The 54,496-nt window shown below is 68.1% G+C and carries 59 protein-coding genes, 1 tRNA gene and 1 pseudogene (2 of these 61 cut by a window edge); 37 read left to right on the top strand and 24 right to left on the bottom strand.

Annotation, left to right across the window (positions count from 1 at the left end; genetic code table 11):
• A protein-coding gene (locus ACLJQ7_RS15955) for a DUF2752 domain-containing protein (protein ID WP_410648984.1) crosses the window boundary here: on the top strand, positions 1-135 show its end. 318 nt of this gene lie to the left of the window's left edge; 135 of the gene's 453 nt are visible here — the last part of the coding sequence; its start codon lies beyond the left edge, outside the window; the stop codon is at positions 133-135.
• Between the two features lie 216 nt (positions 136-351).
• Here ACLJQ7_RS15955 and ACLJQ7_RS15950 read toward each other — a convergent pair whose 3' ends face one another.
• Positions 352-861: a hypothetical protein gene (locus ACLJQ7_RS15950; protein WP_410648983.1), complete on the bottom strand. Its 510-nt coding sequence runs from the start codon at positions 859-861 to the stop codon at positions 352-354.
• 24 nt (positions 862-885) lie between these two features.
• Between ACLJQ7_RS15950 and ACLJQ7_RS15945 the strand changes: the two genes are divergently transcribed.
• From ACLJQ7_RS15945 to ACLJQ7_RS15910, 8 genes are read left to right on the top strand one after another with little or no spacing between them, the layout of a single operon-like run.
• Positions 886-1,626 (top strand): RDD family protein, encoded by a 741-nt coding sequence (locus tag ACLJQ7_RS15945; RefSeq protein ID WP_410648982.1) that lies wholly within the window; start codon positions 886-888, stop codon positions 1,624-1,626.
• Positions 1,627-1,680: 54 nt separating this feature from the next.
• A complete protein-coding gene (locus ACLJQ7_RS15940) occupies positions 1,681-2,160 on the top strand; it encodes a CD225/dispanin family protein (protein ID WP_410648981.1) in 480 nt (159 codons plus the stop codon).
• Between the two features lie 38 nt (positions 2,161-2,198).
• Positions 2,199-2,636, top strand: a complete 438-nt coding sequence (locus ACLJQ7_RS15935; protein ID WP_410648980.1) for a CD225/dispanin family protein — start codon at positions 2,199-2,201, stop codon at positions 2,634-2,636.
• A 55-nt stretch (positions 2,637-2,691) separates the two neighbouring features.
• The gene (recO, locus tag ACLJQ7_RS15930) at positions 2,692-3,453 is read left to right on the top strand and encodes a DNA repair protein RecO (RefSeq protein WP_410648979.1); all 762 of its coding nucleotides are present in this window, start codon (positions 2,692-2,694) and stop codon (positions 3,451-3,453) included.
• Between the two features lie 39 nt (positions 3,454-3,492).
• On the top strand, positions 3,493-4,314 hold the full coding sequence (locus ACLJQ7_RS15925; RefSeq protein WP_410648978.1) for an isoprenyl transferase: 822 nt from the start codon (positions 3,493-3,495) through the stop codon (positions 4,312-4,314).
• Between the two features lie 34 nt (positions 4,315-4,348).
• Complete coding sequence (locus ACLJQ7_RS15920) at positions 4,349-4,771, top strand: hypothetical protein (RefSeq protein ID WP_410648977.1); 423 nt, start codon at positions 4,349-4,351, stop codon at positions 4,769-4,771.
• Positions 4,772-4,808: 37 nt separating this feature from the next.
• On the top strand, positions 4,809-5,825 hold the full coding sequence (locus ACLJQ7_RS15915; RefSeq protein ID WP_410648976.1) for a permease: 1,017 nt from the start codon (positions 4,809-4,811) through the stop codon (positions 5,823-5,825).
• Positions 5,822-6,547, top strand: a complete 726-nt coding sequence (locus tag ACLJQ7_RS15910; RefSeq protein WP_410648975.1) for a TIGR03943 family putative permease subunit — start codon at positions 5,822-5,824, stop codon at positions 6,545-6,547. Before ACLJQ7_RS15915 ends, ACLJQ7_RS15910 begins: the two co-directional genes overlap by 4 nt.
• Positions 6,548-6,630: 83 nt before the next feature.
• Here the strand turns inward: ACLJQ7_RS15910 and ACLJQ7_RS15905 are convergent, their stop codons facing one another.
• Positions 6,631-7,044 carry a Fur family transcriptional regulator gene (locus ACLJQ7_RS15905; protein ID WP_034316411.1) on the bottom strand — a complete coding sequence of 138 codons (414 nt, stop codon included), beginning with the start codon at positions 7,042-7,044 and terminating at the stop codon, positions 6,631-6,633.
• Between the two features lie 2 nt (positions 7,045-7,046).
• Complete coding sequence (locus tag ACLJQ7_RS15900) at positions 7,047-7,430, bottom strand: ArsR/SmtB family transcription factor (RefSeq protein ID WP_410649209.1); 384 nt, start codon at positions 7,428-7,430, stop codon at positions 7,047-7,049.
• A gap of 266 nt (positions 7,431-7,696) precedes the next feature.
• Between ACLJQ7_RS15900 and ACLJQ7_RS15895 the strand changes: the two genes are divergently transcribed.
• The 12 genes from ACLJQ7_RS15895 to ACLJQ7_RS15840 all read left to right on the top strand — a co-directional run bounded on the left by ACLJQ7_RS15895 (position 7,697) and on the right by ACLJQ7_RS15840 (position 20,668).
• Positions 7,697-8,767: a hypothetical protein gene (locus ACLJQ7_RS15895; protein ID WP_410648974.1), complete on the top strand. Its 1,071-nt coding sequence runs from the start codon at positions 7,697-7,699 to the stop codon at positions 8,765-8,767.
• 7 nt (positions 8,768-8,774) lie between these two features.
• Positions 8,775-9,404 (top strand): class F sortase, encoded by a 630-nt coding sequence (locus tag ACLJQ7_RS15890; protein ID WP_410648973.1) that lies wholly within the window; start codon positions 8,775-8,777, stop codon positions 9,402-9,404.
• Positions 9,405-9,562: 158 nt separating this feature from the next.
• On the top strand, positions 9,563-10,234 hold the full coding sequence (locus ACLJQ7_RS15885; RefSeq protein WP_410648972.1) for a class F sortase: 672 nt from the start codon (positions 9,563-9,565) through the stop codon (positions 10,232-10,234).
• 92 nt (positions 10,235-10,326) lie between these two features.
• Positions 10,327-11,715 carry a glycine--tRNA ligase gene (locus ACLJQ7_RS15880; RefSeq protein ID WP_034316415.1) on the top strand — a complete coding sequence of 463 codons (1,389 nt, stop codon included), beginning with the start codon at positions 10,327-10,329 and terminating at the stop codon, positions 11,713-11,715.
• 436 nt (positions 11,716-12,151) lie between these two features.
• Positions 12,152-13,069: an ABC transporter ATP-binding protein gene (locus ACLJQ7_RS15875; protein WP_410648971.1), complete on the top strand. Its 918-nt coding sequence runs from the start codon at positions 12,152-12,154 to the stop codon at positions 13,067-13,069.
• Positions 13,066-13,794, top strand: coding sequence for an ABC transporter permease (locus ACLJQ7_RS15870; protein WP_410648970.1), 729 nt, complete (start codon positions 13,066-13,068; stop codon positions 13,792-13,794). Before ACLJQ7_RS15875 ends, ACLJQ7_RS15870 begins: the two co-directional genes overlap by 4 nt.
• A 16-nt stretch (positions 13,795-13,810) precedes the next feature.
• The gene (locus tag ACLJQ7_RS15865; RefSeq protein WP_410648969.1) at positions 13,811-15,016 is read left to right on the top strand and encodes a sensor histidine kinase; all 1,206 of its coding nucleotides are present in this window, start codon (positions 13,811-13,813) and stop codon (positions 15,014-15,016) included.
• The gene (locus ACLJQ7_RS15860; protein WP_410648968.1) at positions 15,013-15,618 is read left to right on the top strand and encodes a response regulator transcription factor; all 606 of its coding nucleotides are present in this window, start codon (positions 15,013-15,015) and stop codon (positions 15,616-15,618) included. Before ACLJQ7_RS15865 ends, ACLJQ7_RS15860 begins: the two co-directional genes overlap by 4 nt.
• 32 nt (positions 15,619-15,650) lie before the next feature.
• Positions 15,651-16,304, top strand: a complete 654-nt coding sequence (locus ACLJQ7_RS15855; RefSeq protein WP_410648967.1) for a YdcF family protein — start codon at positions 15,651-15,653, stop codon at positions 16,302-16,304.
• A gap of 39 nt (positions 16,305-16,343) precedes the next feature.
• The gene (locus tag ACLJQ7_RS15850) at positions 16,344-17,612 is read left to right on the top strand and encodes a deoxyguanosinetriphosphate triphosphohydrolase (protein WP_410648966.1); all 1,269 of its coding nucleotides are present in this window, start codon (positions 16,344-16,346) and stop codon (positions 17,610-17,612) included.
• Between the two features lie 111 nt (positions 17,613-17,723).
• Complete coding sequence (locus tag ACLJQ7_RS15845; RefSeq protein ID WP_410648965.1) at positions 17,724-18,800, top strand: serpin family protein; 1,077 nt, start codon at positions 17,724-17,726, stop codon at positions 18,798-18,800.
• 71 nt (positions 18,801-18,871) lie between these two features.
• Positions 18,872-20,668: a glycosyl transferase gene (locus ACLJQ7_RS15840; protein WP_410648964.1), complete on the top strand. Its 1,797-nt coding sequence runs from the start codon at positions 18,872-18,874 to the stop codon at positions 20,666-20,668.
• Here ACLJQ7_RS15840 and ACLJQ7_RS15835 read toward each other — a convergent pair.
• Positions 20,658-21,902 carry an aldehyde dehydrogenase family protein gene (locus tag ACLJQ7_RS15835; protein ID WP_410648963.1) on the bottom strand — a complete coding sequence of 415 codons (1,245 nt, stop codon included), beginning with the start codon at positions 21,900-21,902 and terminating at the stop codon, positions 20,658-20,660. The genes ACLJQ7_RS15840 and ACLJQ7_RS15835 overlap by 11 nt on opposite strands.
• 193 nt (positions 21,903-22,095) lie before the next feature.
• Here ACLJQ7_RS15835 and ACLJQ7_RS15830 point away from each other — a divergent pair, with 193 nt between their 5' ends.
• Positions 22,096-22,662 carry a carboxymuconolactone decarboxylase family protein gene (locus ACLJQ7_RS15830; protein WP_410648962.1) on the top strand — a complete coding sequence of 189 codons (567 nt, stop codon included), beginning with the start codon at positions 22,096-22,098 and terminating at the stop codon, positions 22,660-22,662.
• A 56-nt stretch (positions 22,663-22,718) separates the two neighbouring features.
• On the opposite strand, the gene ACLJQ7_RS15825 is transcribed toward ACLJQ7_RS15830, so the two are convergent.
• Positions 22,719-23,657 carry a sigma-70 family RNA polymerase sigma factor gene (locus ACLJQ7_RS15825; RefSeq protein WP_410648961.1) on the bottom strand — a complete coding sequence of 313 codons (939 nt, stop codon included), beginning with the start codon at positions 23,655-23,657 and terminating at the stop codon, positions 22,719-22,721.
• A gap of 45 nt (positions 23,658-23,702) precedes the next feature.
• Between ACLJQ7_RS15825 and dnaG the strand changes: the two genes are divergently transcribed.
• The 3 genes from dnaG to ACLJQ7_RS15810 are packed head-to-tail and all read left to right on the top strand — an operon-like array spanning position 23,703 to position 26,923.
• Complete coding sequence (gene dnaG, locus ACLJQ7_RS15820) at positions 23,703-25,610, top strand: DNA primase (RefSeq protein WP_410648960.1); 1,908 nt, start codon at positions 23,703-23,705, stop codon at positions 25,608-25,610.
• A 2-nt stretch (positions 25,611-25,612) separates the two neighbouring features.
• Entirely contained in the window at positions 25,613-26,125 is a 513-nt protein-coding gene (locus ACLJQ7_RS15815; protein WP_410648959.1) for a hypothetical protein, read from the top strand.
• A 33-nt stretch (positions 26,126-26,158) separates the two neighbouring features.
• Entirely contained in the window at positions 26,159-26,923 is a 765-nt protein-coding gene (locus ACLJQ7_RS15810; protein WP_410648958.1) for a trans-aconitate 2-methyltransferase, read from the top strand.
• A gap of 53 nt (positions 26,924-26,976) precedes the next feature.
• On the opposite strand, the gene ACLJQ7_RS15805 is transcribed toward ACLJQ7_RS15810, so the two are convergent.
• Positions 26,977-27,156: a hypothetical protein gene (locus tag ACLJQ7_RS15805; RefSeq protein ID WP_007031230.1), complete on the bottom strand. Its 180-nt coding sequence runs from the start codon at positions 27,154-27,156 to the stop codon at positions 26,977-26,979.
• A 163-nt stretch (positions 27,157-27,319) separates the two neighbouring features.
• Here ACLJQ7_RS15805 and ACLJQ7_RS15800 point away from each other — a divergent pair.
• A tRNA-Asn gene (locus ACLJQ7_RS15800) sits at positions 27,320-27,392 on the top strand.
• A 232-nt stretch (positions 27,393-27,624) separates the two neighbouring features.
• Here ACLJQ7_RS15800 and ACLJQ7_RS15795 read toward each other — a convergent pair.
• The 13 genes from ACLJQ7_RS15795 to ACLJQ7_RS15735 form a co-directional block, all read right to left on the bottom strand.
• Entirely contained in the window at positions 27,625-27,846 is a 222-nt protein-coding gene (locus ACLJQ7_RS15795; RefSeq protein ID WP_410648957.1) for a DUF6480 family protein, read from the bottom strand.
• On the bottom strand, positions 27,843-28,202 hold the full coding sequence (locus ACLJQ7_RS15790) for a hypothetical protein (RefSeq protein WP_410648956.1): 360 nt from the start codon (positions 28,200-28,202) through the stop codon (positions 27,843-27,845). Before ACLJQ7_RS15790 ends, ACLJQ7_RS15795 begins: the two co-directional genes overlap by 4 nt.
• Positions 28,203-28,288: 86 nt before the next feature.
• Complete coding sequence (locus tag ACLJQ7_RS15785; RefSeq protein WP_410648955.1) at positions 28,289-29,782, bottom strand: FAD-dependent oxidoreductase; 1,494 nt, start codon at positions 29,780-29,782, stop codon at positions 28,289-28,291.
• Between the two features lie 165 nt (positions 29,783-29,947).
• Positions 29,948-31,003, bottom strand: coding sequence for an NAD-dependent epimerase/dehydratase family protein (locus ACLJQ7_RS15780; protein ID WP_410648954.1), 1,056 nt, complete (start codon positions 31,001-31,003; stop codon positions 29,948-29,950).
• A gap of 49 nt (positions 31,004-31,052) precedes the next feature.
• Positions 31,053-31,730: a DUF1990 family protein gene (locus tag ACLJQ7_RS15775; RefSeq protein WP_410648953.1), complete on the bottom strand. Its 678-nt coding sequence runs from the start codon at positions 31,728-31,730 to the stop codon at positions 31,053-31,055.
• 223 nt (positions 31,731-31,953) lie between these two features.
• Complete coding sequence (locus tag ACLJQ7_RS15770) at positions 31,954-32,388, bottom strand: DUF4383 domain-containing protein (RefSeq protein ID WP_410648952.1); 435 nt, start codon at positions 32,386-32,388, stop codon at positions 31,954-31,956.
• Between the two features lie 190 nt (positions 32,389-32,578).
• Positions 32,579-34,114, bottom strand: coding sequence for an FAD-dependent oxidoreductase (locus ACLJQ7_RS15765; RefSeq protein WP_410648951.1), 1,536 nt, complete (start codon positions 34,112-34,114; stop codon positions 32,579-32,581).
• Positions 34,111-34,842, bottom strand: coding sequence for a class I SAM-dependent methyltransferase (locus ACLJQ7_RS15760; protein WP_410648950.1), 732 nt, complete (start codon positions 34,840-34,842; stop codon positions 34,111-34,113). Before ACLJQ7_RS15760 ends, ACLJQ7_RS15765 begins: the two co-directional genes overlap by 4 nt.
• Positions 34,839-35,159, bottom strand: a complete 321-nt coding sequence (locus tag ACLJQ7_RS15755) for a lycopene cyclase domain-containing protein (RefSeq protein ID WP_410648949.1) — start codon at positions 35,157-35,159, stop codon at positions 34,839-34,841. Before ACLJQ7_RS15755 ends, ACLJQ7_RS15760 begins: the two co-directional genes overlap by 4 nt.
• Entirely contained in the window at positions 35,156-35,497 is a 342-nt protein-coding gene (locus ACLJQ7_RS15750; protein WP_410648948.1) for a lycopene cyclase domain-containing protein, read from the bottom strand. The genes ACLJQ7_RS15755 and ACLJQ7_RS15750 overlap by 4 nt, the downstream gene beginning before the upstream one ends.
• Before the next feature lies 1 nt (position 35,498).
• On the bottom strand, positions 35,499-36,461 hold the full coding sequence (locus tag ACLJQ7_RS15745) for a phytoene/squalene synthase family protein (protein WP_410648947.1): 963 nt from the start codon (positions 36,459-36,461) through the stop codon (positions 35,499-35,501).
• Positions 36,458-37,978, bottom strand: a complete 1,521-nt coding sequence (gene crtI, locus ACLJQ7_RS15740; RefSeq protein ID WP_410648946.1) for a phytoene desaturase family protein — start codon at positions 37,976-37,978, stop codon at positions 36,458-36,460. Before crtI ends, ACLJQ7_RS15745 begins: the two co-directional genes overlap by 4 nt.
• The gene (locus tag ACLJQ7_RS15735) at positions 37,975-39,075 is read right to left on the bottom strand and encodes a polyprenyl synthetase family protein (protein WP_410648945.1); all 1,101 of its coding nucleotides are present in this window, start codon (positions 39,073-39,075) and stop codon (positions 37,975-37,977) included. The genes crtI and ACLJQ7_RS15735 overlap by 4 nt, the downstream gene beginning before the upstream one ends.
• A 1,000-nt stretch (positions 39,076-40,075) precedes the next feature.
• Between ACLJQ7_RS15735 and ACLJQ7_RS15730 the strand changes: the two genes are divergently transcribed.
• From ACLJQ7_RS15730 to ACLJQ7_RS15710, 5 genes are all read left to right on the top strand, one after another.
• Entirely contained in the window at positions 40,076-40,966 is an 891-nt protein-coding gene (locus ACLJQ7_RS15730) for a MerR family transcriptional regulator (RefSeq protein ID WP_410648944.1), read from the top strand.
• 96 nt (positions 40,967-41,062) lie between these two features.
• Entirely contained in the window at positions 41,063-42,073 is a 1,011-nt protein-coding gene (locus ACLJQ7_RS15725; RefSeq protein ID WP_410648943.1) for a DUF5914 domain-containing protein, read from the top strand.
• A gap of 103 nt (positions 42,074-42,176) precedes the next feature.
• Positions 42,177-43,427, top strand: coding sequence for a protoporphyrinogen/coproporphyrinogen oxidase (locus ACLJQ7_RS15720; protein ID WP_410649208.1), 1,251 nt, complete (start codon positions 42,177-42,179; stop codon positions 43,425-43,427).
• Positions 43,428-43,748: 321 nt separating this feature from the next.
• Positions 43,749-43,958 carry a DUF2945 domain-containing protein gene (locus ACLJQ7_RS15715; RefSeq protein WP_410649207.1) on the top strand — a complete coding sequence of 70 codons (210 nt, stop codon included), beginning with the start codon at positions 43,749-43,751 and terminating at the stop codon, positions 43,956-43,958.
• Positions 43,955-44,284, top strand: coding sequence for a DUF3140 domain-containing protein (locus ACLJQ7_RS15710; protein ID WP_410648942.1), 330 nt, complete (start codon positions 43,955-43,957; stop codon positions 44,282-44,284). Before ACLJQ7_RS15715 ends, ACLJQ7_RS15710 begins: the two co-directional genes overlap by 4 nt.
• Positions 44,285-44,333: 49 nt before the next feature.
• Here the strand turns inward: ACLJQ7_RS15710 and ACLJQ7_RS15705 are convergent, their stop codons facing one another.
• The gene (locus tag ACLJQ7_RS15705) at positions 44,334-45,980 is read right to left on the bottom strand and encodes a RecQ family ATP-dependent DNA helicase (protein ID WP_410648941.1); all 1,647 of its coding nucleotides are present in this window, start codon (positions 45,978-45,980) and stop codon (positions 44,334-44,336) included.
• Between the two features lie 106 nt (positions 45,981-46,086).
• Here ACLJQ7_RS15705 and ACLJQ7_RS15700 point away from each other — a divergent pair, with 106 nt between their 5' ends.
• Positions 46,087-47,385: an APC family permease gene (locus ACLJQ7_RS15700; protein WP_410648940.1), complete on the top strand. Its 1,299-nt coding sequence runs from the start codon at positions 46,087-46,089 to the stop codon at positions 47,383-47,385.
• A gap of 347 nt (positions 47,386-47,732) precedes the next feature.
• On the opposite strand, the gene ACLJQ7_RS15695 is transcribed toward ACLJQ7_RS15700, so the two are convergent.
• Positions 47,733-49,691 carry a SpoIIE family protein phosphatase gene (locus ACLJQ7_RS15695; protein WP_410648939.1) on the bottom strand — a complete coding sequence of 653 codons (1,959 nt, stop codon included), beginning with the start codon at positions 49,689-49,691 and terminating at the stop codon, positions 47,733-47,735.
• Positions 49,688-50,071, bottom strand: a complete 384-nt coding sequence (locus ACLJQ7_RS15690) for an STAS domain-containing protein (protein WP_410648938.1) — start codon at positions 50,069-50,071, stop codon at positions 49,688-49,690. The genes ACLJQ7_RS15695 and ACLJQ7_RS15690 overlap by 4 nt, the downstream gene beginning before the upstream one ends.
• A gap of 200 nt (positions 50,072-50,271) precedes the next feature.
• On the opposite strand from ACLJQ7_RS15690, the gene ACLJQ7_RS15685 reads away from it, so the two are divergent.
• From ACLJQ7_RS15685 to ACLJQ7_RS15675, 3 genes and pseudogenes are all read left to right on the top strand, one after another.
• Entirely contained in the window at positions 50,272-50,832 is a 561-nt protein-coding gene (locus ACLJQ7_RS15685) for a hypothetical protein (protein ID WP_410648937.1), read from the top strand.
• Positions 50,833-50,856: 24 nt separating this feature from the next.
• Positions 50,857-51,651 carry a TIGR01777 family oxidoreductase gene (locus tag ACLJQ7_RS15680; RefSeq protein ID WP_410649206.1) on the top strand — a complete coding sequence of 265 codons (795 nt, stop codon included), beginning with the start codon at positions 50,857-50,859 and terminating at the stop codon, positions 51,649-51,651.
• Between the two features lie 79 nt (positions 51,652-51,730).
• A pseudogene (locus ACLJQ7_RS15675) lies at positions 51,731-51,826 on the top strand (tryptophan-rich sensory protein); the annotation flags it as partial.
• A 71-nt stretch (positions 51,827-51,897) separates the two neighbouring features.
• On the opposite strand, the gene ACLJQ7_RS15670 reads toward ACLJQ7_RS15675, so the two are convergent.
• Entirely contained in the window at positions 51,898-52,497 is a 600-nt protein-coding gene (locus ACLJQ7_RS15670; protein WP_410648936.1) for a TetR/AcrR family transcriptional regulator, read from the bottom strand.
• 93 nt (positions 52,498-52,590) lie between these two features.
• On the opposite strand from ACLJQ7_RS15670, the gene ACLJQ7_RS15665 reads away from it, so the two are divergent.
• Entirely contained in the window at positions 52,591-53,373 is a 783-nt protein-coding gene (locus ACLJQ7_RS15665; protein WP_410648935.1) for an MBL fold metallo-hydrolase, read from the top strand.
• 323 nt (positions 53,374-53,696) lie between these two features.
• Here the strand turns inward: ACLJQ7_RS15665 and ACLJQ7_RS15660 are convergent, their stop codons facing one another.
• Positions 53,697-54,026: a hypothetical protein gene (locus ACLJQ7_RS15660; protein ID WP_410648934.1), complete on the bottom strand. Its 330-nt coding sequence runs from the start codon at positions 54,024-54,026 to the stop codon at positions 53,697-53,699.
• 307 nt (positions 54,027-54,333) lie between these two features.
• Between ACLJQ7_RS15660 and ACLJQ7_RS15655 the strand changes: the two genes are divergently transcribed.
• A protein-coding gene (locus ACLJQ7_RS15655; protein WP_410648933.1) for a helix-turn-helix domain-containing protein crosses the window boundary here: on the top strand, positions 54,334-54,496 show its start. It continues 812 nt past the right edge of the window; only the first 163 of its 975 coding nucleotides appear in the window; the start codon lies at positions 54,334-54,336; its stop codon lies beyond the right edge, outside the window.

The raw sequence follows: 54,496 nt of genomic DNA, 5'->3' as shown, positions 1-54,496 counted from the left end.
GGAAGACTTCGCGGCCGCGCGGTGAACAGCTGGCTGCACTGGCGCTGGACGCCGCTCGCGTTCGGTGTCGTGTTCGTCGTCTGGTTCGTCATCCGTAACCTGCCCTTCGCCCCGTTCACCTCGCTCTACGTGTGAGTGCCGGGCCGAGGCCCGGATCGTCGGTGGTACCGAGTACGCTCCCGCGCACCGGTCTGCTCGGTGTGTACATTCAGCCCGGGTCGCCGCACGAGGCCAGTGCGCCAGGGGCGAGGAACCAGCGAGGGGATTTCGATGACCACTCCCTACGGCCAGCAGCCGCCGGGACAGCAGCCGCCGCCCGGGTCCGGGCCCCCGCCGGGGGACGGGCAGCAGTCACCGCAGGCGCAGCAGCCGTTCGGACAGCAGCCGTCGGGAGAACAGCCCTCGCCGTTCGGGCAGCAGCCCCAGCAGTCGCAGCAAGGTGGCCGGCCTTCGCCCTTCGGGCAGCAGGCGCCGCAGCAGGGTGACCAGTCTTCGCCGTTCGGGCAGCAGGCGCCGCAGCAGGGTGACCAGTCTTCGCCCTTCGGGCAGCAGGCGCCGCAGCAGGGTGACCAGTCTTCGTCCTTCGGCCAGCAGGCGCCCGGTGAGCAGGGTTCGCCGTTCGGGCAGCAGCAGTCTGGCCAGCCTTCGCCCTTCGGGCAGCAAGCGCCCACCGAGCAGGCGTCGCCCTTCGGGCAACAGCAGCAGTTTCCGTTCGGGCAGCAGCAGTCGCAGCCGTTCGGCGCGCAGCCGCAGTCCCCGTTCGGCCAGCAGCCGGGCCAGGCTTCGCCGTTCGGGCAGCCGGGCCAGGCCTCGCCGTTCGGTCAGGCCACCCAGTTCGGCCCGCGGACCGACTACGCCCACTGGGGCCTGCGCGCGGCTGGGTCGTTGATCGACTTCGCGCCGATCGTCGTGCTCCCGATCATCGGCAGCATCATCGCCACGACCTCGTCCTCGGTCATCGGCGGCATCATCGCCGGGATCGGTTATCTCGCGGGTTTCGCCTGGACCGTCTACAACCGGTGGATCAAGATGGGCACCACCGGCCAGTCGCTCGGCAAGAAGATCGTGAAGATCAAGCTGGTCCGCGAAAGCGATGGGCAGCCGATCGGCCCGCTGATGGCCTTCGTCCGGGATCTGTGCCACAACCTGGACGGCTGGGTCTGCGGTCTCGGTTACCTCTGGCCGCTGTGGGACGAGAAGAAGCAGACGTTCGCCGACAAGATCCTCAGCACCGTCGTCGTGCCGGGCGAAGCCGCCCCCGCGCCCGTGTCGGCGCCCTTCGGCCAGTCACCGGGATTCCCCGAGCCGCCGCAGCCGGCTTCGTCGTCGTTCCCCGCGCCGCCCTCGCCGTTCGGCCAGCAGCAGTCGCAGCCGTTCGGGCAGCAGCCGTCCCAGCCGTTCGGCCACCAGCCGCAGGGAACCGCGGCGCCGTCCGCGGAGTCCCAGCCTGGACCGGCCCTGGGCGAGGCCGAGCCCACGCAGGTCCTTCGCCCGGGGCAGCAGCCTCAGCAGGCGCCGTCCGGGTTCGACGAAGCCGAGCCGACGCAGAAGATCACCCCGGAGCAGCTGAGGCAGCAGTTGCCCGGAGCGGATGGGCCGAACGGGCCCGGAACACCGCAGCAGTAAGGAACGACCGGCGGGATCCACCCGTCGGGAAGCACGACACAAGTGGGGAACCCGATGACGAACCCGTACGGCCAGCAGCCCGGCCCCGGCCAGCAGCCCTATGGCCAGCAGCCTCAGCCCGGATACGGACCCCCGTCCGGCGCCACGCCCGCGCCGTACGGCCAGCCTTCCGGCGCGAACCCGATGCCGTACGGCCAGCCGGCGCCGTATGGTCAGCCCTCGCCGTACGGCCAGCCCGCACCCTATGGCGCCCCGGGCGGCATGCCCGGCGGGATGCCCGGTGGCGGCGACATCAACTCGATCCCGGACTACAAGGGCTGGGCGATCGGCTGCATCTTTCTCTGCTGGATCATCGCGATCTTCGCGATCATGAAGTCCAACGAGGTCAACACGTACAAGATGCAGGGCAACTACGCCGCCGCCATGGACGCGTCGAAGTCGACGAAGACCATGTGCATGATCGCCTCGATCATCGGTGGGGTCGGCTGCCTGTTCTCCATTCTCTGGATCGTCCTGGTCGCCGCGAGCATCTAGCCCGACCCGTAGCCGAAAGAACAACGAGGACCACTTTCATGACCAACCCCTACGGCCAGCAGCAGCCCTACGGACAGCAGCAGCCTGGCTATGGGCCGCCCTCCGGTGGCATGCCCGCTCCCTACGGGCAGCCCGCCCCGTACGGCCAGCCTTCCCCTTACGGCGCTCCGGGCGGTATGCCGGGCGGCGGTGGCGACATCAACGCCATCAAGGACTACAAGGGCTGGGCGATCGGCTGCATCTTCCTCTGCTGGATCATCGCGATCTTCGCGATCATGAAGTCCAACGAGGTCAACACCTACAAGATGCAGGGCAACTACGCCGCCGCGGCGGACGCGTCACGGTCGACGCGGACCATGTGCATGATCGCGTCGATCATCGGCGGCCTCGGCTGCCTCTTCGCCATCGCGATGATCATCATCTCGATCGTCGCGGCTTCGACGGCCACGTACAGCTGCTACGGCAGCTACTGCTGATTTCGATTCCGGGGCGCACCACCCCGATGTCGGTCCCGGGTGGGACGATGTCGGGGTGGTGAACCTTTATCGCGACACCGGAGTGGTGTTGCGGACGCACAAGCTGGGTGAGGCCGACCGGATCGTCACCCTGCTCACGCGGCGGCACGGCAAGGTCCGTGCGGTCGCGAAGGGCGTGCGCCGGACGTCATCGCGTTTCGGGGCCCGGCTGGAGCCGTTCGGGCACGTCGACGTCCAGTTCTACACCGGCCGCTCCCTCGACGTGATCACCCAGGTCGAGACCGTCGACGCCTTCGCGCTGCCGCTGGTGGCCGATTACCAGCGCTACACCGCCGCGAGCGCCATCGCCGAGACGGCGGACCGGTTGTCCGCCGAAGAGGGCGAGCCGGTGCTCAAGCTCTACATGCTCGTCGTCGGGGCCCTTCGCGCGCTCGCGGGCGGGGAACGGGACAGTTCCCTCGTCCTCGACGCGTTCTTCCTGCGGGCCATGGCCTACGCCGGCTGGGCGCCCGCGATCACCGAATGCGCCCGCTGCGGCCTGCCCGGGCCGCACAAGGCGTTCAGCGTGTCCGCCGGCGGCTCGATGTGCCCGGATTGCCGGGTCCCCGGCTGTGTCCACCCCTCCCCGGAGGTACTGACCCTGCTCGCGGCGCTCCTGCACGGCGAGTGGCCGGTGGCCGAAGCTTCGCAGCCGGTGCCGCGGCGCGACGCGTCCGGCCTGGTCGCGGCCCATCTGCAGTGGCATCTGGAGCGCCAGTTGCGGTCGCTGCCGCTGGTGGAGAGGCGTGCACGGGAGACCAGCACGCAGGCGCAGTAGGGTCGCAGGCACAGGTTCGCTCGATCGGGAGGCTCGAAGGTGCTGCGCAGGGGACGCGAGAACAAGGCGTCACAATTCGAACTTCGCGCGCCGGAGCCGCATCCGTCCGGTGCCCGGCCGCCGGAGATCCCCAAGGAACTCCTCCCGAAGCATGTTGCGCTGGTGATGGACGGCAACGGCCGCTGGGCCAACCAGCGGGGACTGCCGCGGATCGAAGGCCACAAACGCGGCGAAGCGGTGATGATCGACGTCGCCAGCGGTGCCGTGGAGCTGGGCGTCAAATGGCTGTCGGTGTACGCGTTCTCCACCGAGAACTGGAAGCGGAGCCCGGAGGAGGTCCGTTTCCTGATGGGCTTCAACCGCGACACCATCCGGCGTCAGGTCGACTACCTCGGTTCGATCGGCGTCCGCATCCGCTGGGCGGGCCGCCGCCCCAAGCTGTGGGCGAGTGTGATCAAGGAACTGCAGGTCGCAGAGGAGAAGACCAAGGACAACACGGCGCTGAACATGACCATGTGCGTCAACTACGGCGGCCGTGCCGAACTGGGTGACGCCATGCGGCGCATCGCCCAGGACGTTGCCGACGGGAAGCTGAACCCGGACAAGGTCACCGAGAAGACCATCGGGAAGTACCTGTACCAGCCCGACATGCCGGACGTGGACCTGTTCCTGCGGCCGTCGGGGGAGCAGCGCACGTCGAACTTCCTGCTGTGGCAGTCGGCCTACGCCGAGATGGTCTACCAGGACACGCTCTTCCCGGACTTCGACCGCACCCACCTGTGGCGGGCGTGCCTCGAGTTCGCGAAACGGGACCGCCGCTTCGGCGGGGCCATCGACAAGGCTTCGGAAGGGACGGTATGACCAACGCCGACGTACTTTTTCCCGCGGAGGCGGCATGACTACCGAAGCAGCTGATACGGCGGCGTTGCTGACGTCGGCACGGGAAGCCCTCGAGCGCTATCTCGAAGTCCACGTCGACGACGACGGCGCGCTGACCTTCTCGCACGCGGACGTCCCGTGCGTCATCCAGGCGACCCGGCTGGCCGAAGGGCTGACCGTGCTGAGCCTGACCTGCGTCGTCGCCTGGGACCTGCCGGACGACCCGGCGATCGCGGCCTCGGCGGCGGAACGAGCTGGGCAGGGCCTGTTCGGGACGCTCGGTGTCGTGCGTTCGGAGAAGGGCATCGACATCACGCTGCGGTACGCGTTCCCGGCCGAGGGCATGGCTCCCTCGCCGCTCGGAACGCTGCTCATGCTGGTCGTCTCGACGGCGTCGCAGCTGCGTTCGGACCTGCTGGGGACCACTCCCGGGGAGTGACCACCGGAACGCTGGGTCACCTGGCATCATCGCGCGCATGGAAACCATTTCCAGAAGCGCCCCGGAGCGGAAGCCGGCCCGGCGGTTCAAGATCACCTCGATCGAGGTGCTCTGCGCGATCCTGCTGATCGCGATCCTCGGGCAGGGCTGGCTCCAGCAGGTGTTCGACGTGCCCGCGCTGCGGACCGGCTCGACGGTGTTCGTCGCGGTCTGCGTGCAGGCGTTGCCGTTCCTGGTGCTCGGGGTGCTGATCAGCGGCGCGATCGCGGCGTTCGTGCCCGCGCGGGTGCTGGAGAAGGTGCTCCCTCGCCGGGCCGGTGCGGCCGTCGGTGTCGCCGGGCTGGCCGGGGTCGCCCTGCCGGGTTGTGAATGCGCGTCGGTGCCCGTCGCGCGGCGGCTGATCGGACAGGGTGTGGCGCCCGCGGCCGCGCTGACGTTCCTGCTGGCCGCGCCCGCGGTGAACCCGGTGGTGCTGGTCGCCACCGCGGTGGCGTTCCCCGGGAACCCGGAGATGGTGTTCGCCCGGTTCGCCGGTTCGCTCGCCACGGCGATGGTGATGGGCTGGCTGTGGGCGAAATGGGGCAAGCTCGACTGGATCGCGGAGCGCGCTTTGCGGCGTCTTCCCGAGGTCCGGCCCGGTTCGCGGTGGAAGACCTTCGCCGAGACCGCGCGAGGGGACCTGGTCGAGGCGGGCGGGTTCCTCGTGCTCGGCGCGATGATCGCCGCCGCGATGAACGTCCTGGTGCCCGCCAAGTGGTTCGGGGTGCTGGGGGAGCAGATCGTGCTCGGGGTGCTGGTGATGGCCGTGCTCGCCGTCGTGCTGGCGCTGTGCAGTGAGGCCGACGCCTTCGTCGCCGCGTCGCTGACCGCGATGCCGCTGCTGCCGAAACTGGTGTTCCTGGTGGTCGGGCCCGCGATCGACGTGAAGCTCTTCGCGCTGCAGACCGGCACCTTCGGCAAGTCGTTCGCGCTGCGGTTCGCGCCCGTGACGTTCGTCGTCGCGCTCAGCTGTGCGGTCGTCTCGGGCACGCTGATCCTCGGAGGTGGCGTGTGAAACGCGAGACCCAGAACATCCTGCTGATCCTGCTCGGCGGGGCGCTGCTCAAGATCACGATCAACGGCGACTACCTGCGGTACGTCAAACCCGCGCAGCAGCCGTGGATCATCGCCGGCGGCGCGGTGATGGTCGCGCTGGGCGCGGTCGCGATCGTCCGGGACCTGCTGGCCGCCCGCGCAGCCGCCGCCGTGTCCGGGGACGTCCACGCGCACGACCACAACACCCGGTCGGCCTGGTTGCTGATGGTGCCGGTGCTGGCCGTGTTCCTGGTCGCGCCGCCCGCGCTGGGCGCCGACTCGGTGACCCGCACCGAGGCCAGGGCGCCGCAAAGCGCCTCGGCGAGCAACGCGGCCGCCTTCCCGCCGCTGCCCGCCGGGGACGTGGTCCCGTTGGAGGTCAACGAGTTCGTCAGCCGGGCGGGCTGGGATTCCAGTGGCTCGCTGAACGGGCGCACGGTGCGGCTGTCCGGGTTCGTGGTGCACAACGAGGGCAACACGATGCTGGCGCGGATGGTGATCGGCTGCTGCGCCGCCGACGCCTATCCGATCACCGTGCGGATGGTGGGCGAGGGCGTGTCGGGGTTCGGCAACGACACCTGGCTGGAGGTCACCGGGACGGTCGTGCCGGGGACCGCGGTGCGGGAGAACAGCTACATGCCGGACTTCACGCTCACCTCGGTGCGGCAGGTGCCGGCGCCGAAGGACCCCTACGAGTACTGAGCGCTTCCCCTGCGGCGTGCTATGAAGGACGCTTTCATGGCAAAATTTGCCATGAAAGCGTCCTTCATAGCGCTTGGGGACGATCAGTGGTTGGAGCAGGTCCCGACGATCTCCACGGTGTGGCTGATGTCGGAGAAGCCGTGCTCCGAGGCGATCTTCTCCGCCCACCGCTCCACGGCCGGTCCCTCGACCTCGACGGTGCTGCCGCAGATCCGGCACACCAGGTGATGGTGGTGATGCGACGAGCAGCGCCGGTAGATGGCCTCGCCGGTGTCGGTGCGCAGGACGTCGATCTCGCCCGCCTCGGACAGCGACTGCAACGTCCGGTACACCGTGGTGAGCCCGATCCCGTCGCCGCGTTTGCGCAGCTCGTCGTGCAGTTCCTGGGCGGAACGGAAGTCGTCGATCTCCTTGAGCAGCTCGACCACGGCGGCCCGCTGTTTCGTCGACCGGCGTCCCGGCACCGGCGCGGAACTGTTGGCCGTCGTCGGACTCATGCTCACTTCCCCTCCTGAACGTGGGCTACGGCGTCCACCACGATATGCGCAAGGTGATCGTCGACCAGCCGGTACACCACCTCACGGCCGCGTCGCTCACCCTGTACGACACCCGCGGTCTTCAGCACCCGCAGATGCTGGCTGATCAGCGGCTGCGCGACATCGAGCGTGTCCACCAGTTCGTGGACGCACCGGTCCGCGTTACGCAGCTGCAGCACGATCGCGATGCGCACGGGTGCGGCGAGTGCCCGGAGCAGGTCGCCGGCGTCCGCGAGTACGGCGGGCGAGGCCGACACGGCGGGTTCGGCGGGGGGCCGGGCCGACGAATGTGGTCCGGGGTCTTCCGAGAGGCCCGGGGCGGCCGAGTCCGGGGTCACCGCAGCCATCGCCGCCTCCACGTCCATCATGATTTCCGAAGTCATTGCCAGTAACAGTCCAGTCCATCTTAGTGTTCCCGCCCCTGCCTGGTCTGTTCGCCGAGCGGGCGACCACTCGGCGGCGGCGTTACTGCTCCGTTCGGGTGACTTCGCAAAGAAATGACCATTCCACTTCGCATGTCGTCGCCAACGGTGCAAGGTTGTCGCGGAGCGTTTCGTCGCTTCTCGTACGCTGACGACCGCGCTCTGAAAGCCCGGAGAGGCAGTGGGGAGACATGACTCGTTTCGTGACGAAGCTGGCCGCCGCGACGGCGGCCGTCGCTTTGGCGTCGGTTCCGGGGCTCGCCTCGGCGCAGACGACGCAGGCCGTCGATGAGAAGACCGGCCCCGTCTCGTTCGCGAACGTGGCGTCGGTGCGCATCGGGAACCCGGGATCGCTGATCACCGAGACCCAGCGTTCGCCGTTGACCCCCGGCCAGTCGAAACTCTCCCCGGATCGCACCGTCGTCCCGCGTGACGCCGGCGAGCAGAGCACGCTCGGTGACAAATGGGTCATCAACCTGGGCCGCTTCGGCGCGCAGAGCCCCTTCCCGGCAGGCATCGCCAGCCGCGACCACAACGTGATCGCCGCGCTGCAGCAGACCACGGTCCCGACAGCGGTCGCGGAGAGCAACTACGCCCTGATCGACAACGGGCGCGGCGGCGCGAAGCCCCTCGACAACACCGTGCTGGTACTCGAAGGCGCGAAGAGCTCCGTCGACTGCTCCTCGCCGAGCAAGGCGACGTCGTCGACGAGCGCGGGCAAGATCTGGGTGCGGGACCAGAACGGTGACCTGAAGCCGTCCGGCGCTTCGGGTATCGACGTCAAGGGACTCAAGCTCGGGCCGCCGTCGATGATCAAGAACGAGAGCCTCAGCAAGGACAAGACCACCTCCGACCTGACCGTCTCCCGGGTGACCGCCTTCGACCAGCTCATCCGGCAGGACGGCTGGCGCGCCGGTGACGTGACCGCGGTCGCGGGCTGGAAGGTGGACATCGTCACGCATGTGCGCGACGAGGAGGGCAAGGATCTGCGCGAGGCCCGCACGACGGTCGTGCTCGGCGGCGTGAGCTGCGGGATCCCGAGGAACTTCGTGGCGAAGCCCGCCGGCGGTACGGGACCGGGTGCGGCGCCCGCGCAGCCCGCGGTACCGGGGACGGTGCCCGCGGGCGGTATCCCGCCACAGACCGCGGACTCGACGCGGACCGTGGTCGGGCTCGGGCTGCTGGGCGGCGGCATCGTGGTCGGCGCCGCGGCCATGCTGCTGCTCCGCCGTCGCAAGCCCGTGCCGGTGCGGGAGAAGTAGCAGCCCCGTGCGGTCCTGGCTGGCGGGACTGTCCGCCGTCGTCACCGCGCTCGCCATCTCGGCGGGCGTGGTCGTGCTGACCTGGGTCCCGCCCGAACCGGCGGTCTCGTTCGCGGAACCCGCGGTCACGCCGGGTGAGGACGGCGCACCGCTGGCGCTGCCCGCCGACAGCTCGAAACGGGGGCAGCGGCCCGGCACGATCCGCCTGCCCGAAGGCGGATCGGCGAAACTCGTCCGCTCCGAGGTCACCTCCCACGGCGTCCTCCCGATCCCGCGCGGCCTCGGCGACGCGGCGTGGTGGGGTGCTCGGCTCGGCGCCGAAGCGGGTACGTCGCTGATCTCCGGGCACGTCAACTGGGGCGGCGTCAAAGGGCCGTTCGACGAATTGTGGCGGATGCGCGAAGGCCAGGAGGTGGCCGTCAGCGACGCGGCGGGCGGCATCTGGGTCTACCGCGTCCGCGAGATCGTCACCGTGCACAAGAACGACTTGCCCGCGCAGGCGGCGAAACTGTTCGCGCAGAGCGGGCCGCACCGGCTGGTGCTGGTCACCTGCGGCGGCGACTACCTCGGGGGAACGGACGGCTACCGGGACAACCGGGTCATCGTCGCGACCCCCGTTTCCGGACCACCCGCCTGATTCCCGCATTTCGTCCTCTGAATGCGGTAGTTGCACGCGCAAGGACCGCATTCAGAGGACGAAATGCGGGAAGTCGGTGCAACCCCTCTCGGCTCGCGTCGCGTGTCTAGCGACACCGGCCGCTCCGGCGGCTCGACGCGAGCAAGGAGTAATACCCGATGGTGGGACAGTTTGACGTGGACGACGCCGCCGCGGCGAGCGAGGAGCGGCCGAAGAAGCGCTCCGGCCTGGGCTGGATCCTCGCCGCCTGCGCGATCTTCGTGGTGGCGGCCGTGGTTGCGGTGTTCCTGATCACCGGAAAGAGTGATCCTGTCGTCGCGGCTGCCCCGGGGCAGGCGAACACGTCCGCGGGACAGCAGGCGCAGGCTCCGGCCGACACGGGACAGGCGCCCGGCACGGTCAGGCTCCCCGGTGGCGGCACGGCGAAACTGATCCGCAAGGAACTGACCGCGGACGGGACCCTCCCCATCCCCGAGGGTCTCGACGAAGCCACCTGGTGGGGCGCGAAACTGGGCGCCGACCAGGGCGCTTCCCTGCTTTCCGGGCATGTGAACTGGAAGGGTAAGAAGGGCCCGTTCGACGAATTGTGGCGGCTCAAGACCGGCCAGGAGGTCAACGTCGTCGACACCGACGGCGGCAAGTGGGTCTACAAGATCGGCGAGGTCGTCACCGTGCACAAGACGAAGCTCGCCGAACAGTCGGAGAAGTTGTTCGGGCCGGACGGGCCGCATCGGCTGGTGCTGGTCACCTGCGGTGGTGAGTACGTCGGCGGGACCGACGGTTACGAGGACAACCGCATCGTCACCGCCTCCTTGGTCAGCAGGCCCTGAGCTGTTCCAACCTCGCCGGAGGCCGTGCGGGGACGGGCGGTTAGTCTTGTCCTTCTAGTCCATACCCGTCCCCGCATGCTTCGGAGCGTGGAGTGCCCGCCAACACCATTGAGACCGTCGTCAGCCTGTGCAAGCGTCGAGGCTTCGTTTTCCCGTGTGGAGAGATCTACGGCGGTACCAAGTCGGCGTGGGACTACGGGCCCCTCGGTGTCGAACTCAAGGACAACATCAAGCGCCAGTGGTGGAAGACCGTCGTGCAGAGCCGCGACGACGTCGTCGGCCTCGACTCCTCGGTGATCCTGCCCCGCCAGGTGTGGGTCGCGTCGGGTCACCTCGACGTCTTCACCGACCCGTTGATCGAATGTCTGTCCTGCCACAAGCGGTTCCGCGCCGACCAGCTGGCCGAGGACTTCTCCGCCCGTTCGGGCAAGGAGGTGTCCGAGGACGACCTGTCCGAGGTGCCGTGCCCGAACTGCGGCACTCGCGGGCAGTACACCGCGCCGCGTGACTTCAACATGATGCTCAAGACCTACCTCGGCCCGGTCGAGTCCGAGGAAGGTGTGCACTACCTCCGCCCGGAGACCGCGCAGGGCATCTTCATCAACTTCCTCAACGTGCAGACCGCGGCGCGCAAGAAGCCGCCGTTCGGCATCGGCCAGATCGGCAAATCGTTCCGGAACGAGATCACGCCGGGCAACTTCATCTTCCGCACGCGCGAGTTCGAGCAGATGGAGATGGAGTTCTTCGTCGAGCCGGGCGAGGACGAGACCTGGCACCAGTACTGGATCGACGCGCGCACCGAGTGGTATAAGGACCTCGGGATCAAGGCGGACAACCTTCGCCTTTACGAGCACCCGAAGGAAAAGCTCTCCCACTACTCGAAGCGCACCGTCGACATCGAGTACCGCTTCGCGTTCAACGCGGGCCAGGAATGGGGCGAGCTCGAAGGTATCGCGAACCGCACCGACTTCGACCTCACGACGCACTCGAACCACTCCGGCGTCGACCTGTCGTTCTTCGACCAGGCCACGAAGCAGCGGTTCCGCCCGTTCGTCATCGAGCCCGCGGCCGGTGTCGGCCGGTCGATGATGGCGTTCCTCGTCGACGCCTACCACGAGGAAGAGGTGCCGAACGCCAAGGGCAGCACCGACACCCGCGCGGTGCTCAAGCTGGACTACCGGCTCGCGCCGTTCAAGGTCGCCGTCCTCCCGTTGTCGCGCAACGCCGATCTCACGCCGAAGGCGCGCGACGTCGCCGCGGCACTGCGCAAGCACTGGAACGTCGACTTCGACGACGCCGGCGCGATCGGCCGCCGCTACCGGCGCCAGGACGAGATCGGGACGCCGTACTGCGTCACCGTCGACTTCGATTCGCTCAACGACCACGCGGTGACCGTGCGGGAGCGCGACACCATGGCGCAGGAGCGGGTGGCGATCGACAAGCTGGAGTCTTATCTGGCGGGGCGCCTGATCGGCGCCTGAGTTCCGGCTGGTAAGTACATGAAGGCCCCCTTCATTGCGTTAGGCGCAGTGAAGGGGGCCTTCATGTACTTACGAAGGGGAGTTTTCGCGTGTCTGGACGGACGACACGTGTGATCCGACGGACGACACGTGTGATTGGGCGGACGACACGCTCGCGACCGGGCTCCGCCGCGAGTTGTCCGTCTGGACACGTGTGTCGTCCGTCCAATCACGCGTGTCGTCCCTTCGATCACGCCGCACCGCTTGCCCGGCTTCACCGACGTTGCGAAAGCCACTTTCGCAACGTTGAAGGTTGCGAAAGTGGCTTTCGCAACATCGACATCGCCGCCATCGCAACACCGCCATCGGCGCCGAGCCCCCACCCCTGACAACTGTCACCCTCAGGTCGTGACGCGCGGCCCACGCCCCGGACGGCCAAGCGCGACAGGCTTCAGTCATGCGAGAACAAGACATCACCGCGGGGGCGGCGGTTCGGCTTTCCGGCCTGCGTAAGCACTACGGCGACGTCCACGCCGTCGACGGCGTGGACCTGACGATCGCGCCGGGCGAGGTGGTCGCCCTCCTCGGCCCCAACGGCGCGGGCAAATCCACCACGGTCGACATGATCCTGGGCCTGAGCGTGCCCGACAGCGGCTCCGTGACCGTCTTCGGGCGCGAGCCCGGCGACGCGGTCGGCGACGGGATGATCGGCGCGATGCTGCAGGGCGGCGCCCTCGTCGAGGATCTCACGGTCGGCGAAACCGTCGGCATGGTCGCGGCACTGCACCGCGAGCCGATGCCCGTGCGCGAGGCGTTGCGCCGTGCCGGGATCGAGGACATCGCGAACCGGCGCTCCACCAAGCTTTCCGGTGGGCAGAAGCAGCGCGTGCGGTTCGCCGTCGCGCTCGTGAGCGACCCCGATCTGCTGGTCCTCGACGAGCCGACCGCCGCGATGGACGTCGGTACGCGCCGCGAGTTCTGGAAGTCCATGTACGAGTACACGAACTCCGGTCGCACGGTCCTGTTCGCGACCCACTATCTCGAAGAGGCCGAAGAGTTCGCCGACCGTGTCGTGCTGATGCGGTCGGGGCGGATCGTCGCGGACGGTTCGGTCGCGCAGGTCCGCGCGCTCGCCGGGGGACGCACGATCCGCGCGGTGGTGCCCGCGACGGCGGAACCGGTGATCGCGGCGCTGCCCGCGGTCACCGAATGCGAACTGCGCGCCGGCCGCGTGGCGATCTCCAGTTCCGATTCCGACGCGACGCTGCGGGCGCTGCTGACCCACGTGCCCGAAGCGCACGACATCGAGATCAGCGCCGTCGGCCTCGAAGGCGCGTTCCTGTCCCTGACCACCAGCGAGGAAGCCGTCCGATGAATCCCACCTACCTCAAGACCGAGATCGTCCGCACCTTCCGTTCGACCAGGTTCGTGCTCTTCGCCGTCGCCTTCCCGGTACTGATGTTCCTTTTGCAGGCCAACGTTTTCGCCTCCGGCAACGGCAACATCGCCGGGGTGGTCATGGTCAACATGATGGCCTTCGGTGCTTTCTCCGCCGCGATGACGAGCGGCGCGAAACTCGCCATCGAGCGGTCCACCGGCTGGCAGCGCCAGTTACGGCTGACCCCGCTGACCGGCGCCGGTTACCTCGGCGGCAAGGCGCTCTCGGCGATGCTCGTCGCCCTTCCGTCGCTGCTCGTCGTCCCGCTGGTCGGCGTCCTCGTCCAGGGCGTCCACCTCGACGCCGCCGGCTGGCTACGGCTGGTGTTCGGCATCTGGCTCGGAGCGATCCCGCTGGTGCTGCTCGGCCTGCTGCTGGGCCAGTTCGGCACACCGGAGTCGATGCAGCCGATGAACATGATCGTCATGATGGGCATGGGTTTCCTCGGCGGCCTGTGGATCCCGATCGACGGGATGCCGTCGTGGATGGCCGACATCGCCCAGGTGACGCCGACGTACTGGCTGATCCAGCTGGTCCGCCCGGTCGTCACCGACCACCTCACGGTGAGCCTCCCCGCCGCGCTCGGGGTACTGGCGGCGTGGACCGCGGTCCTCGGGGCGCTGGTGATCAGGCGTTACCGTAAGGACAGTGCGCGGGTCTGAGGAATTGGGTGAACCGGTGAGCGACTACCCGGGCAGGGTCGAGACGGGCTTGAACAGCCGGGAGAACTGGTGGGCGGACATGCCGCCGCGAACCGGCCGCGGTCCCCGGACGAGGCGGTGGGTGCTCTTCGGTCTCGCCTTCATCGTGCCCAGCCTCGTCCCCGCGGCGGTCGATCTGGCCACCGACGGGGTGACCGGGAAAGAGCTGGTGATCGCCGCGCTCCTGCTCTTCTACGGCTCCTGCTACGTGCTGTTCCCGCTCAGCCTGCGGCCTTCCCGGCGGAAGACGACCTACGTCTTCTCGGTGGTGATGCTGCTCATCGGTCTCACCCTGGTGTTCCTGCACGGCAACAACCCGTACATCCTGATCTACGCGACGGCGGTGCTGGCCTTCACGCTGCCGCCGGCGTGGGCGCTGATCCTGGACGGCGGCGCGCTGCTGCTGGTGCTGGCCGTCCACCTGGTCATCGGGAAAGACGACTTCGGTGACCTGGTGGCGGTCACCTCCATCACGGCGGCGATGTTCTTCATGGCGAACCTGGTCCGCGCGGTGCGGAAACTGGAAGCGGCGAACCGGGAGATCGCGACGCTGGCGGTGGCGGGCGAACGCGAGCGCCTGGCGCGGGATCTGCACGACATCCTCGGCCACAGTCTCACCACCATCACGGTCAAAGCCGGGCTCGCCCGCCGGATCCTGGAGAGCGGCAAGGACGATCCCCGGGCGCTGCAGGAGATCCGCGAGGTCGAGGGGCTGACCCGCAGCGCGCTCTCGGACATCCGGGCCACGGTGTCGGAGTACCGCGAGGTGTCGCTGTCTGCGGAGGTCGCCGGGGCGCGGGCGGCGTTGCGGGCGGCCGAGATCGACGCGGATCTGCCGCACGCGGTGGACAACGTCGATCCCGCCCTGCAGCGCACTTTCGGTTACGTGCTGCGGGAAGCGGTCACCAACGTGATCCGGCATTCCGGGGCGAAACGGGTGAAAGCCCGCTTCGGCAAGACCTGGCTGGAAGTCGAGGACGACGGCGAGGGCGGGGACTCCGGTGCCGCCACAGTGGGGAACGGCCTGCGCGGGCTCACCGAACGGTTGGCCGCGGTCGGCGGGACCTTGACCGCCACCACGCCACCTGGGGGAGGATGGCTCGTCCGGGCGGAGGTACCCGAGTCCGCCTTGCGGAGCGGCGCGCTCGCGCCACTCTCCGAACCCACGGGAGGCTGCGCGTGATCCGGGTCCTGCTCGCCGACGACCAGGCGATGGTGCGCGGGGCGTTGGCCACCGTGCTCGGCCTCGAAGCCGACATCGAAGTGGTCGCCCAGGTCGGCTCAGGTGACGAAGTGCTTCAGCGGGCGAAGGAGACCGCCCCGGACGTCGCGCTGCTCGACGTCCAGATGCCGGGCAAGGACGGCCTCGAAGCCGCCGCCGAGCTGCACGGCGCGCTTCCGCTGTGCCGGATCATCATCTGCACCACCTTCGGCAGGCCCGGTTATCTCTCGCGGGCGATGGCCGCGGGTGCCGCCGGGTTCGTCGTCAAGGACGCGCCACCCGAGCAGCTCGTAGACGCCGTCCGCAGGGTCCACGGCGGGCTCCGGGTGGTCGATCCCGCGCTCGCCGCCGAATCGCTCGCCACCGGCGCGAGCCCGCTCACCGGGCGCGAACACGACGTCCTCCGGGCCGCCGAGGACGGCAGCACGGTGGCCGACATCGCCCGTGCCCTGCACCTTTCCGAAGGCACCGTGCGCAACCACCTTTCGGCCGCGATGGGCAAGACCGGGGCGAGGACCCGGGCCGAAGCGGTGCGGCTCGCGGAAGAGCACGGCTGGCTCTGAGATCGACTCCCCGCTCTGCGAGAATCACCCGTGTGAGTACCGCCGAACGGACGAAACCGACTCGCGCGAACTGGGTTCGCCGGATAGTGGCGGGGTTCCTGCTGGTCGTCGTCGCGGTGATCGGCGGAACGGCGTTCCGGGTCTGGCAGGTCGCGCGGGAGGACGTGCGAGACCGGGCCGACGTCATCGTGGTGCTCGGCGCCGCCCAGTACAACGGCAGGCCGTCGGAGATCTTCCAGGCCCGGCTGGCCAAGGCGAAGACGCTGTACGACCAGGGCGTGGCGAAGGTGATCGTCACCGCGGGCGGCAAGAAGGCGGACGACAACTACACCGAGGCGCACGCGGGCGCGCAGTGGCTGCGCAAACGCGGCGTGCCGTCGTCGGCGACGCTGCCGGTCGGTGAGGGCAGCGACACCCTGCGGAGCCTCCGTGCGGTCGCCGAGCAGGTGCAGAAACGGGGCTGGAAGACCGCTGTGCTGGTCAGCGACCCGTGGCACTCCTTCCGCGCGCGGGTGATGGCCGACGACCTCGGGCTCGACACCTGGACGTCGCCCACCCATCGCGGCCCGATCGTGCAGACCCGCGAAACGCAGGCGCGCTACATCGTCCGTGAGACCGGCGCGCTGCTGTACTACCGCCTCACGAAGTCGCCGGCGGACAGTCTGTTCGGTACCGGCGCGGTCTGACGCCCGATAAGTGTCGGTGAGCACGTTTAGTCTGGTCGGGTGGACACCTACACCGAGGCCGACAGGGCGCGTTTGCTGCCCGAGCGGCCCAAGGGCGCGGCGTTGGAAGGCGCCGCGGACGGGCGGAGCGCCTTCGCCCGTGATCGCGCCCGAGTGCTGCACTCGGCCGCTCTGCGCCGGTTGGCGGGCAAGACCCAGGTCGTCGGCCCGGGTGAAGGGGCCGAGGTCAGCGGTGTGCCGCGCACGCGGCTGACCCATTCGCTGGAGGTCGCCCAGATCGGCAGGGGGATCGCGGACGAGCTGGGCGCGGATCCGGATCTGGTGGACACCGCGGGCCTCGCGCACGACATCGGGCATCCGCCGTTCGGGCACAACGGCGAGCGCGCGCTGGACGAGGTCGCCCAGCCGTGTGGTGGTTTCGAGGGCAACGCGCAGACGTTGCGGATCCTGACCAGGCTGGAGCCCAAGGTCCTGCTCGAAGGCGGCGTCGTGGGCGGGCTGAATCTCACCCGCGCCTGTCTCGACGCCTCGATGAAGTACCCGTGGCAGCGGGAAGAAGGCAAGGCGAAGTACGGCGTCTACGCCGACGACGCCGAGGTGTTCGCGTGGGTCCGCCGAGATGCCCCGGAGCGCCGCACCTGCCTGGAAGCGCAGATCATGGACTGGTCCGACGACGTCGCCTATTCGGTGCACGACGTCGAAGACGGGGTGCTGGCCGGGCGGATCTCGTTGCGGGTGCTGGCCGACGCGGAGGAACGCGCGGCGGTGGCCGAGGCGGCGCGGAGGTTTTCCCACCGGTCACAGTCCACTTTGGAGGGTGCGGCGAAGGAACTGCTCGATCTGCCGGTGGTCGCCGAGCTCAGCGAACCGGGGCTCGACGGGTCGCTCGAGGCGCAGGTCGCGTTGAAACGGCTGACGAGCGAACTGGTCGGGCGGTTCGCGACGGCGGTCGTCGGCGCGACACGGGAGGCGTACGGCGAAGGGCCGCTGAGCCGCTACGCCGCGCGGCTGGTCATTCCGGAGCAGGTCGCGGCCGAGGTCGCGTTGCTCAAGGCGCTCGCGCTGCGGTACGTGATGAGCGACAGGCGGCGGCTGGCGATGCAGGACGGCCAGCGCCAGACGCTCGCCGAGCTGGTCGACGCGCTGTGCCGCCGCGCGCCCGACGCGCTGGACGGCCTGTTCCTGCCCGCGTGGCAGGCCGCCTCGGACGACGCGGCCCGCCTGCGCGTGGTCGTCGACCAGGTGGCGTCGCTCACGGACGCGCAGGCCTACGCGTGGCACGCCTGGCATACCGGCCGCCACGGCTGAGCCGCTCCCGGGCGTCCCGCTGATCTCGCCCCCGGCCGACACGCCGCCCTCGGACAAGGCGGAACTTTCGGACAGGAGACGAGCGGGCCCGTCCACGGTACGGTCTGCGGCATGGGCGCTGTCGAAAGCCACCTCCGGTTTGGTCTGGACCTCTATCGGGTGCTGGCGAGCCGCGCGGAGAACGCGTGTTTCTCGCCGTACTCGATCGCGAGCGCGCTCGGCCTGGTGACCCAGGCCGCCAAGGGGAAGACCAGAGAAGAGCTGATCGCGCTGCTCGGCGACCCGGACGAGCTGGCCGAACTGCTGGGCAAGGCCTCGTCGCTGCTCGACGACGGCCCGGAACTCGCGGTCGCGAACACGCTCTGGGCCTGGGACGGGCTCCCGCTCGAGGATTCCTTCCGCGCGGAACTCGCCACCTGGCCGGGCGGCAGGGTCGAGAGCGCCCCGTTCGGTGACGATCCCGAGGCCGCGCGACGGCTGATCAACGCCGACGTCGCCGAGGCCACCCGCGAGCTGATCCCCGAACTGCTGAAGCCGGGGACCGTCGCGCCCGACACCGTCGCCGCGATCGTCAACGCCCTGTATCTCAAAACCGCCTGGACCGACCAGTTCTCGCGTGACAACACCGCGCCCGCGGACTTCCACGCGCCGTCCGGAACCCGTACGGTGCCGACGATGTGGCTCGAAAAGCAGCTCGACCACACCCACGAGGACGGCTGGCAGGTCGTCCGCCTCGGCGCCGAGGGCGGGGTGGAGGCGATCGTCCTGCTGCCCGACGGCGATCTCGACGACGCCGAGCTGGACGCGGGCAAGCTGGCGCGACTGCTGGAGAACACGCGGTCCAAGACCATCGCCCTGTCGCTGCCGAAACTCGACCTCGACGTCGACAGCCCGCTGACGGCGAAACTCCAGGACCTCGGGGTGCGGACGATGTTCACCGCCGACGCCGACCTCACCGGGCTCGCCGACGACGACCGGCTCGAAGTGTCCGAGGTCCTCCACCAGTCCGTGCTCCGCATCGACGAGCAAGGCCTCGAAGGCGCCGCCGCGACGGCGGTGCTGATGCGGCTGACGTCGCTCATCGTGGACGAACCTCTGGAAGTCGCCGTCGATCGGCCCTTCCTTCTGCTCGTCAGGCATGCCTCGACGGGTGTGATCTACTTTCTCGCCCGCGTTGTCGAGCCGTGAGGACGGTCAGTGAGTCTTCTCCAGGGACGTACGGCCGTGAGGACCCGCCGAATACCCCCGAAGGACTTCCGATGACAACCACCGAGGCGGCGGAGGTGGAGGCCGGGAAGACTCCCACGAGACCTCGCCGGTTCGCCGCCGCCGACGCCGCCATCATGGGCGGCTTCCTGCTGTTCGCCTTCCTGCTCTACAACGGGCTCTGGCTCGACCTCAAAGAGGGCTATCTCTGGAACAGCGCGTCGGACCAGAACCTGTGGGAGTGGTTCTTCTCCGTCACCGCGGACAACGTGCTGCACCTGAGGAATCCGCTCAGCACGCATTTCCAGAACCATCCGCTCGGCGTGAACCTGATGGCCAACACGGCCATGCTCGGCATCGGCATCCCGCTTTCACCGGTCACGCTCACCTTCGGCCCGACGGTCACCTGGGCCATCGCGCTCACCGGCGGTCTCGCCGGCACCGCGGCGGCCTGGTACTGGGTGTTCTCGCGTCATCTGGTCACCCACCGGGTCGGTGCGGCCATCGGCGGCGCGTTCGTCGGCTTCGCCCCGCCGATGATTTCGCACGGCAACGCGCACCCGAACTTCGTCGCGTGGTTCGTCCTGCCGTTCATCGCGTTGCTGGTCTTCAAGATCGCCCGCGGTGAACGCCCCGTCCGCAACGGGATCTTCCTCGGTCTGCTGGCGGCGTACCAGATCTTCCTCGGCGAGGAACCGCTGCTGATCTTCGCGATGGCGTTCGCGATCTTCGCCATCGCCTACTTCGCGACGAACCACCGCGAGTTCCCGCCGATGGCGAAACCGCTGGGGATCGGCGTCGGCATCGGGGTCCTCGTGGCGCTCGTGCTGTGCGCTTTCCCGCTGTGGTGGCAGTTCTTCGGCCCGCAGAGCTATCAGGCGATCGAGCACGGCCCGGTCGGGAACGACACGGCCGCGTTCACCCGGTTCGCGACGCAGTCGGTCGCCGGGCAGCCGCAGGCCGCGGCGGACGTGTCGATGAACCGCACCGAGGAGAACGCCTTCTTCGGCTGGCCGTTGATCGTGCTGATGGTGGTCATCACCGCCTGGTTGTGGCGCGAGGTGTTCGCGCGGGCGCTGGCGATCTCGATGTTCGTGATGGCCTGGCTCTCGCTCGGCGTGCAGATCATCGTGGTGCACGAGGAAACCGGGATCCCGGGACCGTGGAAGCTCTTCTCGGAGCTGCCGTTGTTCGAGTCGTTGCTGGAATCGCGGCTCGCGATGGGCTGCATCCCGCTGATCGGCGCTCTGCTGGCGCTGGCGACCGAGCGCGTCTACGCGGTCGCCTCGAAACTCCCCGAAGTGCCGGGGGAGCGGCGATTCCCGTTGCGGCTGCTGTGGATCGGTGTCGTCATCGCGGTCCTGCTGCCGATCGCGCCGACGCAGCTGATCGTGAAGGACAGGCCGCCGACGCCGAGATTCCTCGCCGACGGCACCTGGCGGAGCTACGTCGCGCCCGGCGGAACCGTGGTGCCCGTGCCGTTGCCGAGTTCCGGGGAATCCGAACCGTTGCACTGGCAGATCGACGCGGGGCTCGGCTATTCGATGCCGGAGGGCTATTTCGTCGGCCCGAGCGGCCCGGACGACAAACGCGGCCGCTACGGCGCCATCCAGCGGCCGACGTCGGTCATCTTCGACCAGATCAAGCAGACCGGCGTGCCGGCGACGATCACCGAGTCGCAGCGGGTGCAGGCGCTGGAGGATCTGCGGTACTGGAACGCCGACGTGCTCGTGCTGATCCCGCGCGAACACCAGGACGCCTTCCGGACCACAGTGGACCTGCTGCTGCGGAAACCCGCCGAGTTCGTCGACGGCGTCTGGGTGTGGGACGTCCGGACGATCACTCCCTGAGAGCGGCCCACCGCGAACCCGCGAACGGTCCGTCCACGGACATCGCCAGGTGCGCGTTGACCCGGACCGTCCCGCTGCCGAGCCGTGCCGCGACTTCGGCGGCGTACTCCTCGTCCGCACCCCATACCGAACCGCACAAGCCGCCTGCGGTGGCGTTCGCCAGCCCGACCGCTTCGTCCACTGTGGAGCATCGGACGACCGGCAGCACCGGGCCGAACTGTTCCTCGGTCACGACTCGCATCCCGTCGTGCGCCTCGGCGAGGATCGCCGGGGCGAAGAAGTACCCTGGCCCGTCGAGCGGCCCGCCGGTCACGAGCCGCGCGCCGTCCGCCCGCGCCTCGTCGGTGAGACCGGTGACGCGGTCGTACCGCGGCCGGTTGTTCACCGGGCCGAGCTGTGTCCCGGGTGACCGCCCGCCGCCGACCACGACTCGCGCCGCCACGGCCGCCAGCGCCTCCACGACGCCGTCGTGGACGGACCCGACGGCGTAGACCCGCTCGACCGCCACGCCGAGCTGGCCGCAGTTGGCGAAGGCACTCCAGAAGAGCCGTTCCGCGATGGCGGCCGGATCCGTGCCGGGAAGCACGATCGCGGGATCGTTGCCGCCCAGTTCCAGCGTCAGCCGCCGCCATTCCCGCGCGGACGCGGCGGCCATCCGCTTCCCGGTGTCGGCCGATCCCGTGAAGTCGACCTGCCGGATCCCGGGATGGGCGACCAGGTGCTCGCCGAGGGGGTCCCGTCCGGTGAGCACGGTCAGCACGCCCGGTGGCAGCACCTGTGCCAGCATCCGGCCGAGGTGCAGCGTGGTGAGCGGGGTGCGCGGCGACGGCTTGAGCACCACCGTGTTCCCGGCGGCGAACGCCGGCGCGAGTTTCGCGACGGCCGACTGCACGGGGAAGTTCCACGACGTGATCGCGGCGACCGGTCCGTCGCCGCCGTCCCGCGGTCCGGGCCGCAGCCCGGCGAAGTACCGGAACCGCGACGCGGCCCCGGTGAACTCGGCTTCGGCCTCGTGAAGCGGTTTCCCCTGCTCCTCGGAGAGCACGGGGGCCAGCACGGGCGCGGCCTCCTCGACGACGACGGCGCACGACGTCAGCGCCGCATGCCGATCCGAGGCGTGCCACGCCTGCCACGCGTCGGCGGCGGCGCGTACCGCTTTGTCGACTTCGGCGGGCCCGCAGTCGGGGACGGTCGTGATCCGTTGTCCGGTGGCGGGATCCTCGACGGCGAGCATCGATCCTCCTCGGGGAGGGCAAAGGGCCGGCTCACCAGCCTACCTTCGATGATCGACTCGGGGTTCCGGCGAAAAGGCGAATCGAGGGCCCTTCCGGTGCGTCATGGGCGTCATGGGCGTCATGGGCGTCACTGTCACGTCCGGGCGGGCCGTCTCGTCCATTCGGTGATCGCAACCGCACGAGGAGGACACCATGCCGCGTATTCCCGCCGTGAAGACCGCCGAAGCCGGCTTCCTGCTGAAGCTGTTCTACAAGTTCGCCGGCAAGCGCTTCGGCGCCGTGCCCGAGCCGATGGCCGTCTACGCGCACCACCCGGCGCTGCTCCGGGCGAACGGCATGCACGAAATGATGGCGGAGAAGGCCAGCAAGACACTGCCGCCGAACGTGCGCGAGCTGGCCGTGTACCGCGTCGCGACCCAGCTCGGCTGCACGTGGTGCATCGATTTCGGGACCATGCTGCAACTGCACGAGGGCCTCGACATCGAACGGCTGAAGAACATCGACGACTACGCGAAGTCGCCGGCCTTCACCCACCAGGAACGGCTCGCGCTCGCCTACGCCGACGCGATGACCGCGAGCCCGGTGACCGCCACCGACGAGCAGGTCGCCGAGCTGGAACGCGAATTCGGTCGCAAGGGCGTCATCGAGCTGACCTACCAGATCGGCCTCGAGAACATGCGTGCCCGGATGAACAGCGCGCTCGACATCACCGCGCAGGGCTTCACCTCGGGCGACGCCTGCAAGATCCCGCTTCCCTGACCTACCGCGTTTAGTCCTCTGAATGCGCCAGGGCGCATTCAGAGGACTAAACGCGATCAGGAGCCGACGCGGGTCCGCGCGGTGGTGAGCTTGTCCGGGTTCGCCATGTCGTAGATCGCGACGATCTTCCCGTCGCGGATGACGAACGCGTCGACGTGCTCGTCGAGCGCCCGGTACCCGGCGGAGGCCGCCTGCGGCGGGATGTAGACCCCGAGGTCGCCGTTGACCAGGGCGAGCCTCGCCTGTTCCATCCCCGCCGGGTCGTACATCCGCATGAGGCCCTGGAACAGCCGGGTGACCTTGTCGAACCCGGCGACCGTGTGGACCGCCGTGCGCGCCTTGCCGCCGCCGTCGCCGACGAGGACGACGTCGGGATGCAGGACCTCGGCCACCGCCTGGATGTCGCCGGTGAGCATCGCGGTCATGAACTTCTCGATGATCTGCTGCTGCTCGGCGAGCGCCGTCCGGGGCGGCGGATCGGCGTCGGCGACCGCGCGGCGGCCGCGGGAACCGTGCTGCCGCGCGGTTTCCGGCGTGCAGCCCAGGATCTCGGCGATCTCCCCGAACGGCACCGAAAACGCGTCGTGCAGGACGAACGCGACGCGTTGTTCCGGCGTCAGCCGGTCGAGGACCACCATCGCCGCCATGCGCATCCCGTCGTCGCGGACGGCGACGGTCAGCGGATCCTCCGACGACGGCGTGCCCAGCGGACCGAGGACGGGTTCGGGCAGCCATTCGCCGACGTACCGCTCGCGGCGCACCACCGCGGACCGCAGCCGGTCGAGGCAGATCCGGCTGACGACGGTGGTCAGCCAGCCCTTGTGGTCTTCGATGGCCGAGCGGCGTCGTTCGTCCAGGCCGCTCAGGCGCAGCCACGACTCTTGGACCGCGTCCTCGGCGTCGGACAGCGTGCCGGTCAGCCGGTAGGCGACCGACACCAGATGGGGGCGCAGCGCGGCGAAATTCCCGGCGAGTTCGTCCAGGGCGGTGCTCATTCCCCGAGTGTGCCGCACAGCGCTCGAAGAGGACGGCCTAGAGTGATGAGCGTGGCAGGACGGATTCGGGAGAGCGACATCGCGGAGGTGCGCGAGCGCAACCGGATCGACGAGGTCATCGGTGACTACGTGGCCCTCCGCAACGCCGGCGGCGGCAGCCTGAAAGGGCTTTGCCCGTTCCACAACGAGAAGACCCCGTCGTTCAACGTGCGCCCCACCCACGGCACCTTCCACTGCTTCGGCTGTGGCGAAGGCGGTGACGTGATCAAGTTCATCCAGAAGATGGACCTGATCTCGTTCGTGGAAGCCGTCGAGCGCCTCGCGGATCGCGCGGGGTTCCGGCTGACCTACGAAGGCGGCGGCGGAAGCGTCCAGCGTGATCGCGGCACCCGCGCCCGGCTGATCGAGGCGCACCGCGCGGCGCAGGAGTTCTACGCCGAGCAGTTGCTCACCCCGGACGCGCGGGCGGCGCGGGACTTCCTGTCCGAACGGGGTTTCGACGCGGCCGCCGCGCAGACGTTCGGCTGCGGCTACGCGCCCGCGGGCTGGGACAAGCTCACGAAGCATCTGCTCAACCGCGGGTTCGAAGTCAAGGAACTGCTCACGGCCGGGCTGGCCAAGGAGGGGCAGCGCGGGCCGATGGACCGGTTCAACCGGCGGCTGCTCTGGCCCATCCGCGACGTCGGCAACGAGGTGGTCGGGTTCGGCGCGCGGCGCCTGTACGACGACGACCGCGTCTCGGCGAAGTACCTGAACACGGCGGAATCGCCGATCTACAAGAAGTCGCAGGTGATGTTCGGCCTCGATCTGGCCAAACGCGAGATCGCGAAGCGGCACCAGGTCGTCGTCGTCGAGGGCTACACCGACGTGATGGCGATGCACGCCGCCGGTGTCCCGACGGCCGTCGCGTCGTCGGGGACGGCGTTCGGCGAGGACCACATGAAGGTCCTCCGGCGGCTGATGATGGACGACGACGCCTTCCGCGGCGAGGTGATCTTCACCTTCGACGGTGACGAGGCGGGTCAGAAGGCGGCGCTGAAGGCGTTCGAGGGCGACCAGACCTTCGCCGGGCAGACCTACATCGCGGTCGCCCCCGACGGCATGGACCCGTGCGAACTGCGGCTCGCCAAGGGCGACGCCGCGGTGCGCGACCTCGTCGCTCGGCGGATCCCGCTGTTCGAGTTCGCGATCAAGAGCATGCTCAAGGCGTTCGACCTCGACTCCGTCGACGGTCAGGTGGCGGCACTGCAGAAGACCGTCCCGATGGTCGCGGGGATCAGGGACCGCGCCAGCCGCGACGGCTACGCGTCGAAACTCGCGTGGTGGGTCGGCTGGCAGGACGCGGCGCAGGTGGTGAACCGGGTGCGCGGCAGCGCGGGGGCCGCGGCGAAACGCTCCGCCACCGTCGAGGTCCGGCGGCCCGCTCCCTCGGCGGCGGCGGCCGCCGCCGAGGAGGACCTGCTCAGGCCCGCGCCCGGCGACCCGCGGTTCATCGCACAGCGTGAGGCGCTCAAGGCGGCGTTGCAGCAGCCCATGCTCGCGGGGGCGGAGTACGACGCGCTCCCCGAGGACGCCTTCACCCATCCGGTTTACGTCGCCATCCACAAGGCGTTGCTGTCCGCCGGGGGTGCGGGTTCCGGCCTGACCGGGCCCGCCCTGCTCGACGCGGCCGCCCCGCACTGCCCGCAGGGGACGGTGCGGCGAGTGCTCAGCGAGCTTTCGGTGGAACCGTTGCGCGCCAAGGGAGAGGTCGACTCGCGCTACATCTCCGCGCAACTCGCGGCGGTGCAGGAGAGCCTCGTCGGCCGCCAGATCAACGAGATCAAGTCGAAGCTCCAGCGGCTTTCCCCGGTCGAGGCGCCGGACGACTACCGCGCCCTGTTCGGCGACCTCGTCGCGCTCGAGCAGTACCGGAAGGCGTTGAAGGAACAGGCCATCGGCGGATTGGACTGAGCATGGGCTGGCTGCGTCACCTGCTGGGTGACCGTGTCCCGGCGGATTTCGACGGATCGCTCGACGACGGCGAACACGTCGTCGGCGGGGCGGCGGTCGAGGGCGGCGGATACCTGCTGGTCACGGCCCTGGGACTGTGGATCCCGGGGCCGCGCCGGGTCGGCTGGCATCTGGTCGGCAAGGCCGCGTGGTCCGACGGAGTGCTGACCCTGACCGAGTCCGAGGAGACCGGGACGGCGGGGGACGCCGTGCTGCTGGCCGACAGGACCCCGGTCCGGTTCCGGCTGCCCAGGCCCGGCAAGGTCCCGCTCCTGGTGCGGCAACGGGTCGACGGCTCGGTCCGCGGACGGCACCGCAAGGACCTCGAAACCGGGGGAGCGTGGTTCGTCGAGCGCAAGGTTCCCGGTCAGGACGGCACGGTGCTGCAGGTGCGCCCCGATCCGGGTACCGACGCCGACGTCGTCAAGGCGATCGCCGAGGAAGCGGCCAGGAAGCTGGCGAAGCCCGGCAGCTAACAGTACGCTCGTACTGTATCGCTGGGAGGCGCCATGTGGGATCCGGTCAAGTACCTCGACTACGCCGACCTGCGGGCCAGGCCGTTCCACGACCTCGTGGCGCGGATACCGGCCGGCCGGCCCCGCCGGGTCGCCGACCTCGGCTGCGGGCCCGGGAACCTGACCACCGGCCTGGCGGAACGCTGGCCCGGCGCGATAGTCGAGGCGAGCGACAGCTCGCCGGAAATGGTCGAAGCCGCCCGCGCCCGAGGCGTCGACGCGCGAGTGCTCGACGTCAACGACTGGGTGCCCGAACCGGACACCGACGTGGTCATCTCGAACGCCGTGCTCCAGTGGGTCCCGGAGCACCGGGGCCTGCTCCGCCGCTGGGCAGGCCTCCTGCCGTCCGGGGCCACGCTCGCGTTCCAGGTCCCCGGCAACTTCGATGCCCCGTCGCACGCCCTCGTCCGCGTCCTCGCGCGCACCGAGGAGTGGGCTCCGCGCCTCGCCGACGTCGTCCTGCGGGAGAACGAAGCCGTCGACAGCCCGCTCGGCTACGGGAACCTGCTGGCCGACGAGGGATGCGCCGTCGACGCCTGGGAGACGACGTATCTGCAGCGGCTGACCGGCGAGGACGCCGTGCTCGAATGGATCACCGGCACCTCGCTGCGGCCGGTCAAGGAGGCCCTGCCGGGCGAGGACTGGGACCACTTCCGCGCTCAGCTCGCCCGGAAGCTGGACGAGGCCTACCCGCCGCGTCCCGACGGGACCACCTGGTTCGAGTTCCGGCGCGTCTTCGTGGTCGCCGTCGTGCCGTGAAAAGGGGCCCTCCGCCTGCGGCGAAGGGCCCCTTCGGTTCGTCTCGGGCACGGTCAGCGCTGAGGCCGCCCGAACCGCTCACCGACCTTGGCGCGAGCGACCCCGGCGGCGCCCTGCACCATGGGGTGGTCAGCGATCTTGCGGTAGGTCCGCACGATCTGCTCGTACCGCCCCCGGCCGGCCTTCGCGCCCAGCACGTAGCCCGCGGCCGCGCCCAGCAGGAACATCTTCATCCGAGTCCACGCCTCCGTTCGATCTTGCTCCAGCTGCCATTGTCCCTCAAAACGCGAGCTTGACGAGGTGATCCCCAAAGTGGGGGGTGGGTGCGCGGCCGCCGGGGCCCATGGGCTAAAGTTCTCTCATCGGTCGGAGCGATCCGGCCGGTGCGGAGCACGATCCCCTGTAGCTCAACTGGCAGAGCATTCGGCTGTTAACCGGAGGGTTCTTGGTTCGAGTCCAAGCGGGGGAGCACAAGCCCAGGCCTGATGGCCTGGGCTTCTTCGTGTCCGGGGGGGCCAGGGGCGATTCAGCGTCGATTTGACGATCGTCCAGCACTTGAACGCCGCCGGCCGCGTCCGATGGTGCGGGCCGGTACCGAGCCCATGGATACGCTCCGCCGACAAGAACCAGTCACCGGCGTCCGGGTCACGCCTTTGCGGACACCGACCACGGCGGCGACCGGCGGGGCCAGAAGGTAGTCCTTAAAGAAGGTCCAGCGCGCGGACGATGAAGAACCCTGCGACGCCGACCACCAGAACCCCGACCGCGATCAACGTGATGACCAGACCGGCCCGCGAAGGGATCGGCTGCGGGTGTGAGAGGCCGGACGTCTGACCCGCGTCGGGTGGGGTGTCACCGGGCGCGACGGAGCCGCCGGCCTCGAGACCGGGTGCGTCTTCGGGTTCGGGACCGGGCGCGGTCATCGCTGCAGTCCGGACAAGGCGCACAAAAGGGCCCAACCGGCTGCGAATCCGCCGATTTTCGCTCGCGCGGATTTGTCCGGAAGCGACAGGCCGAAGATCGTGGCGTCGGCGGCGTCGGCGGTGACCCGGGCCGCCAGCGCTATCTGCAGGGGTTTGCCTGCCGGCGCGAGCATCATGGCCACTCCGATCGCGGTGTCCCGGGCGCCGATGGCGGCGATCAGAGTTCGGACCGGACGCGTGATTTCGCCGGTCGGACTTGTGAGCCCACTCGGTTTCGCCAACAGCTTGGGTGCGACGATCAGGGCGGCGCTGTAAGCAGCGGTGATTCCGCCGAGCGCACGAGTGAGAGCTGGCATAGCGAAGATCTCCTAAATAATGTCGCGGTCTGAAGAACTCTTAGGTCACCGTTTCGCGATCACGGCGAGGCCGTTCGCTTCTCCGGTCAGGGTTTCCGCGTGGGGAGGGGCCTGACAGCGGGTCCTTCGAGGACTGCTCCGTCGACGTCGAAACGGGAGCCGTGGCAGGGGCAGTCCCAGCTACGTTCGGCGCCGTTGAAGCGCAGCAGGCAGCCGAGGTGCGTGCAGCGCAGGGAGACCGCGTGCAGAGCACCTGTGCGGTCGCGATAAACGCCTTTCTTGCCGGTGCCGTCGGGCAGTACGCGGGCGTCGTCGATCGGGACGTCGTCGGGGTCGTGTGCGTCCGGAGAGGCGAGGCGGTCGCCGACGAGGTCTTTGGCGACTTTGGCGTTCTGTTGCAGCAATGTCGGTACGCCTCGCAGGCTGATCCGGTGTGGGGAGAAGGTTTCGGCGTGCGGGTTGTCGATGCCGGCGATCCGGTCGGCGAGGATCGCTCCGGCGATGGTGCCCATGGCCAGGCCCCATTTGGCGAATCCAGTGGAGACCCACAGGTGTGACGCGCCGGGGAGGTAGGACCCGACCATGGGCAGCCCGTCGTAGGCTTTGGGGTCCTGAGCCGACCAGCGGTGCGTGATTTCGGCGATGTCGAAGTGTTGCTGGGCGAAGTCGCTGAGCGCGGTGTATCGGGCGAAGTCGACACCGTGGTCACCCGCCGGATGACTCTGGCCGCCGACGATCACGTGGTGACCGTGGCGACTGAAGGACCATGAGGGGCTGCCGGCGCTGATCGCGAGCTCCTCGGGCGGTGTACCGGATCGCAGACGTGCGGCGATGCAGTAGGACCGCTCGGCGTCGAGCCTGGCGAAGAACAGTCCACGATCGAGGAGCGGGTAGTGAGTGGCCACCACCACGTGCTCGGCTGTCACGCTCCCGTGTGCTGTGTCCACTTGGTACGGCGCCGCGGTGGATACCGAGGTGACACGACTTCCTTCGTACAGGCGCCCACCTTCGGCGAGGAACGCCTGTGCGAGTCCGCGCACGTACTTGGCCGGGTGGACGAGAATTTGACCGGCCAGGCGCACAGCGCCGTAGGTGGGAAAGGGGAGGTCCAATTCGTCGGTCCAGTGAACGGGCAGACCGGCGGCTGTCGCGGCGTCGGCTTCCGCACGGACGGCGTCGCGTTCGTTTTGGGTGTAGGCGAAGGTCGCCGCCGGGGCACGGCGAAAGTCACAGCTCGTCGGGTCGGCCAAGGTGGAGAGCAGTTCGACACCGGCGGTGGCCGCGGCGGCATAGGCCTTGGCCGCGTCCGCGCCATGGGTGCGGGTGATGGTCGAGTACATCGTCGATTGCAGAGCGGTGACTTTCGCCGTGTTGTTGCCGCTGACGCCATGACCTACCGTCCCGGCTTCGAGCAGGGCGACGTCGAAGCCGTGACGCAGGAGAAGCAGACCGGTGGTGAGCCCGGCGATACCGCCACCGATGACGGCGACGTCGCACGCGTGCTGTCCGGCGAGCGGCGCTTGCCTCGACGTCGTCGGCGTGTCCTGCAACCAGAGTGACTGGTCGGCGGTGGTGGTCATCGGCTGCCACCAGTCGTGCGCAAGAGTTCAGGTTTGTCGGGCGACGTCGCCATGGGTATACCCCACCTTGCTGTTGCGGGACGTGTGCTGGAAACGTGATACCCCGTCGGCTCGCGTTGAAACGAATACGCAACGGCAGCCGTCAAGTCGCGTTGTCTCATCGGCTCAGCTGCGTACGAAACGGCTGTGGGGTTCGGTGAGAAATCGGTCCCGGCGCAGCGCCGGGCTGGGCAGCCCGTCGGCTTGCGCCAAGCCGGCGAGTTGTTCCCGTGCCGCGTCAAAGCTGGTGATCCGTGGCTCCCAGCCGAGCGTTTCGCGCGCCCGTGTCGTCTTGACCAGCGGTGATTCGGTGCCGACGTCGTACCATCCCGGCGACATCCGTAACAACCGCAGTCGCCACAGCATCGTGACCAGGCCGCGCAGCAGTCGCGAAGGTACGGGCAGGGCGCGACTTCCGGCGACGGCGGCGAGATCGTCGATGGTGATCGTGTCGGCGGCGATGTTGAACGCGCCCGGCGCGCGTCGCCGGAGTATGCGGACGATCGCGTCGCCGAGATCGTCGGAGTGAACCAATTGGACTTGAAAGTGCGCAGGAAGGGGAAGGACGGGGAAACGGCCGGAACGCAGGAGGCGAACCAGCCAGCCCGGCACCATGGGGTCGAAAAAGAGCGCGCGGAAGCTTGCTGACGCGCCGCTCTGGGTGACCAGGGTGGGCCGCACACTGGACACGATGATGTCCGGGTGGTCGGCGGTGAAGCGTTCCACGGCGCGTTCGGCTTCGGCTTTCCCGGTGCCGTAGCGCGAGGTGGGGATGCCGGTGGCGGCCCACGTTTCGTCGACCGGCTCGGTGGCACCGGGTGCGTAAACGCCGATCGAGGATCCGTGGACGATGTGTGCGACTCCCGCGGTGTGTGCCGCGTCCAGGACCGCGCGGGTGCCTTTGTAATTGGTGCGGTGCAGCTGTTCACCATTGCGTACCGGTTGAAATGCCCAGGCCAGATGGACCACGGCGTCCGCCTTGTCGAATGCCGTGTTCAGCTGATCGTGAACCGTGTCGGCGCCGAGGTCGATCGCGTGCCAGCGGACGCGGTCATAAGGTGGAGTGGACCGCGGGGGGCGGCGGCAGATGCCGACGATGTCGTGGGTTTCCGTGTCGGCGGACAACGCTCGTAGCAGGCCGGTGCCGACATTGCCGGAGGCGCCGGTGATCGCGATGCGCATCGTGTCTCCTCAAACTCGTGAGGTCGTTGGCTACCTTGAGATGCGGGTTTCAGCCCGAGGCGGCGTCGGTGATCGTGAGGTTCCAAGGGCGCGCGAGGGGTCTGCGGCGGGGAACGGTGACCGCGTCAGCTGGGTATCGCAGCAGGTCTTGCAGACGTTCGCCGATCCGGCGGTAGAAACGCAGCTGGGTTCGCCGCCCGAATACCGCCCAGCCCAGCCGCAGCACCGGGTGCAGGGCCGGGCTGACTTGCGAATAGCTGGTGGCGGTGAATTCGACCTCGCCGGTCGCGTGGTGCTTGACCACGGCGTAGTCCACTCGGCCGCGCTCGAGGTGCCCGTCGAGGGTGTCATAGCTCCACCCCCATACGGTCCGCTCGTCACCGCTCTCGTCGAGCAGAGCGGTGACGCGTACACCCATCAGGAACCGCAGGCCGAGGAAACGGCCCTCCAGCAACATGTTTCTTTCGGCGAGGTCAGTGTCGGACCTGTAGTAGGCGTTGATCAGCTCGGGTGGGGTGAATTCGTAGTCACGTACCAATGCCCGAGCCCGCGCCCATAGGCCATGCCGGGTGGGCGCGCCTGGCTCCTCGAAACCTAGGACCTGGCGATGCCGGTCGAAGATCCAGTCGGGCGGGGCGACCTCTTCCCGGTCGTAGTTGATCTGCCGAGCGCCGAGATCGGCGAGCACCGCGAAAGGGTCGTTGGCACTGCCACGGGTAATGCGCATCGAACCTCTTTCCCGGGTGCGCGTCCTGATCATCAACACCGGCGGGGCCGGATACCGCAGTCCAGATGGCCCTCTTCCTGCGGCATCCGGCCCCGGGCGCGGCGGCCGACCGGATGGCGGTCGGCCGCCGTGTTCCTCGCCGTGACTGCGGACTACGAACGCAGACGGCGAGGCATCGGTCGAGCTGGCCGAGGAATCGGCATCCCACGGCGTGGGCGTGGACTCATGCGCCCGATCGCTCACCGTGGGCGGGTTGACCTGGCCGGGCCCGCCCGCCTCGCCGCATCACGGCAGCCGCGATACCGAACGCGGCGAGCGAGGTCAGTGCGTGAAGGATGTTGTCCGCCCAACCGACGTTGACCGCGTCGCCGGCCGTGTTCGTCGCGGACGACAGCACTCCGAAGGCGGTCAAACCGGCGAAAGCAAGGAAGACGAACCAGCCGTAGACGGCCATGGCCGCCGGTTTCAGCACTGCAACCAAGCCACCCACACCGGTGCCCGCGCGGATGAGGTCGAGTATCCCCGTAGCGCTGAAGATCCAGAGAGTGTTCGCACCGGTTTGGTTGTTCTCCGGCAGGAAGAAGAAGCCCAGCACGCCGAGAGTCAGATGCACCAGGGCGAGAACGATCACCGCTAGCCGAACCGGGCGCTCGTTCATCGGAAGGTGCCTCCCTCCGCCGTCATGTTGCTGTCTTCGTGCATCTTGCTGACACCGAGGCGATCGGTTTCCGGTAGTCACCCATAGTTGCTTCCACCTTCTGAAACGGTTGTGGAGCGATCTGCTCGGATGATTACCCCCTCGGCACGGATTCACACATCGCACCGACCTGCCGGTTGGAGGTCCGAGGTCAGTCGGTGAAGTATCTCGACGCGGCGAGCCGGTTCAGGAACGCGATGCGCCCGTGGTTCGGCACCGACCGTATCGGGTGACCTGCGAGACCCCAGTGCCGCAACAGTGTGTTCGCGGCCTCCCAGCCGGTAGCGGCCGCACGTTCCATGAGGGCGACGGGCAGGTCGATCCGGATGCCGTCGCCGGCGAGCACCAAGGTCGTTTCGGGTGTCTTCACGGGGGGCCGGCGGGCGAAGTCGCCGACGCCGAACAGGGGACAATCCTGCCGCCACAACGTTTTCTCGCCGATGACACGCGCGTCCCGGGTCTCCGGGTAGATCTCATGGAGACGCGCTTCCAAGGCCTTTTCCAAACCGCTGGTGTCCTTTGTGGTGGCCGCGTAGGCGTGGAGTTCCACCACCGAACCGCCGGTGCGAGCGGTCCATCGTCGTGCTTCACCCTCGTACCGGTCGAGCAGACTGATGTTGTCCAAGGGCGGGACGCTGCCGGTGCCGAGGAAGGGGGACCGGTGCGCACCGACAGGGTGGTCGAGCCACAGCCGCCGGACCAGGAACGGTGGTGCCGTACGCATTTCGCCGATCGCTGTTCGCCAGGCCTCGGTCCCGACGGTGGGGGAGCCTTCGACGACTGTCCGCAATCCGGTGACGTCGCAGGCGAGGACGACGCCGTCGAAGTGCTCCGTGCGATCGCTGACTTCGATGTCGAAGCCGTCCTTCCGCCGGACGAGAGAGTCGACGGTCGTGCCGGTACGAAACTCGACGCGACGGCTGGTGAGGTAACTCATGAGTGGTTCCCAGAGCGCCTGTGGGAACGGTTCGGTCGGCACGTCGAAGACGAGGCCTTCGCTCGAACCCAGGAAGTACAAGTGGAACATGGTCGCCAGTTCCGCGGCCGAAAGTTGTTGCGGGTCGGCGAAGAAGCTGCGGGAGAAGACTTCGAACGCGAGGTGCTGTGCTGCAGCGGGGAAATTGATCGCTTCGAGGAAGGAGGAGGCGTCGGTGCGGTCGAGCCGGTGGTAGGTCTCGGGCACACTGACCGTCGCCAGCGGCAGGGCGTCGCGGCCGCTGAGCCGCAGCAGGTCCTTGGGGGTGAACGTCGGGCTTCGCCAGGCGAAGGCCAGTGCGTTCCACGGTGGTGTGCGCGGGAGTCCGGCGAAGCTGTCGGTGCGCCCGTGCGCGTCGAGCAGCGGGTAGTCGGCCACCGGGGTGAGCCGCTCGAGATGGGGATCGGTGCGCGTCAGCAGCGCGCGCAGGTTGTAGTACTGGCGGAAGAAGGCGTGGAATCCGCGGCTCATGGTCACCGTGGTGCCGTCGGGTAGCTCGTCGCTCCAGCCGCCGACCCGCCCGCCGAGGTGATCTTCGCGTTCGAAGACGGTGACGTCGACGCCCCGTTCGGCCAGCCCGGTCGCCGCGGTGAGCCCGGCGATGCCGCCGCCGATCACGGCCACGGCCGGGCGTTCGCCGAGCTGGCCGGCGTCGGCCAGGCCGCGTGGTGCCGGGCGGGTGACAAGCTTCGGGTCTTGGGGCGGGGTCACGAAGTCTCCTGTGGGGCGGTGCCGACGACGGTGTGCACGATGTCCCGTTGCCAGCCGGGGACGGTCGCGGTGTGGACGTCGACGAAACCGGCGTCGGTGAGGCGCTGGGCGAGTGCCCGGAGCCCGTCGAACTCGAGAACGCTGCGGCGAAGGTGGCGATAGAGAGTCGCGTCGCCGGTGGTGAACTTCCCGAGCGGGATGATCACGCTCGCGCACACGGCGTTCCAGACCCAGCGGGCACGCCGCGAATCGCGTACCGAGTATTCGTGCACGGCGATCCTGCCACCGGGGCGGAGCAGGCCCCGCAGGCGGCGCAGTTGCGTGGTCGGGTCGGTGAGGTTGCGCAGCAGGTACGCTGCCAGGATCGCGTCGAAGGGTCCGGTGACTCCGGCGAGTTCCTCGACCGGGGTGTGCACGAACTCGACAGAAGGCGGCCAGCTCTTCGCCCGAGCCCTGGCCAGCATCTCGGCGGACGCGTCGAACGCCGTGATCCGCGCGTCGGGTGCCGCGAACGCCAGGGCGGCCGTCGACGCCCCCGTCCCACAGCCCGCGTCGAGCAAGCGCACATCGGGCTCTCCCAGCGGAATGTCCAGCCTCAGGGCGGAAAGCCGGAGGTGTTCGTGATATCCGGGATTGGCGCCGACCAGCCGGTCGTACCAGCGTGCCTCCGTGTCGAACGCCGACGGCACCGAATCGCGCGGCAGGCCGTCTTTGGCCAGCTCGTTCATCGTGCCTCCTCGCGCTGCCGGGCCCGTTCCCACACCAGCAGCACCGCTGTGACCAGTGCGTAGCCGAACAGGAAGTCCTCGACCGGGATGTCCCAGGGGAATCGCCAGCCGGTGATGTGCTCGGGTGCGTAGAGGACGATCGGCGCGGACAGCTTCGTCAGCCATCCGTCGACGGGGATTTGAAAGCCGGTGACGATGGCGATCGTCAGCCAGTAGGCGAGCTTGCGGAACAATCCGGTCTTCAGCACGGCCAGCTCGACGGCGACGACCAGAATCGTCGCCGCGACGACCGGGACGGTGTAGCCCCACGGGATCATCGTCGCGTCACCTGTTCGGCGCGTTGCCGGATCGCCGCGAGCGTGAGCTGGACCATCTCGTAGGTGAGCACTCCGCACACCGGGACGACGACGAAGAACAGGATCTCTTCCAGCGGGATGGCGAACGGGGCGTGCACACCGGTGACGAATTCGGGCGCGTAGTCCCAGACCCCGGCCGCGATCGCCACCGCGTCCCAGACCAGGAAGACCACCGCCACCGGGAGTACCGCGCGGGCGAGCCGTTTCGGCTGCCGGTAGACGCGGGCACCGGCGAACTCCAGCGGCAGGGTCACCAGGACGCACGCCGCCAGCACGATCAGGTATTCGGCCTTGCCCATTTCAGCCCACCGCCGACGGAGGAGCGGGCGCGGGATGCCTGGTGCGGGCCCAGCGCGAACGTGCCAGCGCGCCGCAGGCGACCGCGAGCCGACGGCGCCGCGATACCGTGGCGCGGCCGGCGAAGACGTCGTGATTCGCCTCTTCGATCCGATCGAGGATTTGCCCGTACAGGCTGGCGGCGGTGGCGACGCAGGGTTGCGAGACCGGATGCAGCATCGCGATGCCCGGCCGGGCCTCGGCGTAGATCTGCCGGGTGATGGCGACCTGCTCCTTGATCGCGGCCCGCACGGATACGTCGGCCCGGCCGTGCTCGGCGCACCACGAGAGCCGTTCGCGATCGACGTCGTGTTCCTTGAGTTCGTCGGCGGGTAGATAGACGCGTCCGCGCGCGAGGTCCTCGGCGACGTCGCGAAGGAAGTTGGTGAGCTGAAAGGCTTTGCCGAGCGCGGCTGCCCTCGGAGCCGCTTCTGCGCGAGGGGACACCGCGCCGAGGATCGGGAGCACCTGCAGGCCGATCACTTCGGCTGAGCCGTGTACGTAGACGTCGAGGTCTTCGCGGGTGGCGTAGTCGGTCACGCTCAAATCCATCCGCATCGACGTGAAGAAGGCGCGGAAGAGACGTTCCTCCAAGTGATATGTGGCGGCCGTGTCGATCACGGCGGTCAGCAGGGGATCGTCGCTCACGCCCGCGGCCAGGTCGGTGAGGAAGCGTCCCTCCACTTCGGACAAACGGGCGGCCAGTGATCGAGGTGTCGCTTCGGGGTCGGGCTCGTCGACGATGTCGTCCAGCCGGCGGGCGAAGCCGTAGAGCGCGTGGACGGCGGGCCGTTGCGCCGGGGCCAGCATCCGGGTCGCCAAGAAGTACGTGCGGCCGTGGCGGGCGTTCAGGCCGCGGCACCAGGTGTAGGCGCGTCGAAGATCGGGATCGTGGATTCCGGCGGCGTCCAGTTCACGTTTGGTCATTTGCTCGCCTCCGCTGCCGTATCGACCCTTCGTGAGCGTGAGCGGGCGGGCACGCCGGTGATCCGATCGGCGGCCAGCCTGCCGGAGATCAGCACGGTCGGCACACCGACTCCCGGCACCGTCGAGCCCCCGGCGAGAATGACGTTCTCGGTGCCACGCGGGAGATTTTTGGGACGGAACGGTCCGGTTTGCCCGAAGGAATGCGCGTAAGCGAACGGTGTTCCGGCCACCATGCCGCGGCGCGCCCAGTCCGCGGGGCTGATGATTTCGGTGAAGTCCGGCTCGAAGTCCGGGAGCTGCCGCCGGCGTGCCACGGCCAGGATCTCCTCGGCGTACGGTCCGGCTTCGGTCGCCCAGTCGATCGGCCCACGGTCCAGGTTCGGTACCGGCGCGAGGATGGAGTAGAGCTGACAGCCGGGCGGTGCCAGGCCCGGGTCGGTCGCGGTGGGGCGGGTGATCAGCAGTGACGGATCGGTCATCCGGCGCCCGATTCCGATGAGTTCGTCGAAGGTCGACCGCCAGCCCTTGCCGAACGAAATGGTGTGGTGCCCGACGTCCGGTTCTTCACCGGGCCCGCCGGTGTGCAGGATCAGCGCCGACGGCGCGGCCCGCAGCGGAACTGGTCGCTTCGGGCTCCGGTCGAGAAGCCGGTAACTTTCCGGTAGCTCGGTCGTCAGCACGACGGCGTCGCACCGATACCGTTCGCCGTCGGCCGTCCGGACAGCGGTGATCCGGGCGCCCTCGCGTTCGAGCGTTTGGACCGATTCGCCGTAATGGAAGCGGACACCGTGCTCGGCGGCGACTCGCGCGAGTGCTTGGGGGAGTGCCGCGATACCGCCGGGCGGGAAGTACACGCCGCCGATGGTGTCCATATAGGAAATGACCGCGTAGAGCGCCAGCGCCCGCATCGGAGACTCGCCCGCGTACAGGGCCTGGAAGGTGAACACCCGCTTCAGCCGCTCGTCGGAGAGGAACGAACCGATCTTGGGGTCCAGCCGCCTGAAGCCGCCGAGCGCCACGAGCCGCGCGAGGTCGGGCGTGAGCATGCCTAGCGGTGAGTCGATGTTCGAGTCGATGAAGCGGGTGAATTCGGCGCGGTAAAGGCGAGTCAGCCATTCGCGCAGCCGAACGTACCCGGAGGCTTCTCCGGGCCCGGCGAACTGCCGGACGGCGTCCGTCATCGCGGCCGCGTCGGTGTGCACGGGCAAGGTGTTGCCGTCGGCGAAATGCGCGACATACGCCGGATCGAGGCGGGTCAACGGCAGTTCTTCACGTAGTTCCGCGCCCACCGCGCCGAACGTGTCCTGCAGGATCGACGGCATCGTCAACACGGTCGGTCCGGTGTCGAGCAGATAGCCCTTCCGCTCGACGCGCCCCGCGCGGCCACCAGGGGCCAGCTCCCGCTCGAGGACGGTGACCTCGCGTCCGCGGCCTGCGAGGTGCAGGGCCGCGGCCAAACCGGACAGTCCCGCTCCCACGACGACGATCCGGTCGGTCCGGCCGGGAACGGTCTTCATTGGTCGCGCTCCGTGCATCGGGCGGCCAGAACGGCCAGCGAATCCGCGGCGTGCGGCGGGATGAGCGCGTGGTCTATCGCCGCGATGGCCTTGTCGGCGCGTTCCCTGATGAGTTCGCCGAGACGATCACGGGCTCCGGACGTCACGATGAGGCTGTGCCAGCGCGACACGGCTTCGTCGTCCACCGCGGGAACCGAGAGCAGTTCCTCGATCTCCCTGCGCTGCCGTCGATCGGCCATCTCGGCGGCGAGCACCACGACGCTCGACGCCTTCCGGTCGCGGAGGTCTTGGCCGGCGGGCTTACCGGTGACCGCCGGATCACCGAAGACGCCGAGCAGGTCGTCTCGGAATTGGAACGCCTCACCCACCAGTGCCCCGTAGTCGGCGAGAACGGCCAGCACGTCGGCGTCGCAGCCGGCCAGGGCCGCGCCGAACTCCAGCGGCCTGCGGACGGTGTAGTTCCCGGACTTCCGGCGCAGGATGTCGAGAAGTGTCTCCCAGCTGGGGAGTTCCCTGGCGTCGTTGACCAGGTCGGCAAGCTGCCCGACAGCCAGCTCGGTGCGCATCAGATCGTATCGGGGCCAGCCACGGGAGAGCGTCTCGGTGCCCAGGCCGGATTCGCGCAGCATCTGCTCGGACCAGACCAGGAAGAGATCTCCGAACAGCGTCGCCGCGGATTCGCCGAACCGGTCGGCGGATCCGCTCCAGCCCTGCTCTCTGTGCCAGCGCGCGAAGCGTACGTGCAGTGCGGGCCTGCCGCGTCGCAGCGGTGAACCGTCCATGACGTCGTCCTGTGCCAAGGCGAAACAATGGAGCAATTCCAAGCTCGAAGCCGCCCGCAGCGCCGCGTCGGATTCCGGCTTACCGCATCGCCAGCCCACATAGGCGAACATCGGGCGCAGTGATTTCCCGCCGGCGACGAACTGAGGAATGACGGTTTTCGCCAGCGCGCCTTCGCGGCGGTTCGCGAATTGGTCGATCGCCCGCGCTTCGGCGAAATGGTGTGCTTCAGCCAGGCAACGCTCGCCGAGCGCGTCCAGCCATGCGATCCGTGCCTCCTCCGATGGCACCACGTCCGTCGTGGTGATCGACGCCATCCGGCTCCCCCTCCGTTGATCCGGTGCTTCGATTCGCAACCGTTTCATAGCTGGTGTACCTTGTCTACTAGTCCAGCGCCACCTCCGCAAACTGAGCACCATTGGTTGTGAGGCATGGATCCTTGCCTACCTCGGGCACCGGAGTGGTAAACCCGGATCGCTCGCGAATCGAAGATGGCCGCCTCGTGACCGAGGGTGGCAAGACCCCGCCACCCTCGGTGGTCGGCTCGATACCCCTCGAGAGCCGGACCCCGGAAGCCCGGCGGCGCCTGTGTGCACTGGTCTCTCCTGACCACGCCGCGGCGCCGGGCGTTCTTCCTTGCCTTTATTTCGACAACGCGCGATAATTCGCGCGCATTGTTTCGAGGTTGTATCGCGATATGGGGAAAGTGCGGCCGCTGGGCCTCGGCCGGACTATCGTGTTCTCGTGATGGTCACGCGGTCCGCCGCATTCTCACGTTCATCTAATCATCCCGGTGCCCTGGCCGCGTGGGCCTGCGCCGCCGGAACCGTGTTCTGCCAGAGTCCCTATTCGGTCACCGATGCCGGAGCTCGCATCCCGCGTGGTCGCCGGCGGGGTCTGCTGGCCGAGGTCGTGGGGCTGCACACTGGTTTCCCGTTCAGGTACTACCAGTACACGGAGCTGCTCGGCTGGCGTATCGCGCGTTGCCCGGTGTCGGCGGCATCCACCGCATCCCGCTCGAAGGCGAACGCGTGCCCGGCTCCCGCCTTGTATCATCGACAAGCTCGACGTCACCATGCGGACCGTGTTCGTGCACACACGCGGGGTGAACTCAGTAGACTGAAAGCGCGGGTATCCGCACGGTCACATGCCGGCTTCAAAGTGACGTAGTCGTAGGGCAGGGGTGTCCTCTGGTCGTCGGATGCCGTATCCGTAAGACGAACCTGACCGGTCGTCGGCTGTGTCCGGCGAAACTCGGGTTCGCGGGTGGGCGGGCGCGTCAACGACGGTTTTGGGTTATGGGAACGTGGTGCTGGGATGAACGTCGAGCAGATGAGCGGCGGTATCGGCTCTCAAACGGGTGGATCGTGGACCCCCGGTAAGGTCGCCGAGATCCTGGGCGTCTCGCCGGTCACGCTCCGGACCTGGGCAGCGCGCTACGGCATCGGCCCCACGTTGCGAGCCGACGGACGCCATCGCCGGTACTCCGACGTGGACGTCCGCAGGCTGCAGCACATGCAGCGCCTCATCGACCGGGGTATACGCGCCCGAGAGGCCGCGGCGGCGGCGTTCTCGAGCGTCGACGAGGCGATGCCCGAGGTCTCGATCGCCCGGCGGGTCGAAGAGATCGAACAGGCCACGGAAGACCTCAGTTTCGTGTCCATCGCGGCGTTGCTGGACGAGACCCTCGATGCCTTGGGCGCGGCGGCCACGTGGACGGAGGTGCTGTTGCCGATCCTGCACAACCTCGGCGGCCGCTGGCTCCGGGGTGATGTGTGCTTCGAGTCGGAATGGGCGCTCACCACCGAGGTGTCCCAAGCGCTCCAGCGCTACGTCACCCGGTTCGCCAAGGCGCCTTCGGAACGCGGAGTGCTCATCGCCTGTTGTCCGGACGAGCGGCATAGTCTGCCGGTCGAAGTCCTGTGCGCGTCGATGGTCGAGGTCGGTATCCCCGCGGTCTATCTCGGCCAGATGGTGCCCGCGGAGACCATGGTCGGCATGGCCGCCAAATTGGATCCGACGCTGATCGTCCTGTGGTCCATGTCCGCCACCACTGTCGATGACCTGCTCTGTCAGCGGCTGCAGCGCCGCGGGTTCGAGGTCGTCGTCGCCGGCCCAGGCTGGGAAGGACTCAATGTGCACGATGCCCCCTGGGTCAACGACCTCGCCGACGCCCTGGACCTCGCGGCCGAATGCATGAAGGCTTGAACCGCCCGTCGAACCGTTGCGGAATCGCTTCAGGTGACAGAGGATGGACGTGGCACGGGCCATTCCGGCCGGTCTCGCGGGGCGGGAGGATTCCTGGTGGGCTTCAGGCGGCAGGTGGTCGAGCGTTGGCCGGCGAATTGGCCGGTCCAGCCGTTCCGTGAACCGGCCTGGGCTCGGCAGGACCCGACGTACCGCGAGTGCAGCCCCGCTCTGATCGACGCCGCGGTCAAGCGCGCCGACGCCCGGCCGGCGGGCAATTGGTTCGTCGTCGCTGCCAGTCGTGAGATCCGCGAGGATCAGCCGTGTGGTGTGCGGGCCGGAGGCAGGGAACTGGTCGCTTGGCGTGGCGCGGACGGAGAACTGACCATCGGACCCGGTGCGTGTCCTCATCTCGGCGCTCCTCTCGATCAGGCTCGTGTCCACTGTGGAGAATTGGTCTGCCGCTGGCATGGGCTTCGGGTGGGACCGCGGCGACCGGGCTGGTCGCCCTTGCCGTCCTGCGACGACGGTGTGCTGGTCTGGGTCCGGCTCGATGACGTCGGGGGTGAGAAGCCGACGGAACAGCCGGTCGTGCCCACTCGTCCTCACGGCTTGACGGTCGATGCGGTAACGACGCTGACCGGGACCTGTGAACCCGTCGACATCATCGCCAATCGTCTCGATCCTTGGCACGGCGCCTGGTTCCATCCGTACTCGTTCACGCGGCTGCGGGTCCTGGCCGCTCCGGGTGGCAACGACGTCGCCGACACCGACGACAAGTTCGTCGTCGAAGTGACCTTCCGGATCGCCGGGAAGCTGGGCGTGCCGGTGATAGCCGAGTTCACCTGCCCGGAGCCACGAACGGTCCTGATGACCATCGTCGACGGCGAGGGCGCCGGAAGCGTGGTCGAAACGCACGCCACCCCACTCGGGGAGGGGCCTGACGGCCGCCCGCGTACCGCTGTGATCGAGGCGACGATCGCGACGTCCGATCGGCCTGGTTTCAGCAAGGCGGCCAGGATCGCGCCGGTACTGCGTCCGATCATGCGACGCGGGGCGGCGCGTCTCTGGCGGGACGACCTCGCTTACGCCGAGCGTCGCTATGCCTTGCGGGCGGGTCACGCCTGACCCTCCGCCCTGGTGCGGGATCCGTGGTGCTCACCACGATTTCGGGCCCGCTCGCATCCGCATGGACAAAGAGTCCCCCATGTGCAACGGTTATGCATCGAATATGACCGGAGGGAAAGTCGCTGTGGCTGTGCACGAAACCGACGTCGTGCTCGTCGGTGCCGGACTCGCCGGGCTTTCCGCGGGGCTGCATCTCCATCGTGCCGGGATCTCTTGCACGGTGCTGGAAGCGGGAGACGAGGTCGGGGGCAGGGTGCGCACCGACGTCGTCGACGGATTCCGCCTCGATCGGGGATTCCAGATCCTCAATCCTGCGTACCCCGCGATACAGCGTCTCGTGGACATCGACGCTCTTCAGCTGGGTAAGTTCTGGCGGGCGGTCAGGGTCGCCGACGATGGCAGACTCAGCCTGCTCGGGAACCCCCTCGACACGCCGAAGGCACTGCGTGACGTGGCGGCCCGGCGCTACCTGTCAGCGAAAGATCTCACCGCACTCGGTGCGTTGACCGTCCGTGTCGCGGGTGGCGCGGCTCAAGCCATCGTCCAAAGTGAAGATCGCTCCACCGCCGACGAACTACGTCGCACGGGATTGTCGGACCGTGCGGTGGATACGGTGCTGCGTCCTTTCCTCGCCGGGGTGTTTCTCGAGGCGGATTTGCACACGTCATCGCGGTTCTTTCGGCTCGTCTGGCGTAGTTTTCTGCGGTCGGCACCATCGTTGCCCGCGCTGGGAATGGGGGAGCTGCCCCGCCGGCTCGCCCGCATGCTGCCGTCGGACGCCGTGCGAACCGGCACGCCGGTCGAAGCCGTCGAGGCCGGTCGCGTGTCCACCGCCGGCGGAGATGTCTGGAACGCGAGAGCGGTCGTCGTGGCCACCGACGGGAGCGTCGCGGCGCAGCTCGTCGGCGGAGTGCCCGAACCGCGGTGGAACAGCGTCACGACTTGGTACTTCGCGCCATCCGAGGCGCCACTGCGCGAGCCGGTTATCGTGGTCGACGCGCGAGGAGGACCGATTCTGAACACGGCGGTGCTCAGCGAGGTTTGCTCCACCTATGCACCGGCAGGGTCCGCCCTGATCAGTGCTTCGGCCCTGACACCGCTCGACGAACAAGAGGTGCGGCGGACGCTGGCCCGGATGTACCGTGCCGATACGGCACGCTGGCCGTTGGTCGGCCGCTATCAGATTCCCCGCGCACTCCCGGCGATGCCGCCGCCGCACCACATTCGTCGCGAGATTCGCTTCGGTGCGGAGGTCTACGTCTGCGGTGATCATCGGGACACAAGTTCCCTGCAAGGTGCGATGGCATCCGGCGCCCGTGCCGCGCGGGCCGTGGTCGCTGACCGTCGGGGCTGAATCCCAGGAATTCGAGCTGGTTGCGGCCGGGCGGCGGCGTGACCGGCTCCATCGCGACGATGGCCCTCAAGCGGCGGAACCGGTCTACACATCGCCGGCCTCATGTGCGCTCACGGCGGGAGGGGCACGCCACCTCACCGCCTCAGGTGAGTTTCCGACGAAACGTGATTAGGCCCGGGTGTGCGGGGGTATGCCGAAGCGGTTTCCCGGGACGGGCACGTCACGGTGGCCGGCGCCGAGCGAAAGCCTTAAGCGTGGCGGATGAAGGAAAAGGTGCTGGTCGGCGGCATAAAGGCAAGACATCTTGAGGCAAGGAGAAGCATGACCAAGCGATTCCGCAAGGGCGACAAGGTGCGTTGGCAAAGCCATGGTGGGGAAGCCGAAGGCGAAGTGGTGCGGGAGATCACCTCCGATACCGAAGCGGCGGGCCGGACCGTTCGCGCGTCTCGTGACGAACCGCAGTATCTGGTGCGCAGCTCGAAAAGTGGTGGCGAGGCAGTGCACAAGCCTGAGGCGCTGGAGAAGATGTGACCGCCGAACGCGATATCCACGCCGAGTTCGGCGAGGCGGTCAACATGACCGCGAAAGAACTGGAAAACTGGCTGAAAACGGACGAATCGAAGAACGCTGGCCAGCATTCCGATGGCAAGGAGTCCGTGGGTCACGAATCGGGGCGCCGGATCGTTGATCTGTTACGCACCACGCGGGCCGAAAGAACCGCCGGAGACGAGCGGCATATGCGAAAAGTGATCGGGTATGTTCACCGGCATCTCGCGCAGCGTCCATCGGGCGATGTTCGGGAAACGCGCTGGCGACACTCACTGATGAACTGGGGCCATGACCCGTGCAAGGAATAAAGGCAGTGGTTTGCGGCGTCGTCCTGGCTCAGCTCGCGGGCTCGCTCGGTCAGCCGGACTCGTCGGTGGCGAGCAGATCGTGCTCGTCAACGGCCGTCAATTCCATGGTTTTATAGCCGATGTCGCCGAACAGAACTGTCAGCCGGTCGCGTTCCACCGACATGACCACGCCCTGGCCCCACTCGGCATGGTGCACTTCCTGGTTCACGGTGAAACACCTGGTTCCAGGTTCCTGCTCTTCGGCGATGCCGAAGTCGCAGGTGTCGCAATTCCCGCAGAGCTCCGATTTTTCACCGAAGTAACCGAGAAGGTATTGCCGACGACATCCCATGTTCTCCGCGTAACCGCGGATCATGTCGATACGCGACCGGACCAAGCGCTGATGGCGTTCAGCGACCTCCAGGCCCTGCCGGGCCGCTTGGTCCGGAGTGAGGTCAGGGTCGAGGTATTCGAGACGGCCGTCGGCGGTGGTCGTGATGGCTCCGGCCTCTTCCAGGAGATTCACGGCCTTGACTCGCTGGCCTGCCGGAGCGTCCAACGCTTCCTTCAGTTCGTCTTGCCGAAGCGGCGAGCTGTGTTCGTCGAGGGTGGTCGCGACCTCACGAAGGACCTCTTCGTGAGCTTTGGCCGCGGTAAGGAATTTCTGCAGACTGAGGTCCTGAGGCCGGTACAGCAGGATGATCTCGGCCGGTTCGCCGTCACGTCCGGCGCGGCCGATCTGCTGGTAGTAGGTGTCGAGCGATTCGGGGACCGACGCGTGCAGGATGAAGCGGACATCGGGTTTGTCGATGCCCATGCCGAACGCGGAGGTGGCGACGACGACATCCAAGCCGTCGTCGAGAAACGTTTCGTGGACTTGCTCTCGCCGGCGTTTCGCCATGCCGGCGTGGTAGGCCGCCGCACGGAGCCCTGCTTTCGTCAGTTCGCCGGAGAAATACTCGGCATCCTTACGGCTGGTGACGTACACCAGGCCGGTCTTCGTGGCCGGTTTCGCGGACAGAGATCCCACGAGCGCGACCAAAGTGTGGCGTTTGTCGGCGTCGTCGGTGAATTGTTCCACCGTCAAGTGCAGATTGGGGCGGTCGAAGCTCGCGATGACCTCACGGTGATCGCGCAGGCCGAGCCGTTCCGCGATTTCGTCACGTACCGGCCGCGCCGCGGTGGCGGTGAGAGCGAGCACCCGCGGATGCCCGAGCCGTTCGATCACCGGGGCCAGCCGGAGGTAGTCGGGCCGGAAATCGTGGCCCCACGCCGACACGCAGTGCGCCTCGTCGACAACGATCAGGGAAAGGTCCAGCTCGTTCAAGGCGGCGAGCACGTCGTCCTTGGCCAGCTGCTCAGGAGAGAGGAACAGATACCTCGCCTCGCCGCTCTCGATGGAGTTCCAAGCGTTTTTCCGCTCGCTTTCGCTCTGGGCGGAGTTCACCGCGACCGCAGCGGGAGCCTGAGTGTCCTCAAGGCCCTCCATCTGATCGTTCTGCAACGCGATCAGAGGAGACACCACGAGCGTCGTGCCGCTCAGCGCGACCGTCGGCACCTGATAGATCGCCGATTTTCCGGCGCCGGTCGGCAACACCGCCAGCACGTCCCGGCCGGCCATGAGGTGCTCCATCGCCTCGAACTGCTTGTCCGACAGCTTGGCCCAGCCGAAGATCTCCGCAGCCGTCCGCTGCAACTCCTCGCGTCTTCCCGTCACCCGGCGGTGATACCCCGGTTGCTCGCCGGGAAACCGTGATGCCCGCCCTGGCGCTGATCGCCTGCTGTGCTCGGCGTGATGGCGAGTTCTGCCGGAGACTGAGCCGATGAACGAACCGTTGGCTCGAGCGGTGACGACCCCGCTGCTCTATCTGTTCATCGTGGGTGACGTGCTCGGGGCCGGAATTTACGTGCTCATCGGGCAGATCGCCGGCGTGTCGGGAAGTGGAGTGTGGGTGCCGCTGACGGTCGCGCTCGTGCTGGCCTTGCTCACCGCGACGTCGTATGCCGAACTGGCGACGAAGTATCCCCGTGCCGGGGGAGCCGCGCACTACGCTCAGCGCGCGTTCGGCCCGTTCGCCGGTTTCGTGGTCGGTTTCTGCATGCTGGCCGCCGGTGTGGTTTCGGTGGCCGCGCTCGCCCGCGGGTTCGGTGGCGACTACCTGCGGGAGTTCGTCGACCTGCCGCCCGCTCTGGTGATCACCGTCTTCCTCATCGTGCTCGCCGCGCTCAACGCCCGCGGCATCCGGGATTCCCTGCGCGCCAACATGCTGGCCACGCTCATCGAGACCGGCGGTCTGGTACTCGTGATCGGATTGGGCTTCTGGGTCATCGGGCGTGGGGATTCGGCACCCGAACGGCTGGTCGAACTCGGCACCGCGGAGCGCGGCCCGGTCGCCGGAGTCCTCGCGGGGGTCGTGCTCGCGTACTACTCGTTCGTCGGCTTCGAGACGTCGGTGAACATCGCGGAGGAAACGAAAGACCCCGCCAAGTCGTATCCGCGGGCGTTGTTCGGCGCGATGGCCACCGCCGGTCTCTTGTATCTGTTGGTAGGCGTGGTCGCGGGGGCGGTCGTGCCCGCGTCACAACTGGCCGCGTCGAGTGGGCCGTTGCTGGAAGTCGTGCGAGTGGCGGGTGGAGTGCCGCCCTGGATTTTCGGTGTCATCGCGTTGGTGGCTGTCGCCAATGGCGCGCTGCTCACCAGCATCATGTCCTCCAGGCTGGCCTACGGAATGGCACGGGATCGGCTGCTGCCGCAGGTATTGACGAAAGTCTTGGCCCGTCGGCGCACTCCATGGGTCGCCATCGTGGTGACCAGCGGTCTCTCCCTTGGGCTGGCGTTGACCGGCGGAATCGCCGTTCTCGCTTCGACGCTCGTGTTGTTGCTGCTGATCGTTTTCACGGCGGTCAACACGGCGGTGCTCGTGCTGCGACGGGACAAGCTCACGTCGCCGCACTTCCGCGCGCCGTCGGTGATCCCTGTGCTCGGCATCGTGTCCTGTGTCCTCCTGTCCACGCAGATCGAGGCCGCCGTTTGGCTGCGTGGTGCCGTACTCGTCGGGATCGCGTTCCTGTGCGCCTCAGCTCACGCACTGGTGACTCGCCGTTCGCCCGCCCGACGGTGATGTGTCACCCACAGTGCCGCACGTGGGACTTGTACTCGACCCGGGTTCCCCGTTGACCGTGGAGGCGGTACGGAGGGTCGACCCGGCCTGATGGTTCGGAAACCTCCGCCTCGTCATCTCATCTGGCCTGGAGGACCCATGGTGCGGTGTCGAGCGCGGCCTCACCCGCGCCGCACATCGCGGATTCACTCACGCGGTCGACTGGGATCCCGGGACCGTCACCGGTGAGCGAAGCGACGACGGTGAGATCGAGGTCGGCACCAGGTCGAGGCGGGGGAGGCTCGCGCTGTCGGTCAGGATGCCGAAGGGCCCAGCTATTGCGATATACACGACCGATGCCCTGACCGCTATCTGGGGGCGTTCCAGACCATGGTGATAGTAGTTCCGTTGCTGTGCCTCAAGTCGACTTCGTGGTCTGTCAGGCTGTTGATCAGTTTGAGTCCGCGGCCTCGGATGGTGTCGTGCGGATCCGGTGTTCTCCATTGCCCTTGATCGGTGACGGTCACGGTGATGCGGCCGTCGTGGCATGAGCCCCGAATATCCAGCGGGCCGGGTACGGGCCGGTCGCGGTAGGCGTGTTCGACGGCGTTGGCCATGGCCTCGTAGACCGCCAGGGTGAGGTCGTCTCGGCGGTCGTCGTCAAGGCCGAGGCCGGCTGCCCAGTTCGAGATGCGGTCGCGAAACACGGCGATGTGATCGGTCGTGGCCTCGACCTTTTCGGTGAGCTCGATGGGGATTGCTGTGTTGTGGGCGTGCAGGATCGCTATGTCGTCGTCGTGACGGCTTTCGGTCAGGGTGTCGATCAACTGGTCCCACGCCGCCTCCGAGTCCGCTGCCTTGCGAAGTTCGGCGAGGCCTTCGAGCAGCCATTGGATGCCGAGAGTGAGGTCGCGTGTGCGGCTTTCCACCAGTCCGTCGGTGTACAGGACGAGGTCACTCCCCGGCGGGAAACTGGTGGTGCGTTCGTGGTAGGTGGTTCCGATGCCCAGTGGCTGGGCCATCGCTTCCCCGATTTGCTCCATCGTGCCGTCGGGGCGGATGAGAACGGCCGCGAGATGACCGGCGTTTGCGAACGTCAAAGTGTCGTCGTGGGAATTGTGCACGGCGTAGAAGCAGGTGACGAAGGCGGTATCGAAAAGCCCTGTCGTCAGTTGAGAAACATGCCGCAGTACGTTCGCGGGTGGAAGCTCGAGTACGGCGTAGGACCGGATCGCGGTGCGCATCTGCCCCATCACGGTCGCGGCGGTGATGCCGTGGCCGACGACGTCCCCGATGACGAACGCGGTCGAGCCCGACTGAAGGGGTATCACATCGAACCAGTCACCGCCGATCTTGCTGCCGGTCGCGGCCGGTAGGTAGCGGGTGAGCAGCCGCAGTCCGGGAACGTCCGGCACGGTGGGGAGCATGCTGCGGGACAGTTCGGCTGCCAGATTGCGCTCTCGTTCGTAGAGCCGGGCGTTGTCCAGCGCGATACCGGTGTAGCCGGCGATACCTTCGGCGAGATATTCGTGGCGGGCGGAGAAGCGATCGGATTCGGGGTGGCCGAAAAAGAAACCACCGAGTACTTCGCCAGTGGTGGGACTGGTGACCGGTACGGCGAGATAGCTGCACACGGGCAGATGTCCCTCTGGCATACCATGGTAAGGAGCGTTCTTCCCGAACCTGGCGTCCTGGGTGATGTCAGCGCTGCGTACCGTGCCGATTCCGTCGAAGGTCGGGGCGAAGACCGCGGTGTTCCGAGGCATTGGAAAGCTCGAGAAAGCGGCTCTTGGCACACCCGAAATCGTGTACAGCGTGTAGGATTCCCCGAATTGGTCGACGAGATTGTAGAAAAACGCACCGAAATCGGCGCCCGTCGCGGCGGTCGCGGCATCGGTGGCGTTCTGCACCAGTTTGTCGAGGTCGAGCTGTGCGGTCAATTCCCGGCCGACGGCGTGCAAGGCGTCCACTACGGATGCTTCGGCTCGTAACTCGCGGATGCCCCCGGTGACGTGTCCGGCCGCTGCCCGGCCGGCCTCCGTGGTGACGGCCTGGCTGTCGCCGACCGGTTCGGTGGTGTACAGCAACACCCCGCTGTCCGCGCCGACAACACACATCGCCGCCGAGACGGTCGCGTCGGGCACCAGTTCGGCCAGCAGCGCGGCGTCCGGCAAGATCACGGCGAGTTCGGCATGGTCGCCGGCCACGTGCCAGTGCTGTGTGGCGTTCAGTTCGACGAGTGCGACCTCGGCCTGCTCGCCACGCTGGTTGACGAACGCGTGACGCACCGCGTCGACAAGCTTTTCCATCTCGGCGTGGTTCGTCACTGTTCGTCCAGTGCGGCGGAGAGAGTGGGAAAAATGGCCAGTTCGTCGGTGAGTCGCGTGATCTGCAGCGGGCGGAGCGTAATCCGCCCGACGGCGACCACCCGCAGGTCCGACTTCGAGCTGTGACGGTGTGCTCGGACGAGTTCGGCCATTCCCGCTGAGGCGAGGAAACTGACCTCGGTCAGATCGATGATCAATTTCTCCGGTCCCAGCCGTACGGCGCGCTCGGCGAGCTGGCGTAGTTGCGGCGCGAGAGCCAGATCGAGGGCTCCCGAAACCCTGAGTACGACACATGCTCCCCGGTCGTCGAGTGTCACGACACCGTCGGAACTGTTGGCCGTCGGCTGCCGGTCGCCCGTATTCCCGTCATTAGCCTCCATGGGCCGATTATCAGTGACCACACGCGAACCTGCCTCGCGAGCAAGTCCCCGGCATGGAACTGCCTGAGCACCGAGCGATCGCGGGCGGGCGTGGCGATTGGCCTTCTCCCCAGGCGTACTGGCGACCGGTGTCAAGGTGCGGTGCGCTCGAGACGAGGCTACGCTTGCATCGATTGTGAAACGCAAGTTGGAGGCGACGCGTGGGGCTGAAGTTCTCGAGTGAGGTCGATGCCCCGCTGGACGAGGTGTTCCGCTGGCATGGCCGACCGGGTGCGATCGTACGGTTGACGCCACCGTGGCAGCCGGTGCGCATCGGCGCCGAGGCGTCGTCGTTGCGCGACGGACACGCGAAATTGATCTTCCCCGCCGGGATCGTGTGGAACGCGCTGCATGATCCGTCGGGCTTCAGCCCACCGCACCAGTTCGTCGACCGGCTGGGCAACCCGGCTTTGTCCAAGATCTTTCGCTGGCGGCACACTCACTACTTCTCGGCAGGACCGGAGAGCCGGACGACGGTGACCGACGTCGTCGAGACCCCGGTCCCGGAGCGATTCCTTCGGTCGATGTTCGCCTACCGGCATCGTCAGCTTGCCGCGGACCTGGCCGCGCAGCACCGCTACCGGGCCGACCCGCTGACCGTGGCGGTGACAGGGGCCAGTGGCCTTGTGGGAACGGCGTTGACCGCATTCCTGACCACCGCCGGGCATCGGGTGATCCGGCTGGTAAGGCACCGGGCTCGTGCCACCGACGAACGCACCTGAGACCCGCAACACCCCGCCGATGACCTGCTCGCCGGTGTCGACGCCGTGGTGCATTTGGCGGGCACACCGATCGCAGGCCGTTTCACCGCAGAGCATCTCCGTGGGGTGCGGTCGAGTCGTGTCGAGCCCACCCGCGCGCTCGCCGAACTGGCCGCGCGTACCGCCGGCGGGCCGTCGGTGTTCGTGTCGGCGTCCGCGATCGGCTTCTACGGGCCCATACGGGGCGAAGAAAGACTTATCGAGAACAGCGCGCGAGGAAACGGTACGCTCGCCGAGATCGTCGCGGACTGGGAAGCGGCCACAGCGCCCGCCGCCGATGCCGGGATCCGCGTCGTCCACATCCGGACCGGATTGGCGCTGAGCCCCCGTGGCGGCGTGCTGCGCCTGCAGTATCCGCTGTTCGCCACCGGACTGGGCGGCAAGCTCGGTTCCGGCGAGCAGTGGATGTCCTGGATCGGACTGGATGACCTGACCGACATCTATCTGCGCGCCATCACCGATCGCGACCTGGCCGGCCCCGTCAACGCGGTCGCACCGGAGCCGGTCCGCAACGACGAATACACTCGCGTACTCGGCCGGGTATTGATGCGCCCGACCGTGTTGCGCGTGCCCAGGGCCGGGCCCCGGTTGCTGCTCGGTACCGGCGGTGCTCGTGAACTCGCTTTCGCCAGTCAACGCGTAGTCCCGCAACGTCTTCTGCGGGTGGGACACACCTTCCGGCATCCTGACCTCAAGGCCGCGCTGGCTCACCTGCTCGGCGCGGCGTCCGCCGGAATGCCCGCGTTTCGTAGCGCCGACCAGATCGGAGAGCAACGCTGACGACTGCGCACCTCAAGCCACGCGGTAGTCCGGCCTCGGTGGCTTTCGTGGGCTTCGTGTCCTGGTCGCAGCAGTCGCTGTGACCGGCGTTCTCGCTTCGACACAAGCGAAATCCGTGTACAGCGCACGGGCACTTCCATCGTGGGCGCCTCTCGCGTGGCTTTTCGGTCCAGTGTGGACGGTCCTCTACCTCATGATCGCGGTGTCCGGTTGGATGTTCTGGCGGGCCAGGGTGATCGTCGAGGCCTACTGGTCCAGGGCTCGTTCGATAGCGCGGCGGGCTTGGCCCGCGGCAGTCTGGTCGTGCTCCAGCTGCATGGCCGCGTTCAGTGCCAGCCCGGCGGCGATGATCTCGAACAGCGCCTGGTCGATGTCGAACTCGGCGGGTAGTTCGCCGTTGCACACCGCCGCAGCCAGCTCCGCCCGCAGTTGTTGCCGCCAGCGTGACCACACCTCGGCCACCGCGTCGCGGACCCGGCCGGGACGGCCGTCGTACTCGCTGAGCGCCGCGGTCATCAGGCAACCGCCGGGGAGCAGCGGCGTCTCCAGGTAGCCCACGGAGTTGGCGCACACCGCGCGCAGCCGACGCAGACCCGGTGGCTCGGCCAGCGCGGGCTCGACCACGCGGTGCCAGAAGTCGACGAACGCCTTGTCCAACGTGGAGATCTGCAGCGTCTCCTTGGTGCCGAAATGCTTGTGCACACCGGACTTGCTCATCTCCAGCTCGTCGGCGAGCCGGCCGATGGTGATGCCGTCCAGCCCTTCCTCCGAGGCGACCGCGGCGGCGCGGTCGAGGATTCGGCCCCTGGTGATCTGCGCCTCGGCCGCTGAGCGTCGTGGTGACATGCGACAAGAATAGCGTACGGGCGTTCGCTATTGATTTAGAGAACGTGCGTACGCTAAATTTCGTGGCATCCACCGGAGGCGAAGGAGTGCGGGATGCGGGTGCGACGGTTGGGCTGGGCCGGGCTGGAGATCGAGGCGGCCGGGCGGCGTCTGGTGATCGACTACGTGCGGAACCTGTCACCGCTGTTCACAGGGTGGAAGCCCGGCGAGGGACTGGCGACGCCGAGCGGTGACGTCAGCGCGGCGCTGGTCACGCACCTGCACCGAGACCACACCGACGCGGCCGCGCTCGCGGACGTGCTGACGCCGGGGGCGCCTGTGCTGCGACCGGCACCCGGCCACGGCGACGACGTCGACAACGTGACGACACTGCCGGCCGAACGCGAACTGGTCCTGCACCGGCTGGCCGCCGAGGTCGTGGATGCCTGGTCCAGCCGCGAGATCGGGCCGTTTCGTGTCACGGCGATCCCTGCTGTCGACGGGTTGGGCGACCCGCAGGTGAACTGGGTGGTGGAGGCCGACGGGCAGCGGGTTTTCCACGGTGGGGACACGATGTTCCACGGTTACTGGTGGCTCGTCGCGCGCCGGTTCAGCCCGTTCGACGCGGTGTTCCTGCCCGCCAACGGCGCGGTGGTCGACGCGCCGCACCTGCAGCCGCCTAGCCCACTGCCCGCAGCGATGGACCCGAGGCAGTCCGCCGCGGCCGCGGAGATCCTCGACGCCCGGTACGCGGTGCCGATGCACTACGAGGTGGAGCAGCCGGACAAGATCGCCGGCTACGTCGAGGTCGCCGACCCGGAGAAGGAGTTCCGCGCGCACGCCGGACGGCGCGCATACGTGCTGCCCGTCGGCGAATGGTTGGACCTGACCACATGAGGCCGAACTCCGCCATGTGGATCTGGCATCGAACCGCCGTGTGAGCCGGCGAAGCGCGGGAAGGCCGGTGCCGTGCAGGATGTCTCCGACGACCGGCGCGGCTCCGCCGATGCCCGCGGTGAGGGTGATTCGTCCTGGATGTATGCGGAGCAGCAGAGCGTCACCCCGCTCGTCTCCGGCGTTCGGTGCCAGGCGAGACGAGAACATCGGCGCGATCCCTTTCCACGGTGCTGCTCGGGCAGTACCGCTGCGATCCATGGTCCGGACGGGCTCCGCGCGGGTTTGACGCGTGGAGCCCGCCTCGCCGATGGAGATTCAGATCGTCACATGCAGTTCGTGAGTCCCCAGTTGTGGGTAGCGACCGGCGGGAACTGGCTCGGGCTTACCGCCCAGCCGACGGTGGTCCCACCTGGAACCGCGGCACAGGAGCCGACGTAGGTGTAAGAGCCGTCGAATGCGACGGCTCGACCGAAGGGAGTGAGACGCAGGCGAATCGTGCCGCAGTTGTTGTAGTACACGTAAATCGTGGTGTTCGCGCCGCCGGGCTGCTCGACTGTCGTGTTGCAGGCCCGTCTCGGAGACGAGGCCTCGGCGGTATTCAGCACCCGAGCTTTGACTTCGGGGTTGGGCGCAGGGCTGGCGATCTGGGTCACGGGCCGACCGTCATCGGCGAGAGCGATACTGACGGGAACCAGTGCGACACCGCAGCCAATACCTGCAGCGAGCAGGAGGGAGCGAATTCGTGCGCTGAATGGCATAGGTTTCCTTTCGAGTCCTTGATGCGGAGTAGTCCGACGTCGATCCGTCGTCAACTTTCCTGGACTACGGCATGGATGTCCTTAGCACTCCGTCGCCGTCACTGAGCATTCAGTCGCCGATCTTTCGACCGAATGCCTGCTGCCTTTCGCGTCCAAGGGCCACACACTGGCCGTAGCCGATCATCGCGAAGCGGGAGGACAGATGCTCACCACGACCGACTTCCGGACCGATGACTTGCCTGTTTCGGACCGGGTCGACGCCTTCTTCGGCCGCCTCGGCGAGAACGTGCTCGTCAAGCTCCGCGGTGATCACCGGCCTGACCTGCGGTCAGATCAGCGCGTGCTGAGTATGGGCGGCATGGTCG

This window comes from Amycolatopsis sp. cmx-4-54 (genome assembly GCF_046548895.1).
GTDB lineage: Bacteria > Actinomycetota > Actinomycetes > Mycobacteriales > Pseudonocardiaceae > Amycolatopsis.
This window is presented reverse-complemented; position numbering and strand designations above follow the sequence as displayed.

Bases quoted from the DNA above. Each gene is read 5' to 3' on its own strand.
- ACLJQ7_RS15940 (WP_410648981.1), top strand. From the start codon at position 1,681: ATGACGAACCCGTACGGCCAGCAGCCCGGCCCCGGCCAGCAGCCCTAT.
- ACLJQ7_RS15935 (WP_410648980.1), top strand. From the start codon at position 2,199: ATGACCAACCCCTACGGCCAGCAGCAGCCCTACGGACAGCAGCAGCCT.
- ACLJQ7_RS15920 (WP_410648977.1), top strand. From the start codon at position 4,349: ATGACTACCGAAGCAGCTGATACGGCGGCGTTGCTGACGTCGGCACGG.
- ACLJQ7_RS15915 (WP_410648976.1), top strand. From the start codon at position 4,809: ATGGAAACCATTTCCAGAAGCGCCCCGGAGCGGAAGCCGGCCCGGCGG.
- ACLJQ7_RS15905 (WP_034316411.1), bottom strand. From the start codon at position 7,044: ATGAGTCCGACGACGGCCAACAGTTCCGCGCCGGTGCCGGGACGCCGG.
- ACLJQ7_RS15900 (WP_410649209.1), bottom strand. From the start codon at position 7,430: ATGGCTGCGGTGACCCCGGACTCGGCCGCCCCGGGCCTCTCGGAAGAC.
- ACLJQ7_RS15895 (WP_410648974.1), top strand. From the start codon at position 7,697: ATGACTCGTTTCGTGACGAAGCTGGCCGCCGCGACGGCGGCCGTCGCT.
- ACLJQ7_RS15885 (WP_410648972.1), top strand. From the start codon at position 9,563: ATGGTGGGACAGTTTGACGTGGACGACGCCGCCGCGGCGAGCGAGGAG.
- ACLJQ7_RS15875 (WP_410648971.1), top strand. From the start codon at position 12,152: ATGCGAGAACAAGACATCACCGCGGGGGCGGCGGTTCGGCTTTCCGGC.
- ACLJQ7_RS15870 (WP_410648970.1), top strand. From the start codon at position 13,066: ATGAATCCCACCTACCTCAAGACCGAGATCGTCCGCACCTTCCGTTCG.
- ACLJQ7_RS15845 (WP_410648965.1), top strand. From the start codon at position 17,724: ATGGGCGCTGTCGAAAGCCACCTCCGGTTTGGTCTGGACCTCTATCGG.
- ACLJQ7_RS15840 (WP_410648964.1), top strand. From the start codon at position 18,872: ATGACAACCACCGAGGCGGCGGAGGTGGAGGCCGGGAAGACTCCCACG.
- ACLJQ7_RS15835 (WP_410648963.1), bottom strand. From the start codon at position 21,902: ATGCTCGCCGTCGAGGATCCCGCCACCGGACAACGGATCACGACCGTC.
- ACLJQ7_RS15830 (WP_410648962.1), top strand. From the start codon at position 22,096: ATGCCGCGTATTCCCGCCGTGAAGACCGCCGAAGCCGGCTTCCTGCTG.
- ACLJQ7_RS15825 (WP_410648961.1), bottom strand. From the start codon at position 23,657: ATGAGCACCGCCCTGGACGAACTCGCCGGGAATTTCGCCGCGCTGCGC.
- dnaG (WP_410648960.1), top strand. From the start codon at position 23,703: ATGAGCGTGGCAGGACGGATTCGGGAGAGCGACATCGCGGAGGTGCGC.
- ACLJQ7_RS15815 (WP_410648959.1), top strand. From the start codon at position 25,613: ATGGGCTGGCTGCGTCACCTGCTGGGTGACCGTGTCCCGGCGGATTTC.
- ACLJQ7_RS15810 (WP_410648958.1), top strand. From the start codon at position 26,159: ATGTGGGATCCGGTCAAGTACCTCGACTACGCCGACCTGCGGGCCAGG.
- ACLJQ7_RS15805 (WP_007031230.1), bottom strand. From the start codon at position 27,156: ATGAAGATGTTCCTGCTGGGCGCGGCCGCGGGCTACGTGCTGGGCGCG.
- ACLJQ7_RS15795 (WP_410648957.1), bottom strand. From the start codon at position 27,846: ATGACCGCGCCCGGTCCCGAACCCGAAGACGCACCCGGTCTCGAGGCC.
- ACLJQ7_RS15790 (WP_410648956.1), bottom strand. From the start codon at position 28,202: ATGCCAGCTCTCACTCGTGCGCTCGGCGGAATCACCGCTGCTTACAGC.
- ACLJQ7_RS15785 (WP_410648955.1), bottom strand. From the start codon at position 29,782: ATGACCACCACCGCCGACCAGTCACTCTGGTTGCAGGACACGCCGACG.
- ACLJQ7_RS15780 (WP_410648954.1), bottom strand. From the start codon at position 31,003: ATGCGCATCGCGATCACCGGCGCCTCCGGCAATGTCGGCACCGGCCTG.
- ACLJQ7_RS15775 (WP_410648953.1), bottom strand. From the start codon at position 31,730: ATGCGCATTACCCGTGGCAGTGCCAACGACCCTTTCGCGGTGCTCGCC.
- ACLJQ7_RS15770 (WP_410648952.1), bottom strand. From the start codon at position 32,388: ATGAACGAGCGCCCGGTTCGGCTAGCGGTGATCGTTCTCGCCCTGGTG.
- ACLJQ7_RS15760 (WP_410648950.1), bottom strand. From the start codon at position 34,842: ATGAACGAGCTGGCCAAAGACGGCCTGCCGCGCGATTCGGTGCCGTCG.
- ACLJQ7_RS15755 (WP_410648949.1), bottom strand. From the start codon at position 35,159: ATGATCCCGTGGGGCTACACCGTCCCGGTCGTCGCGGCGACGATTCTG.
- ACLJQ7_RS15750 (WP_410648948.1), bottom strand. From the start codon at position 35,497: ATGGGCAAGGCCGAATACCTGATCGTGCTGGCGGCGTGCGTCCTGGTG.
- ACLJQ7_RS15745 (WP_410648947.1), bottom strand. From the start codon at position 36,461: ATGACCAAACGTGAACTGGACGCCGCCGGAATCCACGATCCCGATCTT.
- crtI (WP_410648946.1), bottom strand. From the start codon at position 37,978: ATGAAGACCGTTCCCGGCCGGACCGACCGGATCGTCGTCGTGGGAGCG.
- ACLJQ7_RS15735 (WP_410648945.1), bottom strand. From the start codon at position 39,075: ATGGCGTCGATCACCACGACGGACGTGGTGCCATCGGAGGAGGCACGG.
- ACLJQ7_RS15730 (WP_410648944.1), top strand. From the start codon at position 40,076: ATGAACGTCGAGCAGATGAGCGGCGGTATCGGCTCTCAAACGGGTGGA.
- ACLJQ7_RS15720 (WP_410649208.1), top strand. From the start codon at position 42,177: ATGACCGGAGGGAAAGTCGCTGTGGCTGTGCACGAAACCGACGTCGTG.
- ACLJQ7_RS15715 (WP_410649207.1), top strand. From the start codon at position 43,749: ATGACCAAGCGATTCCGCAAGGGCGACAAGGTGCGTTGGCAAAGCCAT.
- ACLJQ7_RS15700 (WP_410648940.1), top strand. From the start codon at position 46,087: ATGAACGAACCGTTGGCTCGAGCGGTGACGACCCCGCTGCTCTATCTG.
- ACLJQ7_RS15690 (WP_410648938.1), bottom strand. From the start codon at position 50,071: ATGGAGGCTAATGACGGGAATACGGGCGACCGGCAGCCGACGGCCAAC.
- ACLJQ7_RS15670 (WP_410648936.1), bottom strand. From the start codon at position 52,497: ATGTCACCACGACGCTCAGCGGCCGAGGCGCAGATCACCAGGGGCCGA.
- ACLJQ7_RS15665 (WP_410648935.1), top strand. From the start codon at position 52,591: ATGCGGGTGCGACGGTTGGGCTGGGCCGGGCTGGAGATCGAGGCGGCC.